The organism is Pseudarthrobacter niigatensis (assembly GCF_030812615.1).
GTDB classification, from domain to species: domain Bacteria; phylum Actinomycetota; class Actinomycetes; order Actinomycetales; family Micrococcaceae; genus Arthrobacter; species Arthrobacter niigatensis.
The window spans coordinates 169322-226992 of record NZ_JAUSTB010000001.1 but is presented as its reverse complement, the minus strand read 5'-3'; the positions used below and the strand labels follow the sequence as shown (position 1 = coordinate 226992).

The 57671-nt window shown below is 66.8% G+C and carries 53 protein-coding genes (2 of these 53 running past the window's edge); 12 read left to right on the top strand and 41 right to left on the bottom strand.

Annotated elements, in window-relative coordinates; translation table 11 throughout:
* Together J2T23_RS01105 and J2T23_RS01100 are read right to left on the bottom strand one after the other, a co-directional pair.
* Positions 1-575, bottom strand: the 5' portion of a protein-coding gene (locus tag J2T23_RS01105; RefSeq protein ID WP_141160368.1) for an MIP/aquaporin family protein. It extends 175 nt beyond the left edge of the window; 575 of the gene's 750 nt are visible here — the first part of the coding sequence; it begins with the start codon at positions 573-575; the stop codon falls past the left edge of the window.
* A gap of 91 nt (positions 576-666) precedes the next feature.
* The gene (locus J2T23_RS01100; protein ID WP_307356449.1) at positions 667-2481 is read right to left on the bottom strand and encodes a glycerol-3-phosphate dehydrogenase/oxidase; all 1815 of its coding nucleotides are present in this window, start codon (positions 2479-2481) and stop codon (positions 667-669) included.
* Between the two features lie 125 nt (positions 2482-2606).
* Here J2T23_RS01100 and J2T23_RS01095 point away from each other — a divergent pair, with 125 nt between their 5' ends.
* Genes J2T23_RS01095 through J2T23_RS01080 form a run of 4 tightly spaced genes read left to right on the top strand, consistent with a single transcriptional unit; the run spans position 2607 to position 6475 of the window.
* The gene (locus J2T23_RS01095; RefSeq protein ID WP_141160366.1) at positions 2607-3572 is read left to right on the top strand and encodes a sugar-binding transcriptional regulator; all 966 of its coding nucleotides are present in this window, start codon (positions 2607-2609) and stop codon (positions 3570-3572) included.
* Positions 3573-3591: 19 nt separating this feature from the next.
* Positions 3592-4461 carry an aldo/keto reductase gene (locus tag J2T23_RS01090; RefSeq protein WP_141181639.1) on the top strand — a complete coding sequence of 290 codons (870 nt, stop codon included), beginning with the start codon at positions 3592-3594 and terminating at the stop codon, positions 4459-4461.
* Positions 4462-4469: 8 nt separating this feature from the next.
* Positions 4470-5399: an alpha/beta fold hydrolase gene (locus J2T23_RS01085; RefSeq protein WP_307356447.1), complete on the top strand. Its 930-nt coding sequence runs from the start codon at positions 4470-4472 to the stop codon at positions 5397-5399.
* Positions 5396-6475 carry a glycosyltransferase family 4 protein gene (locus J2T23_RS01080; RefSeq protein WP_307356445.1) on the top strand — a complete coding sequence of 360 codons (1080 nt, stop codon included), beginning with the start codon at positions 5396-5398 and terminating at the stop codon, positions 6473-6475. Before J2T23_RS01085 ends, J2T23_RS01080 begins: the two co-directional genes overlap by 4 nt.
* 24 nt (positions 6476-6499) lie before the next feature.
* Here the strand turns inward: J2T23_RS01080 and J2T23_RS01075 are convergent, their stop codons facing one another.
* The 13 genes from J2T23_RS01075 to pyrR all read right to left on the bottom strand — a co-directional run bounded on the left by J2T23_RS01075 (position 6500) and on the right by pyrR (position 21537).
* On the bottom strand, positions 6500-8635 hold the full coding sequence (locus J2T23_RS01075) for a primosomal protein N' (RefSeq protein ID WP_307356443.1): 2136 nt from the start codon (positions 8633-8635) through the stop codon (positions 6500-6502).
* 111 nt (positions 8636-8746) lie between these two features.
* Positions 8747-9982: a methionine adenosyltransferase gene (metK, locus tag J2T23_RS01070; protein WP_141160360.1), complete on the bottom strand. Its 1236-nt coding sequence runs from the start codon at positions 9980-9982 to the stop codon at positions 8747-8749.
* Positions 9983-10058: 76 nt separating this feature from the next.
* Positions 10059-11297 carry a bifunctional phosphopantothenoylcysteine decarboxylase/phosphopantothenate--cysteine ligase CoaBC gene (gene coaBC / locus J2T23_RS01065; protein WP_307356440.1) on the bottom strand — a complete coding sequence of 413 codons (1239 nt, stop codon included), beginning with the start codon at positions 11295-11297 and terminating at the stop codon, positions 10059-10061.
* Positions 11298-11330: 33 nt separating this feature from the next.
* Positions 11331-11591: a DNA-directed RNA polymerase subunit omega gene (gene rpoZ, locus J2T23_RS01060; protein ID WP_026264487.1), complete on the bottom strand. Its 261-nt coding sequence runs from the start codon at positions 11589-11591 to the stop codon at positions 11331-11333.
* A gap of 16 nt (positions 11592-11607) precedes the next feature.
* Entirely contained in the window at positions 11608-12201 is a 594-nt protein-coding gene (gene gmk / locus J2T23_RS01055) for a guanylate kinase (protein ID WP_141160358.1), read from the bottom strand.
* Positions 12202-12248: 47 nt separating this feature from the next.
* Complete coding sequence (gene mihF, locus J2T23_RS01050; RefSeq protein ID WP_210411227.1) at positions 12249-12566, bottom strand: integration host factor, actinobacterial type; 318 nt, start codon at positions 12564-12566, stop codon at positions 12249-12251.
* Between the two features lie 111 nt (positions 12567-12677).
* On the bottom strand, positions 12678-13556 hold the full coding sequence (gene pyrF, locus J2T23_RS01045; protein ID WP_307356436.1) for an orotidine-5'-phosphate decarboxylase: 879 nt from the start codon (positions 13554-13556) through the stop codon (positions 12678-12680).
* Positions 13549-16863, bottom strand: a complete 3315-nt coding sequence (carB, locus tag J2T23_RS01040; RefSeq protein ID WP_141160355.1) for a carbamoyl-phosphate synthase large subunit — start codon at positions 16861-16863, stop codon at positions 13549-13551. Before carB ends, pyrF begins: the two co-directional genes overlap by 8 nt.
* Complete coding sequence (gene carA / locus J2T23_RS01035) at positions 16863-18089, bottom strand: glutamine-hydrolyzing carbamoyl-phosphate synthase small subunit (RefSeq protein ID WP_370871440.1); 1227 nt, start codon at positions 18087-18089, stop codon at positions 16863-16865. The genes carB and carA overlap by 1 nt, the downstream gene beginning before the upstream one ends.
* On the bottom strand, positions 18070-18588 hold the full coding sequence (locus J2T23_RS01030; protein ID WP_141181646.1) for a PH-like domain-containing protein: 519 nt from the start codon (positions 18586-18588) through the stop codon (positions 18070-18072). The genes carA and J2T23_RS01030 overlap by 20 nt, the downstream gene beginning before the upstream one ends.
* A complete protein-coding gene (locus J2T23_RS01025; protein WP_307356431.1) occupies positions 18588-19928 on the bottom strand; it encodes a dihydroorotase in 1341 nt (446 codons plus the stop codon). Before J2T23_RS01025 ends, J2T23_RS01030 begins: the two co-directional genes overlap by 1 nt.
* Positions 19928-20953, bottom strand: a complete 1026-nt coding sequence (locus tag J2T23_RS01020; RefSeq protein WP_307356429.1) for an aspartate carbamoyltransferase catalytic subunit — start codon at positions 20951-20953, stop codon at positions 19928-19930. The genes J2T23_RS01025 and J2T23_RS01020 overlap by 1 nt, the downstream gene beginning before the upstream one ends.
* Positions 20950-21537, bottom strand: a complete 588-nt coding sequence (gene pyrR / locus J2T23_RS01015) for a bifunctional pyr operon transcriptional regulator/uracil phosphoribosyltransferase PyrR (RefSeq protein ID WP_141160350.1) — start codon at positions 21535-21537, stop codon at positions 20950-20952. Before pyrR ends, J2T23_RS01020 begins: the two co-directional genes overlap by 4 nt.
* Before the next feature lie 178 nt (positions 21538-21715).
* On the opposite strand from pyrR, the gene J2T23_RS01010 reads away from it, so the two are divergent.
* On the top strand, positions 21716-22978 hold the full coding sequence (locus J2T23_RS01010; RefSeq protein ID WP_307356428.1) for a PrsW family intramembrane metalloprotease: 1263 nt from the start codon (positions 21716-21718) through the stop codon (positions 22976-22978).
* A 71-nt stretch (positions 22979-23049) separates the two neighbouring features.
* Here the strand turns inward: J2T23_RS01010 and nusB are convergent, their stop codons facing one another.
* The 14 genes from nusB to J2T23_RS00940 all read right to left on the bottom strand — a co-directional run bounded on the left by nusB (position 23050) and on the right by J2T23_RS00940 (position 36585).
* The gene (gene nusB / locus J2T23_RS01005; RefSeq protein WP_141160348.1) at positions 23050-23460 is read right to left on the bottom strand and encodes a transcription antitermination factor NusB; all 411 of its coding nucleotides are present in this window, start codon (positions 23458-23460) and stop codon (positions 23050-23052) included.
* The gene (gene efp / locus J2T23_RS01000) at positions 23460-24023 is read right to left on the bottom strand and encodes an elongation factor P (protein WP_141160347.1); all 564 of its coding nucleotides are present in this window, start codon (positions 24021-24023) and stop codon (positions 23460-23462) included. Before efp ends, nusB begins: the two co-directional genes overlap by 1 nt.
* A gap of 171 nt (positions 24024-24194) precedes the next feature.
* Positions 24195-24713, bottom strand: a complete 519-nt coding sequence (locus J2T23_RS00995) for a tetratricopeptide repeat protein (protein ID WP_307356425.1) — start codon at positions 24711-24713, stop codon at positions 24195-24197.
* Positions 24713-25804, bottom strand: coding sequence for a 3-dehydroquinate synthase (gene aroB, locus J2T23_RS00990; RefSeq protein ID WP_141160345.1), 1092 nt, complete (start codon positions 25802-25804; stop codon positions 24713-24715). Before aroB ends, J2T23_RS00995 begins: the two co-directional genes overlap by 1 nt.
* Positions 25801-26370 carry a shikimate kinase gene (locus J2T23_RS00985; protein WP_141160344.1) on the bottom strand — a complete coding sequence of 190 codons (570 nt, stop codon included), beginning with the start codon at positions 26368-26370 and terminating at the stop codon, positions 25801-25803. Before J2T23_RS00985 ends, aroB begins: the two co-directional genes overlap by 4 nt.
* On the bottom strand, positions 26370-27569 hold the full coding sequence (gene aroC, locus J2T23_RS00980) for a chorismate synthase (RefSeq protein ID WP_141161573.1): 1200 nt from the start codon (positions 27567-27569) through the stop codon (positions 26370-26372). The genes J2T23_RS00985 and aroC overlap by 1 nt, the downstream gene beginning before the upstream one ends.
* A gap of 23 nt (positions 27570-27592) precedes the next feature.
* Positions 27593-28453 (bottom strand): shikimate dehydrogenase, encoded by an 861-nt coding sequence (locus tag J2T23_RS00975; RefSeq protein WP_307356422.1) that lies wholly within the window; start codon positions 28451-28453, stop codon positions 27593-27595.
* Positions 28450-30159 carry an endolytic transglycosylase MltG gene (gene mltG / locus J2T23_RS00970; RefSeq protein ID WP_307356421.1) on the bottom strand — a complete coding sequence of 570 codons (1710 nt, stop codon included), beginning with the start codon at positions 30157-30159 and terminating at the stop codon, positions 28450-28452. The genes J2T23_RS00975 and mltG overlap by 4 nt, the downstream gene beginning before the upstream one ends.
* On the bottom strand, positions 30156-30755 hold the full coding sequence (gene ruvX, locus J2T23_RS00965) for a Holliday junction resolvase RuvX (RefSeq protein WP_141160341.1): 600 nt from the start codon (positions 30753-30755) through the stop codon (positions 30156-30158). Before ruvX ends, mltG begins: the two co-directional genes overlap by 4 nt.
* Before the next feature lie 7 nt (positions 30756-30762).
* Positions 30763-33441, bottom strand: coding sequence for an alanine--tRNA ligase (alaS, locus tag J2T23_RS00960; protein WP_307356418.1), 2679 nt, complete (start codon positions 33439-33441; stop codon positions 30763-30765).
* Positions 33442-33566: 125 nt separating this feature from the next.
* The gene (locus tag J2T23_RS00955; RefSeq protein WP_246839678.1) at positions 33567-33797 is read right to left on the bottom strand and encodes a DUF6167 family protein; all 231 of its coding nucleotides are present in this window, start codon (positions 33795-33797) and stop codon (positions 33567-33569) included.
* A 17-nt stretch (positions 33798-33814) separates the two neighbouring features.
* The gene (locus J2T23_RS00950; protein WP_141160339.1) at positions 33815-34189 is read right to left on the bottom strand and encodes a DUF948 domain-containing protein; all 375 of its coding nucleotides are present in this window, start codon (positions 34187-34189) and stop codon (positions 33815-33817) included.
* A 145-nt stretch (positions 34190-34334) separates the two neighbouring features.
* On the bottom strand, positions 34335-34961 hold the full coding sequence (rpsD, locus tag J2T23_RS00945; RefSeq protein WP_009357431.1) for a 30S ribosomal protein S4: 627 nt from the start codon (positions 34959-34961) through the stop codon (positions 34335-34337).
* A 169-nt stretch (positions 34962-35130) separates the two neighbouring features.
* Positions 35131-36585, bottom strand: coding sequence for a replication-associated recombination protein A (locus tag J2T23_RS00940; RefSeq protein WP_307356414.1), 1455 nt, complete (start codon positions 36583-36585; stop codon positions 35131-35133).
* Positions 36586-36648: 63 nt separating this feature from the next.
* Between J2T23_RS00940 and J2T23_RS00935 the strand changes: the two genes are divergently transcribed.
* Positions 36649-37317, top strand: coding sequence for an acVLRF1 family peptidyl-tRNA hydrolase (locus tag J2T23_RS00935; protein ID WP_307356412.1), 669 nt, complete (start codon positions 36649-36651; stop codon positions 37315-37317).
* Positions 37318-37334: 17 nt separating this feature from the next.
* Here J2T23_RS00935 and J2T23_RS00930 read toward each other — a convergent pair whose 3' ends face one another.
* Positions 37335-38099: a GNAT family N-acetyltransferase gene (locus J2T23_RS00930; RefSeq protein WP_307357111.1), complete on the bottom strand. Its 765-nt coding sequence runs from the start codon at positions 38097-38099 to the stop codon at positions 37335-37337.
* Positions 38100-38221: 122 nt separating this feature from the next.
* Entirely contained in the window at positions 38222-40018 is a 1797-nt protein-coding gene (gene aspS / locus J2T23_RS00925) for an aspartate--tRNA ligase (RefSeq protein WP_141160336.1), read from the bottom strand.
* A gap of 97 nt (positions 40019-40115) precedes the next feature.
* Between aspS and J2T23_RS00920 the strand changes: the two genes are divergently transcribed.
* A complete protein-coding gene (locus J2T23_RS00920) occupies positions 40116-41378 on the top strand; it encodes an APC family permease (protein ID WP_307356409.1) in 1263 nt (420 codons plus the stop codon).
* An 8-nt stretch (positions 41379-41386) separates the two neighbouring features.
* Here J2T23_RS00920 and hisS read toward each other — a convergent pair whose 3' ends face one another.
* Entirely contained in the window at positions 41387-42757 is a 1371-nt protein-coding gene (hisS, locus tag J2T23_RS00915; RefSeq protein WP_141160334.1) for a histidine--tRNA ligase, read from the bottom strand.
* Between the two features lie 228 nt (positions 42758-42985).
* Here hisS and J2T23_RS00910 point away from each other — a divergent pair, with 228 nt between their 5' ends.
* The 3 genes from J2T23_RS00910 to J2T23_RS00900 all read left to right on the top strand — a co-directional run bounded on the left by J2T23_RS00910 (position 42986) and on the right by J2T23_RS00900 (position 46332).
* Entirely contained in the window at positions 42986-43804 is an 819-nt protein-coding gene (locus J2T23_RS00910) for a peptidylprolyl isomerase (RefSeq protein WP_141160333.1), read from the top strand.
* 64 nt (positions 43805-43868) lie between these two features.
* Complete coding sequence (locus J2T23_RS00905) at positions 43869-45458, top strand: DUF349 domain-containing protein (protein WP_141160332.1); 1590 nt, start codon at positions 43869-43871, stop codon at positions 45456-45458.
* 100 nt (positions 45459-45558) lie between these two features.
* Positions 45559-46332 (top strand): type IV toxin-antitoxin system AbiEi family antitoxin, encoded by a 774-nt coding sequence (locus J2T23_RS00900; RefSeq protein ID WP_141160331.1) that lies wholly within the window; start codon positions 45559-45561, stop codon positions 46330-46332.
* Here the strand turns inward: J2T23_RS00900 and J2T23_RS00895 are convergent.
* The 9 genes from J2T23_RS00895 to pdxT form a co-directional block, all read right to left on the bottom strand.
* Entirely contained in the window at positions 46213-48603 is a 2391-nt protein-coding gene (locus J2T23_RS00895; protein WP_307356405.1) for a RelA/SpoT family protein, read from the bottom strand. The two genes, J2T23_RS00900 and J2T23_RS00895, sit on opposite strands and share 120 nt — an antisense overlap.
* Positions 48604-48751: 148 nt before the next feature.
* Positions 48752-49768, bottom strand: coding sequence for a protein translocase subunit SecF (gene secF, locus J2T23_RS00890; protein ID WP_141181658.1), 1017 nt, complete (start codon positions 49766-49768; stop codon positions 48752-48754).
* On the bottom strand, positions 49768-51522 hold the full coding sequence (gene secD, locus J2T23_RS00885) for a protein translocase subunit SecD (protein ID WP_141160328.1): 1755 nt from the start codon (positions 51520-51522) through the stop codon (positions 49768-49770). The genes secF and secD overlap by 1 nt, the downstream gene beginning before the upstream one ends.
* 99 nt (positions 51523-51621) lie before the next feature.
* Positions 51622-52029 (bottom strand): preprotein translocase subunit YajC, encoded by a 408-nt coding sequence (gene yajC, locus J2T23_RS00880; protein WP_141160327.1) that lies wholly within the window; start codon positions 52027-52029, stop codon positions 51622-51624.
* Between the two features lie 209 nt (positions 52030-52238).
* Entirely contained in the window at positions 52239-53324 is a 1086-nt protein-coding gene (gene ruvB, locus J2T23_RS00875) for a Holliday junction branch migration DNA helicase RuvB (RefSeq protein ID WP_141160326.1), read from the bottom strand.
* Entirely contained in the window at positions 53317-53961 is a 645-nt protein-coding gene (gene ruvA, locus J2T23_RS00870; protein ID WP_307356402.1) for a Holliday junction branch migration protein RuvA, read from the bottom strand. The genes ruvB and ruvA overlap by 8 nt, the downstream gene beginning before the upstream one ends.
* Positions 53962-54051: 90 nt before the next feature.
* On the bottom strand, positions 54052-54630 hold the full coding sequence (gene ruvC, locus J2T23_RS00865; RefSeq protein ID WP_141160324.1) for a crossover junction endodeoxyribonuclease RuvC: 579 nt from the start codon (positions 54628-54630) through the stop codon (positions 54052-54054).
* A 65-nt stretch (positions 54631-54695) separates the two neighbouring features.
* Positions 54696-55451 (bottom strand): YebC/PmpR family DNA-binding transcriptional regulator, encoded by a 756-nt coding sequence (locus J2T23_RS00860; protein WP_141160323.1) that lies wholly within the window; start codon positions 55449-55451, stop codon positions 54696-54698.
* Positions 55452-55455: 4 nt separating this feature from the next.
* Positions 55456-56166 carry a pyridoxal 5'-phosphate synthase glutaminase subunit PdxT gene (pdxT, locus tag J2T23_RS00855; RefSeq protein ID WP_141181663.1) on the bottom strand — a complete coding sequence of 237 codons (711 nt, stop codon included), beginning with the start codon at positions 56164-56166 and terminating at the stop codon, positions 55456-55458.
* Positions 56167-56256: 90 nt separating this feature from the next.
* Here pdxT and J2T23_RS00850 point away from each other — a divergent pair, with 90 nt between their 5' ends.
* Positions 56257-57549 carry a Mur ligase family protein gene (locus J2T23_RS00850; protein ID WP_210411226.1) on the top strand — a complete coding sequence of 431 codons (1293 nt, stop codon included), beginning with the start codon at positions 56257-56259 and terminating at the stop codon, positions 57547-57549.
* Positions 57546-57671: the 5' end (the start) of a type 1 glutamine amidotransferase gene (locus J2T23_RS00845; protein ID WP_307356395.1), read on the top strand. It continues 630 nt past the right edge of the window; only the first 126 of its 756 coding nucleotides appear in the window; its start codon is at positions 57546-57548; its stop codon lies off the right edge, out of view. The genes J2T23_RS00850 and J2T23_RS00845 overlap by 4 nt, the downstream gene beginning before the upstream one ends.

The following is a 57671-nucleotide window of genomic DNA, read 5'->3' as shown; positions in this document are numbered from 1 at the left end:
ATGGCGTAGCCGGTGGGGCCGCCGAGGGAAACACCGATGCCGACAACGAGCAGCGCCACAGCCAGGGGGCCAAGCCCCGAGGGGGTACCGCCGAGAGTCAGGATCACGAAGACCAGGACGAACGTGCCGATGATCTCGGTGATCAGGTTCCATGGGGTGGAACGGATGGCAGGGCCGGTGGAAAACGTACCCAGCTTGCCTGCGGGCTCTGGCTCGTCATCAAAATGCTGCTTGTAAGCCAGCCAGCAAACCACGGCACCGAGGAAGGCCCCCACCATCTCGCCACCGAAGTAGGTCAGCGTGGTGCCGAAATCAACAGCGACTCCCGGGGCGTACTCGGCCTTGCCGTTGAGCAGCAGGCCCAAGGTCACGGCCGGATTCAAGTGGGCACCGGACTTGGCGGCGACGAAGACACCACAGAAGACAGCGATACCCCACCCCCATGTGACCATCAGGAATCCGCCGTTGTTGCCTTTTGTCCCCCGCAAAGCCACGTTGGCAACGACGCCGCAACCCAACAGGGTCAGCATGCCCGTGCCAAAGACTTCGGAGAGGAAGACTATTCCTAGAGACATCTTTGACTCCTTCTTTGTTTAGTTGTCGGTCCTTCGCTGGTGAAGGACCGTTGGGCCGGGACGCTGGCGCGCCCCGGCCGGCCGCCCGGCCTCAGGAGACCAGGCTGTGCGTTTCCACGCGGTGGAATCTCTGCAGCACGTCCTGTGCGTGCTTGATCTCAGCGGCGCGGGCTGCAGCGTCCCACTTCAGCGGCACTGACAACACCTCCGCCACTTCGTTGAGGAGTTCCCCGGTGACCAGCCCCCGGAAGGCCAGGGACGTACGGCGGATGAGGACATCCACCAGGTGCCCCACCTGTTCGTTGGCCGCCATGAACTCCAGCTCCCGTACGCTGAGCTCGCGGGTGGACCGCAGCGGCTGGTCAGGGGCAGCGTCGAGGTATGCGATCACGTCGTCCGCCCGGGTACCGTACCGGGTCAGCAGCCCTGCTGTGCGGTCCGCGTCGCGGCCGGCACCCATGTGCGCCTTGATCCATTTCTGCACGCCTGCCTCGTCGGCCGGGAAGCCTGCGCCGCCGCCGATGGGGAGCTGCGCCGTCGACACCTTGCGCTGAACCCCGAGCTCGGAGAGGACGTCATTGGTCAGGTGCTCGGCGAGGGCCCGGAACGTGGTCCACTTGCCGCCCACCAGGCTCAGTACGACGGCGCCGGTTCCGTCTGTGCCCGTGGCGCGCCGTTCAATGCGGTAGTCGCGGGAGACGAAGCCGGGCTGGGTTGCGTCGTGGCTCGGCAGGGGGCGCACTCCCGAGAATGTGTAGACGATGTCTTCGGGGGTCACGTCGATGGACGGGAAGACGTGGCCGATCAGGTCGAAGAAGTACTGGATCTCCTCATCGGTGCAGACGGCGTCTTCCGCCATGTCCGCGTCGACGTCCGTGGTGCCCACCAGCACCCGGTCGCCCATGGGGTAGATGAGGACAATCCGGCCGTCGGTGTGTTCAAAGAAGATTTCCCGGCCGCGGCAGGCGGCGAGCAGGCCCGGGTGGTCCAGCACGATGTGCGAACCCTTGGTGCCGCCCATGAAGGCAGAGGCTGCACCCATGGCCTCATTGGTCAGGTCCACCCACGCGCCTGTGGTGTTCACGATGATGTCCGCGGTGAAGTCGAATTCCTCTCCGCTGAGTTCGTCGCGCAGGCGGACGGTGCTGCCCCGGCCGGTCCCTGGGTTGGGCTCCGGGGACATGGCTGTCAACGAGAGGTAGTTGCTGGCCCGGGCGGTGTCACCCTGCGCGGCGGCGCCATGGGAATGGCCGGCCTTTTCGCCGTCCTGCAGGACGTCAAGGGTCAGCCGCTCCGGGTTGTGCACCGAGGCGTCGAAGTAGGTGGCAGTGTATTTGACGTCGGACCGGAGCGCGGGGAGTTCCTGCAGGGCTGCCTTGTGGGTGCGGAACTGGTGCCGGGGCACGGTGCCGCCATCGCGGGAGAATGAGTCGTAAAGGCTGAGGCCCACCTTGATGAGGAATGCGCCGCGCTCCTTGGGCTTGCCCTGCTGCTTGTGGGTAAGGAAGCGCAGGGGCGCGGAGAGGATCCCGGAGAAGGTGCTGAAGATGGGGATGGTGGTCTGCAACGGCTTGACATAGTGCGGGGCGATTTTCAGCAGGCGGTTCCGCTCCACCACTGATTCGCGGACCAGGCGGAACTCACCGTTTTCCAGGTACCGGATGCCGCCGTGGATCATGTGCGACGATGCACCGCTTGCGCCCTGGCAGTAGTCACCGCGTTCCACCAGCGCCACATCGACGCCCTGCAGGGCCAGGTCACGGAACGTTCCCACTCCGTTGATGCCGCCGCCAACCACCAGCACCTTTGCGTGCGGACGGCGCCGGAGGCTGTGGACCGACGCGCGTTCGCCTCCCGGACGGGGCGTGTTAACAGTCGGTTGGACAGTTGAATCCTTGGGTCCCAAAACAACTCCCTTGGGGCTTTGTGTGTTGCGGTCACCACTGTGCGGCACCGCCGTTCTGCTCTATTGTTTGGAGAAATGGAAAATGGAGTCAAGCACTATGCACAAACGTGCAGAACGGAAGTGAGATGGCACTTTCCCGCGACCAGGATGCCCTCCGAGCTGCACAAATGTATTACCTGCAGGACCTCACCATGGACGCGATCGCACGCGAACTGCGCACGTCCCGGTCCACGGTTTCCCGGCTGTTGTCATCGGCGCGGGAGTCCGGCCTGGTGCAGATCCAGATCCGCAACCCCCTGGATACCGGACCGGAACTGGAGGGCATGATCCGGCGCCGGTACAACCTGGACGTCCATGTGGTCCCCATCCTCGGGACTCTCAATGAAGCCGAAACCCTGGACCGGGTGGCCATGCAGGCCGCCCGCACCATCGGACCCCTGGTGGACTCGAACGCGATCATCGGCGTGGCCTGGGGATCCACGCTCAGCGCGGTGAGCAGGCACCTCACCAGGAAGATCACCCACGACAGCGTGATCGTCCAGCTCAACGGCGCCGGAAACATGCACACCACCGGCATCACCTACGCAAGCGACATCATGCGCCGGTTTGGCAGCGCCTACGGAGCACGGGTGGAACAGTTCCCCGTCCCGGCCTTCTTCGACCACGCTGCCACCAAGACGGCCATGTGGAACGAGCGCAGCGTGCAGCGCGTCCTGGAACTGCAGGCGAAGATGAGCATCGCCATCTTCGGCGTCGGTTCCGTCCACGCCGACTACCCAAGCCACGTCTACGCCGGCGGCTATCTCGACGAAGAAGACCTCAACGCCCTTGCCAACTCCGACGTCGTCGGAGACGTTGCCACCGTGTTCTTCCGGGATGACGGGTCTTCTGACGGGATCGTCCTCAACGAACGCTCCACCGGCCCGTCACTGGCCCAGCTCCGGCAGGTACGCCGCAGGATCTGCGTGGTATCCGGGGTCTCCAAGATCAACGGCCTGCGCGGAGCACTGGCGGCCAGGCTTGCGACCGACCTGATCCTGGACGAAGCCACCGCACGCCGCCTCGTGGATTACGAGGGCCTGACCAGCTGAAGTAGGTAGAGTCGTTGCCATGAGAACCTCACCCCGGCTCAGCCTGAACAACGGCGTGCTGATCGACCAGCTCGGCTTTGGGCTGTACAAGGTGCCGGCAGCCGAAGCCGAAGGCCTGGTCGCCACTGCGCTCGCCGCCGGCTACCGCCACTTCGACACCGCCGCCATGTACGGGAACGAGACCGGCGTGGCGCGCGGTATCAGTTCCCAGCTGGACGCGGGGTCCGGCAGTGGCGGCTCAGGCGAACTGTTCCCGCCCCTGTCGCGTGAAGACGTGTTCGTCACCACGAAGGTGTGGAACGACCACCATGGCTTCGACGCCACCCTGCGCGCCTTTGACGATTCCATGGTCAACCTGGGCCTGGACTATGTGGACATGTACCTCATCCACTGGCCATGCCCCCGCCGCGGGCTCTTCACCGAGACCTACCGCGCCCTGGAAACCTTGTACCGGGAGGGAAGGGTCCGTGCCATCGGCGTCAGCAACTTCCAACCGGCCCATCTTGACCGCCTGCTCGCAGGCGCCGAGGTGGTTCCCGCTGTCAACCAGATCGAACTCCATCCCTGGCTGCAACAGGAGGAGCTGCGCAGCAAGCACGCGGACCTGGGCATCCGCACCGAAGCCTGGAGCCCGCTGGGGCGCGGCCAGGTGCTGGCAGACCCGGTCATCCAGGCCTGTGCTGCCGAGCATGGCCGGACGCCCGCGCAAGTGATCCTCCGCTGGCACATGCAACTGGGCAACATCGCCATTCCCAAGGCGAGTTCGGAGGCGCGCATCCGGGAGAACCTCGATGTCTTCAACTTCGAACTCTCAGCGCGCGACATGGCGGCGATCAACGCTCTGGACCGCGGGCAGCGGACCGGGTCCCACCCGGACAACGTGAACTAGGGCAGGCCATGGATACCGTGAACCCGGGGCCCTCCCCTGCGCCCGCCTACGTCAGTGCCGGCCTTTCCGGCCGTACCCTGGCCTCCGCCGTCACCCTCGACGGCGGCACCGTTGCTTTCTGGACCTATGAGCCGTTGGAGGTCACCCCGGATACCCGCACCATCCTGGTGGTCCATGGATTCCGCGGCGACCACCACGGGCTCCTGCGGGTGGCGGACCAGCTTCCGGACATGCGCATCATCATGCCGGATTTGCCCGGCTTCGGCAGCTCGGACGCTTTTACCCACGGCCCGCACTCCGTGGAACGCTACGGGCGGTTCATCTTCGACTTCATGGCGGCGCTGGGCCTGGGGAGGGACACGGTACTGCTGGGGCACTCGTTCGGATCCATCGTGGCGGCCCACTTCGTGGCCAGCAACCCGGACGCAGTTCGTCCCCTCATCCTCATCAACCCCATTGCAGCGCCGGCGCTGGAGGGGCCCAAGGGGGTAATGACCCGGCTTGCGGTGCTGTACTACAAGCTTGCTGCGCGCCTTCCGCGCAGGCCCGGACTGGCCTTGCTGCGCAATCCCGTGATTGTCAGGGTTATGAGTGAGACCATGGCCAAGACCCGCGATCCCGGCCTGAGGGCCTATATCCACGGCCAGCACCATGCCTACTTCAGTTCCTTCGCCGACAGGGACAGCCTCCTGGAATCCTTTACCGCCTCCGTCAGCCACCACGTGGCCGAGGTAGCCGGCCTGCTGCAGCTGCCCGTGCTGCTGGTCGCCGGCGAGAAGGATGAAATCGCCACCCTCCCCAGCCAGCACCGGCTCCTGGGCATGCTTCCGGACGGTGAGCTGAAGGTGATTCCCGGCGTCGGGCACCTGATCCACTACGAAACACCTGAACCGGCCGCCCGCTACATCCGCAGCTTCCTTAAGGACCATCCCGCGTGAAGATCGTCATCGATGCACGTTTCACCCGTACCGACCACCACGATGGCATCAGCCGCTACGGGGCAAGCCTGATCGCCGCAACGGCAAAGATCGCGGACGTCTCGATGCTGGTGTCCGACGAGCGGCAGCTGGCGCTGCTCCCTGACGTGCCCTACACGCTCATCAGCAGCCCGCTTTCGCCCCTGGAACTGTTCGTTGCCCGGAAGGTCAACGCCCTTGGCGCGGATGTGGTTGTCTGCCCCATGCAGACCATGGGCACCTGGGGACGGAAGTACGGACTGATCCTGACCCTGCATGACTTGATCTACTACGAACACCCCACTCCCCCTGGTTTCCTGCCGGCCCCCGTCCGCCTCCTGTGGCGGCTGTACCACAAGGCGTTCTGGCCACAGCGCCTGCTCCTGGACCGGGCCGATATTGTTGCCACCATCAGCCGGACCACCGAGGCGCTGATGGCCAAGTACCGGCTGACACGCCGGCCCGTGCGCATCATTGCCAATGCCCCGCAGCCGGCCCAGGAACCGCGCGAGCCCGCCGCCGGGGCGGACAAGACAATCATCTACATGGGTTCGTTCATGCCGTACAAGAACGTGGAAACCATGGTGGCCGGTATGGCCGGACTCCCGGGCTACACGCTGCACCTGCTCAGCCGGATCACCCCGCAGCGGCGGGCAGAGCTGGAGCGTATTGTCCCCCAAGGCGCCTCCGTGGTGTTCCACAACGGCGTGACGGATGCTGAGTATGACCGGCTCCTGCGCCGGGCCACGGCACTGGTGAGCCTGTCCCGGGCCGAGGGGTATGGTCTTCCGCTCGTGGAGGCGATGGCGGTTGGTACGCCCGTCATCGCCAGCGACATTCCCATCTTCAGGGAGGTGGGGTCGGATGCCGCGATTTACGTGGATCCAGAGTCACCCGCACAGTTCGCTGACGCGGTGGGCCAGCTGCGGGACGACGGGCACTGGCAGGACCTGTCCCGCCGCTCCCTGGCCCGCGCGGCCGGGTTCAGTTGGGACGAATCGGCGCGCCAGCTGGTGGACGCGGCCCACGAGGTAGTTGCAAAGAGGCGACGGGCCTGACGTACGTCCTCCCGCAGGACGGACCTAGAGCACGTCGACGCCGTCCAGCCGCAGCTGCACGGGGTCCATGGTCCGTTTAGCGGCCACGGCGGCGCGGGTGACCCGGAGGACGCGGACGACGGCGGCGGCGTGGCCGTACGGGAAGAACAGCAGGGTCCGGACGTCCTCGGCCGAGCGCCTGCCGGTGGGCGGCGCGGTGAGCAGCAGCGGCGCCGGGCCCGCCGTTCGCACGGCGATGCCCGCGCCGGCCAGGTCCGCTTCCACCGCACCCGTGTAGTGTTCAACGGCGGCGCGCGGCCCCGTCACGGAGGCGATGCGTACCGCCGGTGGAAGCTGGAGTTCCATTCGCAGCGACAGCTCGCGCCGGGCATAGCCGGCCGGGTCCCACCGCAGCAGCGCCCCGGTGGCGGCGGTGTCCGTGGCAGTGACCACCACCAGGCCTTCCGCTGCCCCGGGCCGGACCAGGGCGGCTGCGTTGAACCAGCGGCGCAGGGTGTCTTCGCCTGCGCGGAGGCTTTCCCGGCGCAGCAGCGAATCTCCATCCAGCAGCAGGGCGGCCGCATAACCCCCGTCTGCGACGGGTTCGGCCCCAACTGTTGCCACCACCAGCGCCTTGCCCGCGCCCACTGTGGCCTTCACTTGGTCGCCCGATGACGTGACGACCGTGGTGCCCGGAAATGCGCGGCCCAGCTCTTCAGCGGTGCGCAGGACTCCCGTGGCCCCTTTACGGAGCCGCCGCCCGCCGCAGTGGGAGCACTTCCATTCCGGAGCCGGGGAGGAACACCAGCGGCACTGGGGCAAGGCGGCTGTTCCGGCCAGGGCCAGGGGCCCCTGGCAGTGCCCACACCGGGCGGGTTCACGGCAAGTTTCGCACACGAGGGAGGGCGCGTAGCCGGCCCTGGCCACCTGGACCAGGACGGGGCCACGATCCAGCCCCTTCTTTGCCGCCTGCCAGGCAGCATGGGGCAGCCGCGCGATAGTGGCCAGGGGATCACGTTCCTGCTCGAAGCTGTCAGCCGTGTTGACCACGCGCGGAACGGTCCTGCGGACCGTGGAACGCTCGGCTTCAACGGGCACGGCCCAGCCGGCCTCCACCAGCCGCTGGACTTCGGTGCTGCGGGCGTGCCCCGCCAGGAGGCAGGCTGTGCCCTCCTGTTCTGCCCGCAGGAGGAGGACTTCCCGGGCGTGCGCGTAGGGTGCGCGCTGCTCGATGTGGAGGTCGTCGCCGTCGTCCCAGCAGGCAACCAGGCCCAAGTCCTGCACCGGCGCAAAAGCGGCGGACCTGGTGCCAATGGCGATCCTTGCCCGGCCCGCAAGGAGTCGCAGGAAGTTCCGGTACCGCGGCGTGGGGCCGTCGTCCGCCGTGAGCCTGGCCACGGCCTCCTCCGGCAGCAGTTCCATCAGCGCCTGCTCCAGCCGGTCCAGGTCGCGGTAGTCGGGCACTACCAGCAGCGCGCCCCTGCCTGAGGCGTAAGCAGCGGCGGCAGCCTGGGCCAGGAGGGCCGGCCACCCGGCGGCCCCATAGCCCTGGAGCGGATTGATGACCGCACGCGGGGATCCCCCGGCAGCCAGGTGCCTCAGGAAAGCAGCTCCGGTGCGGTACGCGGTCCACGCTGAAACGCCGGGGACAGCCGGGATGCCCAGGGCGCCTTCGGCTTCAGGAGCCTGCGGTCCTGCCGTGCCATCCAGGCCTGCAGTCCCACCCGGATCTGCAGGGTCCAGTGATGCGGGGTAGTCCTTTTCGAGCCGTGCGACGCGGGGCGGTATGGCCAGGCGGAGGACGTCGCTGACCGTGCCGGCGTACCGCGCCGCCACGGCCCCGGCAAGGTCCTGGGCTGCGGGCGTGAGGACCGGAACCGGGGACACGACCTTCGACAAGGGCACCAGGATGTGTCCGGCATCGGATTCCGCCAGGCGCTCCAAAAGGAAGCCGTTCAGATCCTGGCCATTGAACTTGACCTTGACCCTGACTCCCGGCTGGGCGTCGTGGTCCAGCGCAACCGGGACCGCGTAGTCGAAGGGGCGGTCCAGGTGCGGCAGCGACGATTCCACGAGGATCCGCGCCACGGGAAACGGCTTGGCCAGGTCGACGCCGACAGGCAGTGCGCGGGCCGGAAACCCCTGCAACAGGGATGGCTGGACGGAACTGTCAGCAACCACCGTGGCTCCCTCCGTTCAGCTGCCGGGTTGGACATGAACAGCCAAGCATAGGCCACTGACAGTGCACTTCCTGTCCGGGCCCGCTGCTTCCGGGTCCGGACCGGAATTCACCTATGCGTTGAAGAACGCCTTCAAATCATCTACCCGGTCAAGTCGTTCCCACGTGAACTCGGGCTCATCGCGGCCGAAGTGCCCGTGGGCGGCAGTCTTGGCGTAGATCGGGCGCTTCAGGTCGAGGGCGTCGATGATGGCGCGGGGACGGAGGTCGAAGATTTCCGCAATGGCGTCGCTGATCCGGGCGGGATCCACAGTCTCGGTACCAAAGGTCTCAACATAGGTTCCTACGGGGCGGGCCTGGCCGATGGCATATGCGATCTGGATCTCTGCGCGCTTGGCCAGCCCCGCGGCCACCACGTTCTTGGCAACCCACCGCATGGCGTAGGCGGCAGAGCGGTCCACCTTGGATGGATCCTTGCCGGAGAAGGCACCGCCGCCATGGCGCGCCATGCCGCCGTAGGTATCGACGATGATCTTGCGGCCGGTGAGGCCTGCGTCGCCCACCGGGCCGCCGATGACGAATTCGCCGGCCGGATTGAGGATGTTCGCGGCACGGGAAATGTCCAGGTTGGCCGCGGCCAGGACGGGTTCAATGACGATGGCGGCAAGGTCCGCGCGCAACTGCTGCAGGCTTGCACCCTCGGCGTGCTGGCTCGAAATCACCACGGTTTCGATCGAAACGGGAACATCCTTGTCGTACCCCACCGTGACCTGGGTCTTGCCGTCCGGCCGAAGGTAGGCCAGCTGGCCTGTCTTGCGGACATCGGTGAGGCGCTCGGAGAGCCGGTGGGCCAGCCAGATGGGCGTGGGCATGTAGGAAGGGGTCTCGTCGCTGGCGTAGCCGAACATCAGGCCTTGGTCGCCTGCGCCCTGGAGGTCGTAGTCGTCCTCCTGGCGGCCCTCGCGGGCTTCCAGCGAGTTGAACACACCGCCGGCGATGTCGTTGGACTGCTGGCCAATGGAAACAGACACGCCGCAGCGGGCACCGTCAAAACCGTTCGCTGAGGAGTCGTAGCCGATGCCAAGAATGGTTTCGCGGACGATCTGCGGGATCTCGACGTACGCGTCGGTGGTAACTTCGCCCGCAACGTGCACCAGCCCGGTGGTCGCCATTGTCTCCACGGCCACGCGTGACTCGGGGTCCGCGGCCAGCAGGGCGTCCAGGATGGCGTCGCTGATCTGGTCGCAGATCTTGTCCGGATGGCCTTCGGTGACCGACTCGGACGTGAAGAGCCGGAGCGCGGAGGGCGTGGCCCCATGGGTCTGGGGAAGGTGCAGCGGTAAAGTCACTCAACTACCTTACTGGTTGGAAGGCGCCGGCCCCGCGGGAGATGTCCTCCCGAGAAGCAAACGTGGTGCGGAACACTCAGGTATGGGGTGAAACCCTGGTCAGTTCAAAGCCGATGCGGGCAATGATGGCTTCCGAAACCTCAGTCTTGGTTCCGGCCGCTTCCTGTGGTTCGTCGCCGGCGCGCGAAAGGATGACCACCGAGTTGGAGTCCTGCCCGAAGACTTTGTCCGCGCCCACATGGTTGACCACCAGCAGGTCGCAGCCTTTTCGCTGCAGTTTCGCTTCGGCGTATGCGAGGACGTCGCCCTGGCTGTCACCGGTTTCCGCCGCGAAGCCGACGATGAGCTGGCCGGTCCCGGAAGGTCCGGCTTTGCGTTGCTCCACGAGTTCCTGCAGGATGTCCGGGTTGCGGACCAGGGTAATGACGGGGTCTGCGGTGTCGTCGCGTTTCTTGATCTTGGTGTCGGAGACATCGGCGGGGCGGAAGTCTGCCACGGCGGCGGACATGATGATGACGTCGGACCCGGCAGCGGCATCCAGCGCAGCCGCCCGGAGCTGCAGTGCAGTCTCCACGCGGACCACCTCCACCCCGGCGGGCGGCTGGACCTCCATGTGTGCCGCCAGCAGCCGGACGGTGGCACCGGCGTTCCGGGCGGCGACGGCCAGCGCGACGCCCTGCTTGCCGGAGGACCGGTTGCCGAGGAAACGGACGGGGTCCAGCGGCTCACGGGTGCCCCCTGCACTGATGGTTACGGTGCGGCCGGCAAGGGGCAACTGGAAATCGGACTGTCCCTGGACCAGTGCCATGGCGGCGTCAAAGATCGCCTGCGGTTCCGGAAGCCTTCCCGGTCCGGAATCAGCGCCGGTCAGCCTGCCGGAGGCGGGTTCGAGGACTGCGGCGCCCCGGCCGCGGAGCGTTTCAACGTTGGCGCGGGTGGCGGCGTGCTGCCACATTTCCGTGTGCATCGCGGGCGCGAACAGCACTGGGCCGTGCGCCATCAGCAGCGTGTTGGTCAGCAGGTCACCGGCCTGGCCGGTGGCGGCTTTGGCCAGGAGGTCAGCGGTTGCGGGTGCAACAACCACCAGGTCAGCTTCGTGGCCAAGCCGGACGTGGTTCACCAGGTGGACGTCGTCAAAGACGCTGTTGCTGACGGGGTTTCCGGACAGCGCCTCCCAGGTGGCGGTGCCGATGAAGCGGGTGGACGCCTCCGTGGGGATCACCGTGACGTCATGTCCGGCTTCAGTAAAAAGCCGGAGGAGCGATGCCACCTTGTAGGCGGCAATCCCTCCCCCGACTCCGAGGACTATGCGCACGTGATCTCCGTCAGCAAGTCAGTTGGCGGCAGGTTACTCAGCGGCTTCGATCGGCGTGGAGACCAGCTTGCCTTCGTTGATCTCGCGCAGGGCGATCGAAAGCGACTTCTCGTTCAGCTTGGTGTCAACCAGGGGCCCGACGTACTCGAAGAGGCCCTCGTGCAGCTGGGCGTAGTAGGCGTTGATCTGACGAGCACGCTTGGCACCGAAGATCACCAGGCCGTACTTGGAATCCGCTACCTTCAGCAGATCGTCGATCGGCGGGTTGATGATGCCTTCAAGGTTCGTAGACACGAATTTCTCCAAATTCCTAGCGGGCTGACGGTTCCGGCAGGTGTGGATGCGGTGTCAGCCCCATGAGTGAAACAAGCTCGTCCGCTGCCCGGCGGACGTCATCGTTGATGACGGTGTGGTCGAACTCCGGTTCAGCAGCAAGTTCCAGTTTAGCGGTTTCCAGCCGGCGCTGCTGTTCCTCCGGGGTTTCGGTCCCCCGGCCCACCAGCCGGCGGACCATCTCGTCCCACGTGGGCGGGGCCAGGAAAACGAACTGAGCGTCCGGGACTGCCGCCTTGACCTGGCGGGCGCCCTGGAGGTCAATCTCCAGCAGCACCGAACGGCCTTCTGCGATGGCCCCGTTCACGGTGCTCTTCAGGGTGCCGTAGGTGTTCTGTCCGTGGACCACTGCCCACTCCAGGAGTTCACCATCGGCGATGAGCTGCTCGAACTCCTCCTTGGTCTTGAAGAAGTAGTGGACGCCGTCCACTTCGCCGGGCCGGGGCGCCCGGGTGGTGGCTGAAACGGAAAGCCAGACCTCGGGGTAGTTGTCCCGGATGTAGGTGGACACGGTGCCTTTGCCAACAGCCGTCGGACCTGCGAGGACTGTCAGTCCCGGTTTCTTGCTCACGTATTCCTTTTGCCACGGTTGGGGGAAGGACAGGCGCGGCCTGTGCCTCAGTGCTCGTCTATAAAATCTACCAGCGCCCGGCGCTGGTGGACGCCCAGCCCACGGACCCTGCGGGACGCCGCAATGCCCAGCTGCTGCATGATGGCGGCGGCCCGGACCTTTCCGATGCCGGGAAGGGCCTCAAGCAGCTCCGAAACCCGCATGCGGGCCAGCGCATCATCCTCCAGCGCGGAACTGATGATATCCGCGGCCGACCTGTCACCGTTCCGTAGGCTCTCCTTGGCAGCAGCCCGGGTAGCCCTGGCCGCAGCCGCCTTGCCCAGGGCCTCGGCCCGTTCAGAAGCGGATAAAGGTCGCAGGACCATCACGGACACCCCCGGAGTCGGCGGATTTCATCCAAGGGCGGCCGCCCTTGGACCTGTCCTGAAACTACCCTTTGGTGCAGCCCGAATCAATGCATCCGGACAATTGGCGGCCTATTCGCCCCGCAGTCCCGCCAGCGTCCGCAGGGCGGCCTCACGCAGTCCGCGGATTTCCGGTCCCGCCGCGAGGATGTCGCGGCTCGATGTTCCCAGGACGAGCGGGTAGGCGTCGCCGAACGTGGTCCTCAGCCCGGCCGGGGTAGCCCCCTGGGCACCGAGCCCGGGTGCCAGGATGGGTCCACGGACGGCGGCGAGGTCCAGTTCCAGGTCTGCCAGGGCGCTCCCCACGGTGGCGCCGACCACCAGGCCGACGGAGCCGAGGCTTCCGGCGTACCGTGAGTTCTCCGCGGCCGCGGCCTCCGTGATCCGGCGGGCCACGGAATCCTTTCCACCGACGTGCTGGACCGAGGCGCCTTCGGGGTTGGACGTCAGTGCCAGCACGAATACGCCGCGCCCGGTTTCCGCCGCGAGGTCCAGCGCGGGGCGCAGCGACTCGAAGCCGAGGTAGGGGCTCAGCGTGACGGAGTCCGCCGCCAGCGGGGAGCCGTCCCGGAGCCAGGCATCGGCATAGGCGGCCATGGTGGAGCCGATGTCGCCGCGCTTGGCGTCGGCGACCGTGAGTACCGACTGGTTGCGGGCTTCAGCCAGGACCTCTTCCAGGACGGCCAGGCCGGCCGATCCGTGGCGCTCGTAAAGTGCCACCTGCGGCTTCACCGCGGCAGCGAGGGAAGCCACTGCCTCCAAAGCCGTCAGCGAAAACCGGCGCAGTCCGGCGGCGTCGTCGTCCAGCCCCCATGCCTTCAGCAGGGCCGGGTGGGGGTCGATGCCGACGCAGAGCGGGCCGCGGGCGGCCATGGCTGCGCCGAGCCGGGAGCCGAAGGACTCCCGGCCGGCGCCTGGCCCCGGGGTGGTGCCGGATACCTGCTCAGGCATGCTGCAGGGCCGCCTTCTGCGATTCCGCGAGGGCTGCCGCGTGTTCCTGCAGGCTGGTAACGGACCACTGGTAGGTGCGCATGGCTTCGATGGCCTGGACCGCGGCGTTGAATTCGGCCACGGTGGTGATGCACGGGATGCCGATGGAGGTTGCCGCGGCGCGGATCTCGTAGCCGTCGCTGCGCGCCTCCCCACCGGAGGGCGTGTTGAAGACCATATCGATTTCCCCCGCCACGATCAGGTCGGCGATGGTGCCCTCACCTTCGGCGCTGCTGCCCTCGGCAACCTTGCGGACTGGAGTGGCCTGGATGCCGTTGCGGCGCAGAACGTCCGCCGTGCCGCCGGTGGAGACGATCTCGAAGCCAAGGTCCGAGAGGCGCTTGACCGCCATGATCACCGAGCGCTTGTCCCGGTTGGCCACGGAGACAAAGACCTTGCCCTCGGTGGGCAGGGCGTTGTTGGCACCGGCCTGGCTCTTGGCGAAGGCGGTGTCGAAGTGCTTGTCGATGCCCATGACTTCGCCGGTGGAGCGCATCTCGGGTCCGAGCAGGGAGTCCACCACCTTGCCTTCGAGGGTGCGGAACCGGCTGAACGGGAGCACCGCTTCCTTGACGGCCACGGGGGCGTCAAGGGGCAGGGTTGAACCGTCGCCGGACTCCGGCAGCATCTTGTAGGCGCTGCGGAGCTGGTTGATGGTCACGCCGGTGCCGATCAGGGCCGCGGCCTTGGCCATCTGGACGCCGGTGGCCTTGGACACGAACGGCACGGTCCGCGAGGCGCGGGGGTTGGCTTCCAGGACGTACAGCACGTCCGAGGCCAGCGCGAACTGGATGTTGATCAGGCCCCGGACGCCCACGCCTTCGGCGATGGCGCGGGTGGCTACACGGACACGCTCGATGACGTTGCCGCCCAGGGTGATCGGAGGCAGGACACAGGCGGAGTCGCCGGAGTGGATGCCGGCTTCCTCGATGTGTTCCATGATGCCGCCCAGGTACATGTCGGTGCCGTCGTAGAGGGCGTCGACGTCGATTTCGACGGCGTCCTCGAGGAACCGGTCGATCAGCACGGGGTGGTCCGGGGTGATTTCGGTGGCGTTGGCGATGTAGCGGGAGAGGTTGGGCTCGTCGTAGACGATTTCCATGCCGCGGCCGCCCAGCACGTAGGACGGGCGGACCAGGACGGGGTAGCCGATCTCGTCCGCGATCTTCTTGGCGTCCTCGAAGGAGACGGCGGTGCCGTTCTTGGGCGACACCAGGCCGGCCTTGTCCAGCACGCGGGAGAAGGCGCCGCGGTGCTCCGCGAGGTCGATCGCCTCCGGGGAGGTGCCCAGGATCGGCACGCCGGCGTCAGCCAGCTGCTGCGCCAACTTCAGCGGGGTCTGGCCGCCGAGCTGGACGAAGACGCCCATGACGCCGCCGGTACGTTCCTCTGCCGCGATGACCTCCAGCACGTCCTCGAGCGTGAGCGGCTCGAAGTACAGGCGGGTGGAGACGTCGTAATCGGTGGAGACGGTTTCCGGGTTGCAGTTGACCATGACGGTCTCGTAGCCGGCCTTGCGCAGCGCCATGGAGGCGTGGACGCAGGAGTAGTCGAACTCGATGCCCTGGCCGATGCGGTTGGGGCCGGAACCGAGGATCAGGATGGACGGCTTGGAGTGCAGCGCAACCTCGTCCTCCTCGTCGTAGGCCGAGTAGTGGTACGGGGTGTACGCGGCGAACTCGGCGGCGCAGGTGTCAACGGTCTTGTAGACGGGGCGGATGCCCAGGGCCTGCCGGACACCGCGGACGACGGCCTCGGAGTTGTGGGTCAGGGCGCCGATCTGCTCGTCGGAGAAGCCGTGGCGCTTGGCACGCTGCAGCATCTCCTTGGTGAGGGCTCCGGCCTGCCGGATTTCGTGGGAGATCTCGTTGAGCAGCTGGAGCTGGTCCAGGAACCAGGGGTCGATCTTGGTCGCCTCGAAGAGCTGCTCCACGGTGGCGCCGCCCAGGAGGGCGCGCTGGACCTGGTGCAGGCGTTCGGTGGTGGGACGCTTGGCCTTCTCGATAAGCTCTGCCACTTCGTATTCCGGGACGCTGCTGAAGTCCAGCTGCGAACCCTTCTGTTCGAGGGAGCGGAGCGCCTTCTGCAGGGCTTCGGTGAAGTTGCGGCCCATGGCCATGGCTTCGCCCACGGACTTCATGGTGGTGGTCAGGGTGTCGTCCGCGGCCGGGAACTTCTCGAAGGCGAACCGCGGGACCTTGACCACCACGTAGTCAAGGGTGGGTTCGAAGGACGCCGGGGTCTTCTGGGTGATGTCGTTGGGGATCTCATCCAGGGTGTAGCCGAGCGAGAGCTTGGTGGCGATCTTGGCGATGGCGAAGCCGGTTGCCTTGGATGCCAGCGCCGAGGAGCGGGAGACGCGGGGGTTCATTTCGATGACCACCACGCGGCCGGTGGCGGGGTCGATGGCGAACTGGATGTTGCAGCCGCCGGTGTCAACGCCCACTTCACGGATCACGGCGATGGCTACGTCGCGGAGTTTCTGGTACTCCCGGTCGGTGAGGGTCAGGGCCGGCGCCACGGTGATGGAGTCGCCGGTGTGCACACCTACGGGGTCGAAGTTTTCGATGGAGCAGACGACAACCACGTTGTCGTTCTTGTCCCGCATCATCTCGAGCTCGTATTCCTTCCAGCCCAGGATGCTCTCTTCGAGCAGCACCTCGCTGGTGGGGCTGTATTGCAGGCCCTGGCCGACGATGCGGCGCAGGTCATCCTCGTTGTAGGCCAGGCCGGAGCCCAGGCCGCCCATCGTGAAGGAGGGGCGGACGACCATCGGGTAGCCGAGGTCACCGGCGGCGTTGAGGGCCTCATCCATGGTGTGGATGATGTGGCTGCGGGCGGATTCGGCGCCGCAGCGCTCCACGACGCCCTTGAACTTTTCGCGGTCCTCGCCGAGTTCGATGGCGGCGATGTTCGCGCCGATCAGCTCCACGTTGTACTTCTCCAGCACACCGTTCTTGTCCAGGGCGATGGCGGTGTTCAGCGCGGTCTGGCCACCCAGGGTGGGAAGCACGGCGTCGGGGCGCTCCTTGGCGATGATCTTCTCCACCACCTCGGGAGTGATGGGTTCAACGTAGGTGGCGTCGGCGAACTCGGGGTCGGTCATGATGGTGGCCGGGTTGGAGTTCACGAGGATGACGCGCAGGCCCTCCTCCTTGAGGACCCGCAGGGCCTGCGTGCCGGAGTAGTCGAATTCGGCGGCCTGGCCGATGACGATCGGGCCGGAACCAATGACGAGGACGCTTTTGAGATCTGTACGTTTCGGCATTACTTCTTGTCCTCAGTCTTGTTGTGGTTGGCGGTCTTGGTGTCCGCCATCAGGTCGATGAACCGGTCGAACAGGTAGGCGGCGTCGTGCGGGCCGGCCGCAGCCTCGGGGTGGTACTGGACGGAGAAGGCCGGGATGTCCAGGCAGGCGAGGCCTTCCACGACGTCGTCGTTCAGGCTGATGTGGCTGACTTCCACCCGGCCGTAGCGTGCCTCCGGAGCCTGGGTGGCGCCGTCGAGCGGGGCGTCCACGGCGAAACCGTGGTTCTGGGAGGTGATTTCCACCTTGCCGGTGCGGCGGTCCATCACGGGCTGGTTGATGCCTCGGTGGCCGTAGCGGAGCTTGTAGGTGCCAAAGCCCAGTGCGCGGCCCAGGATCTGGTTGCCGAAGCAGATGCCAAAGTAGGGCAGCTTCTCGTCCAGGACAGAGCGCAGGAGCTTGACCTGGGCGTCGGCGGTGGCGGGGTCGCCAGGGCCGTTGGACATGAAGAAGCCGTCCGGGTTGACGGCCTTGACGTCCTCGAGGGTGGCGGTGGCCGGGAGTACGTGGACCCGGACGCCGCGCTCGGCGAACCGGACCGGCGTCATGGCCTTAATGCCGAGGTCGATCGCCGCGATGCTGAAGCGGGGTTCACCCTCCCAGCCGTGGTCCTTGGGTTCCACCACATAGGCTTCGTCGACGCTGACTTCCTCGGCCAGGCGCGAACCCTCCATGGGGGCACTGGCCAGGACGGCGTCGAGCAGTTCCTTGTCGGTGCCCTGCGCCGCCTCGCCGGAGAAGATGCCGGCGCGCATGGTCTTATGCTCACGCAGGTGCCGGGTGATGGCGCGGGTGTCCACACCCTGGATGCCGACGATGCCCTGGGCCACCAGCTCCTCATACAGCGACCGCTCGGAACGCCAGTTGGAGGGACGGCGGGCGGCGTCACGGACGATGTAGCCGGCCACCCAGATGCGCCGGGACTCGGCGTCGTCATCATTCACGCCGGTGTTGCCGATGTGCGGCGCCGTCTGCACCACCAGCTGGCGGGCGTAAGAGGGATCGGTAATGGTTTCCTGGTAGCCGGTCATGCCGGTGGCAAAGACGGCCTCGCCCAGGGCGGTGCCGGTGGCACCGTAACTGGTGCCGCGGAAAATGCGTCCGTCTTCGAGGACCAGGGCTGCCGGAGCGGAGGTGGTTGCTGTCAATGTATTCGCTTTCACTGTCTTACTTTCCACTGGTGGCACCAGCCGCTGGGGCTGACGAAATCAATTCCTGAAGGGCCTGGTACAGCACGTCCTTGTCCGCGGCGCGGCGGGTTCGGAAGCCGGTATCCAGTTCATGCGTGCCGTGCGTCCATCCGAGCACCAGGAGGCCGTCCTTTTCCACGAACTTCCCTGCCATGCCGCTGTCCTGGCGGACTTCGGTGAGGGAGGCTGCGGGGATGTACAGCGCAGGTGCGCCGGACCGCCCGTAGAGGACGCCGTGCGGGTACACCTCGAGGGTGGAGTTGGTGCGGATGCCCAGCCCGTGCACGGCGATCCGGTCAAGCCAGTCACCGGCCGTCGTGGTGGCCACGTACTGCCCTTCGGCGGCGGCGGTGGGCTCGCCCGGGGCGGAGGGCGCCGGGGGCAGTTGTTCGACGTCGGACTGGCGCTTAAGGCGGTTGCGCCAGCCCACTGCGAGGAGGACAAACACGACGGCGACCACCGCCAGCATGGCAAGGCCGGGAAGGATCTTATCCATCAGGCAGCGCCTGCAGGGGTTGCGGCGGAGTCCGGGTGGGGCGTGTTGAGGCCACCGTCGAGGACCGTGGGGTGGCCGCGGAAAAAGGTTGCCACCACCTTGCCCGGGAGTTCCCTGCCCTTGAAGGGCGAGTTGCGGCCCATGGTGGCCATCTTGAAGGGGTCCACCGTCCAGCGCGCGGCCGGATCCACCAGGATGAGGTTGGCTGGTTCCCCCGCTTCGATGGGCCTGCCCTGGTCGGCCAGCCGCCCGATCTTCGCTGCCGCGCTGGAGGTGACCCGGGCGAAGTCGGCCCACGTCATCAGTCCGGTCTCAATCATGGCGTGCTGGACCACGGACAGGGCGGTTTCCAGTCCGGTCATGCCCATGGCAGCCTGCGCCCACTCGCATTCCTTGTGCTCGCTGGGGTGCGGTGCGTGGTCGGTACCCACAACGTCGATCGTGCCGTCTGCCAGGCCGGCGCGCAACGCCTGGACGTCCGCGTCGGTGCGCAGCGGCGGGTTGACCTTGAAGACGGGGTCGTAGCTGCGGACCAGGTCGTCGGTCAGCAGCAGGTGGTGCGGGGTGACCTCCGCCGTGACGTCGATGCCGCGTTCCTTGGCCCAGCGGATGATCTCCACAGATCCTGCCGTGGACACGTGGCAGACGTGCAGGCGAGAGCCGACGTGCTGGGCCAGGAGGACGTCGCGGGCAATGATGCTTTCCTCGGCCACGGCGGGCCAGCCGGTGAGGCCCAGGACGGCCGAGACGTCGCCTTCGTTCATCTGGGCACCGGCGGTCAGGCGCGGTTCCTGGGCGTGCTGGGCCACCACGCCGTCGAACGCCTTGACGTACTCCAGCGCGCGGCGCATCAGCACGGGGTCGTGGACGCAAATGCCGTCGTCGGAGAACATCCGCACCCGGGCGCGGGAATCGGCCATCGCGCCCAGCTCGGCAAGCTGCTCCCCCGCCAGGCCGACGGTGACCGCGCCTACCGGGCGGACGTCCACCCACCCTGCTGCCTGGCCGAGGGTGTAGACCTGCTCCACCACACCCGCGGTGTCGGCCACAGGAGTGCTGTTGGCCATCGCGTGCACGGCGGTGTAGCCGCCCAGCGCCGCTGCGCGCGTTCCGGTCTCGACCGTCTCGGCGTCCTCGCGGCCGGGTTCGCGGAGGTGGGTGTGGACGTCCACCATGCCCGGCAGGGCCACCAGCCCGGCGGCGTCGATGACGGTGGCACCATCAGCGGACAGCCCGTGGCCGATCTCGGCAATGATGCCGTCGCGGACCAGCAGGTCGGTGGGTTCGCCGCCCAGGATGGCGGCGCCCTGGATGAGGTACGTTCCGGTGTTGCCTGCCATCAGTTGCTCTCCTTGGTGGACGGGGCAGCGGCGAACGCCGGTGCCCGGGTTGCGGCTGGTTCCCGGGTGTCCCCGGAGAGCAGCAGGTACAGTGCGGCCATCCGCACGGACACGCCGTTCCGGACCTGGGCCAGGACGGTGGAGCGCGGCGAGTCCGCGGCGGCGGCGCTGATCTCCAGGCCGCGGTTCATGGGGCCCGGGTGCATGATGATGGTGTCCGTCATGCCCAGGTCGTCCAGGGCCCGGAGCCGGTTGTCGTCGAAGCCCCAGCGGCGGGAGTATTCGCGGGTGCTTGGGAAGAACGACGCGTTCATGCGTTCGCCCTGGACGCGGAGCATCATGACGGCGTCCACGCCGTTTGCGAGGGCTTGGTCCAGGTCGTAGCTGACGCTGCAGGGCCACTTGTCGACGCCGACCGGCAGCAGGGTGGGCGGCGCCACGAGCGTGACTTTCGCTCCCAGGGTCCGGAGCAGCCAGACGTTGGAGCGGGCCACGCGGGAGTGCAGCACGTCACCGGCGATGGCCACCCGCATGCCCTTGAGGTCCGTTCCTTCGGAGCCCGTTCCGGCCAGGCGGGCCCAGTGCCGCCGCATGGTGAAGGCGTCCAGGAGGGCCTGGGTGGGGTGCTCGTGGGTGCCGTCACCGGCGTTGATCACGGCTGCATCGATCCAGTCCGTGGCGGCCAGGCGGTGGGGTGCCCCCGACGCCCAGTGACGGATCACGACGGCGTCAGCACCCATGGCGGACAGGGTCTGGGCCGTGTCCTTGAGGGACTCGCCCTTGGAGACGGAGGATCCCTTGGCGGCGAAGTTGATGACGTCGGCAGAGAGCCGCTTGGCCGCGGCTTCGAAGGAAATGCGGGTGCGGGTGGAGTCCTCGAAGAACAGGTTGACCACGGTGCGGCCGCGCAGCGCCGGAAGCTTCTTCACTTCCCGCTCGCCCACGGCCGACATTTCCTCGGCAGTGTCAAGGATGCGGATGGCGTTCGAATGGCTCAGGTCCCCGGTGGACAGGAGGTGTTTCATGCGCCGCCCTCAATGACGACTTCGTTGACCGGCGCTCCGGCGTCGGAGGTGTCCGTTTCTTCCAGCCGGACCCTGACCTTTTCCGCGGAGGAGGTAGGCAGGTTCTTGCCTACATGGTCGGCGCGGATGGGGAGTTCGCGGTGGCCCCGGTCGATCAGGACCGCGAGCCGGACGATCCGGGGGCGGCCGAGGTCAACGAGGGCGTCCAGCGCGGCGCGGATGGTGCGGCCCGAATAAAGGACGTCGTCGATCAGCACCACGACTTTGTTGTCGATGCCGGTCCGGGGAAGCCTGGTGGGGTACGGCGGCCGCGTGCCCTGGTGGGAGAGGTCGTCCCGGAACATGGTGACGTCGAGCTGGCCCACGATGGCGGCGGCATCAACGGTGTTGTCTGCGGCAGCAATCTTTTCGGCGAGCCGCACGGCCAGCGGGTAGCCGCGGCGGGGAATGCCCAACAGGACCAGGTCCCGGGACCCCTTGTTGGCTTCGAGGATCTCATGGGCGATACGAGTGAGGGCCCGGTCAATGTCCGCCTGGCTGAGGACAACCCTGGCTGGAACCGGTGCGCTGGTGACAGATGTCAACGCTCGTCTCCCCTTTCCCCGCCTCACAGGACGGAATTAAAAAAGGAATGTTTGCTGTTCAAAATTACCACACGGACTTTCCCGGTCCGGTGCCGTGGGAACGCGGCGCTGATCACATTCCAGCGGTCCGATGCCGGGGTTCTTTGTGGTGCAGAGGTACGCGCCTAGGCTTTCGGATATGGCGATGTACCCGCAGCAACCCCCTTCCGGGCTTCCCGACGACCCCTACCGCGGCACGCCCGGCCCCCTGCCGCAGCAGGCCAATCCCAGCTGGATGGGCCACGTACACCCGGAGCACTACCGGACCGCCCCGGGCCACCAGGGCCAGCCGCTGGCCGTGATGGCCCCTGCCCGGGCAACGGCGCCGCGGACCCGCGGCGGCCTGGCAGGCCTGTCGGTCGCCGGCGGCATACTGGCCTTCCTCAGCCTGTTCCTGGTGGTGCCGTTCCTGCTGTCCAACACCGGGGCCGGAGGCTTCCTGATCGGCTTCCTGGCGTCCCTGGTCCCCCTGGCCGTGGTCCTGGCCGCCGTCCACATCATCGACAGGTGGGAGCCGGAGCCCAAGCGCCTGCTGTTCTTCGCTTTCACGTGGGGTGCGGCGGTGTCCGTTGCCGTGACGCTGTTGATCCAGCCGTTCTTCGTCTTCGCGTTCCAGTTCACCGGAGAACCGGACCTGCGGACCTACATGGCAACGGTGCAGGCGCCCATCGTTGAGGAATTCGCCAAATCACTTGGATTGTTGATCCTCCTCCTCGCGGCGCGCCGGCAATTCGACGGCCCCGTGGACGGCGTGGTGTTCGCCTTCACCATCGCCGGCGGATTCGCGTTCACCGAGAACATCCTCTACTTTGGCCGTGCCATTGCAGAGTCCGCATCCCCTGCCGGCGGCCTCGCCCAGGTCTTCTTCCTCCGCGGCGTCATGTCCCCGTTCGCCCATGCGATCTTCACCGGCACCACGGGCCTGGTGATGGGTTTCTCCGCCCGGCGCTGGCATACGGGCGCATCAATCGGTGCATTCTTCGTGGGACTGCTGCCGGCCATGTTCCTGCATAACAGGTGGAACAGCATGGGCCAGGGGTTCCTGCTGGATTACATCGTGGTCCAGGTACCGATCTTCCTGCTCGCGGTGGCCGGCATCATCTTCCTGCGGGTGGCCGAGAAACGCCTGACCCGCCAGCGCCTGCTGGAGTACTCGGCCGCGGGCTGGTTCACCCCGGCCGAAGTCCAGTTGCTGGCTACGGTGGGTGGCCGGCGCACGGCCCTGGCGTGGGCTGCAAGGTCGGGACGGAAACGACAGATGAAGCAATTCCTGAAGGCAGCCACCCAGCTGGCCAACACCCGGCAGCGCATCCTCAGTGGACGCGACGTGCCGCTGCACCAGGCCGAAGAAAGGCAGCAACTCCAGCACATCCTCTCCCTGCGCGCGGCGGTGGCCGGCTGACGACCGGCCGTCAACGCAGAAGGCCCCGCCGGTGGCGGGGCCTTCTGCTGTTACGGTGCATTGTCCTTGGGTCAGGCCAGCAGTGAGGGCTTCAGCTGCTGCAGCCGACCCAGCAGGCCGTTGATGAACTGCGGAGACTCGTCGGTGGACAACGTCTTGGCCAGCGCAACTGCCTCGCTGACCGCCACCCCGTCAGGGACGTCGTCGTTGTAGAGGAGCTCCCAGGTGCCAATGCGCAGGATGATTCGGTCCACGGAGGGCATGCGCTCCAGGGTCCAGCCCTGCGAGTAAGTCTCCAGGAACTCGTCGATGGCCGCCTGCTGGGAGACTACGCCTTCGACGATTTCCAGGGTGTAGGGGTTGACCACCTGGTCGGTCTTTTCGCGGCGTGCGCGAAGCACGTCGAACGCCGAAACAGAGCGCTGCTCCGCTTCGAAAAGAACATCCAGTGCCCTGCTGCGGGCTTTACCGCGGGCGCTCACTACTCAGAAACCCGGCCCAGGTAGCTGCCGTCGCGGGTGTCCACCTTGACCTTGGTGTTGTTCTCGATGAACAGCGGGACCTGGATTTCGTAGCCGGTCTCCAGGGTGGCAGGCTTGGTGCCTGCGGAGGAGCGGTCGCCCTGCAGGCCCGGCTCCGTGTAGGTGATTTCGAGGACGACGCTCGGCGGCAGTTCGATGTAGAGGGGGTTGCCGTCATGGATGGCAATGTTGACCATCTGGTTTTCGAGCATGAAGTTGGTGGCGTCGCCTACCGTGGCGCCGGAGACGGTGATCTGGTCGTAGTCGGAGGTGTCCATGAAGACGAAATCCGCACCGTCCTGGTACAGGTACTGGTAGTCACGGCGGTCTACGGTGGCCGTCTCGATCTTGAGCCCGGCGTTGAACGTCTTGTCAACAACCTTGCCGGACATCACGTTGCGCATCTTGGTCCGCACAAAGGCGCCGCCCTTGCCGGGCTTGACGTGCTGGAATTCGATGACGTTCCAGAGCTGGCCCTCGAGCTTCAGGACCGTTCCGTTCTTAATGTCGTTAGTGGTTGCCACTGGTTTCCTCTGGTTTCTTTGTCTGGCCGCGTGGTCAGATGCTGTATGCCGGGCGGGCACGCCGCAACGGCCCGCCTGCACGTGTTTGTCAAAAATCGCGTGGATGCAAAAATTCCACAACCATTCTACCGGTAAATACCGGGAAGCCTTTCCGGTGCTGCGGGACGGGGCTCAGCAGGCCAGGTCCAGGACGTCCCGGGCGCGCTGCAAGGCCACGGTGGAGGAGTAGATCTGGGCCGCATCCGCTGACTGTGCCACCCGGAGGTCCAGGGCCTTGGAGAAGGACTCAACGGCGGCCGAGGTCTGGCCGGCCGCGTATTGGGTGCGTCCCAGGTATTGCAATGCGGGCGCTTCGCGGGGTGTCCCGTGCACCTCGGCGACGAGCTGGCGGAACAACTCGATGGCGCGGTCCATCCGGTGCGAGACGCTCAGCACCTCGGCCTCGAAAAGGCGCAGCCGGAATGATTCCGGGTCCTTGAACCGGGCTTCGGCAAGCAGTTCGGCGGCGTCGGAGGCATGGCCCTCCACGAGCAACACGAAGATCGGGTCGGCAGGGTCGGTGGAGGCAGCCAGGGCCTCCCTGACCGCGTCCTCGTTGATGATCTGCGGGCGCAGGGTATCCGGGTTGATCCTGATCCCCGGGAAGCCGGCCTCTGGCCAGTCAGCGGTCCCACTCATATCGCCCTGCATCAGGAAGCAATCTCCTGGTAGGCGGCAAACAGCAGCGACGTGTCCGGGACGTCGAGGATTCCGGGCTTGGCGATGCCGTCCAGGACGACGAAGCGCAGCAGGTCCCCCCGGGATTTCTTGTCACGGCGCATACCGTCGAGCAGGCCCTGCCACCGGTCCCGCCGGTAGGTGACCGGAAGCCCAAGCCCGTCAAGGATGCTCCGATGCCGGTCGGCGTCGGCATCGCTGAGCCGCCCGACGCTGCGGGCGAGTTCCGCGGCGAACATCATCCCGACGGACACGGCGGCCCCGTGCCGCCAGGAGTAGCGTTCCACCAGTTCGATGGCGTGGCCCAGGGTGTGGCCGTAGTTCAAGATCTCCCGGAGGCCGGATTCCTTGAGGTCCTCGGAGACCACCTTCGCCTTGACCGCAATGGCCCGTTCAACGAGTTCGCGGAGCGCTTCGGAGCGGGGGTCCACCACCGCGGCGGGGTCCGTTTCGACCAGGTCAAGGATGGCGGGATCGGCGATGAAGCCGCACTTGATGACCTCGGCGAGGCCGGAAATCATCTCGTTTTTCGGCAGCGTGTCCAGCGTGTCCAGGTCCGCCAGGACGGCAGCGGGCGGGTGGAAGGCACCCACCAGGTTCTTTCCCTCAGCGGTGTTGATGCCGGTCTTGCCGCCCACGGACGCATCCACCATGCCCAGCAGGCTGGTGGGCATGTGGATGACCTTGACCCCGCGCAGCCAGGTGGCGGCGACGAAGCCGGCGAGGTCGGTCACCGCGCCCCCGCCCACGGCAACAATGGCATCGGAGCGGGTGAAATCATTCTGGCCGAGGACCTGCCAGCAGAAAGCGGCCACCTGGATGTGCTTGCCTTCTTCCGCGTCCGGGATTTCGGCGGTGAGGGAGGTGAAGCCGGCAGCGGCGAGTTCGTCCCGGACAGTGTCTCCGGTGAGGCGCAGGGCACGGGGGTGGATCACCAGGACCCGCCGGACGCGCTCCCCGAGCAGCCCGGGAAGGTCACCAAGCAGGCCGCGCCCGACGACGACGCCGTAGTTGTTGCCGGCACCTTCGCCGGTGACGTTGATGACTGTTGATTGCGTGTTCACTTTTCAACTTCCTGTTTGGCAGCTGCGTGGTTCCGCAGTGCTGCTTCCAGCCGGCCGCCGAGCTCAGGTATTGAGCCGTGGCGGACGTCCAGGGTGATGTCGGCCAGCCTCTCGTAGACCGGCCTGCGGGTGGCGAACATTGCCGTCCAGCGGCCCATGGCATCGCCGGCGAGGAGGGGACGGCCGGAGTTCCGGGCTATCCGGTCCGCCACGGTATCGGCGTCGCACTCCAGGTACACAACGGTGCAGCGGCTGATCAGTTGCTGCGTTCCCGAGTCGAGTACAGCCCCGCCGCCCAGCGAAATTATCGTGGGTGTGCCTTCGGCTTCCTCGACGGCGTCGGCGACGGTCCGGGCCTCGATCTCCCGGAACGCGTGCTCGCCGCGTCCTGCGAAGATGTCCGCGATGGACCCGTGGCCGGCCACGATCACCGCGTCCGTGTCGATGAACCTGGCGCCCACCTGCTGGGCGAGCTGCTGTCCGATGGCCGATTTTCCCACGGCCATCGGGCCGATGAGCACTATCGGCCGGTCGCCGAGAGGTCCGGGACTGCTGCGGTGGAGCACTACTGGCCGATCGAGTCCAGGGATGCCGGGATGCTGTCCAGGTAACCCTTGATGTTGCGCGCGGTTTCCGCCACGGAGTCACCGCCGAACTTTTCAATGACGGCTTCAGCGAGGACCAGGGCCACCATGGCCTCGGCCACCACGCCGGCAGCCGGAACTGCGCAGACATCCGAGCGCTGGTGGTGTGCCTTGGCCGGCTCCCCGGTGCTGACGTCGATGGTCCGCAGGGCGCGCGGAACGGTTGCGATGGGCTTCATGGCTGCGCGGACCCGGAGGACATCGCCGATGCTCATGCCGCCTTCGATGCCGCCGGCGCGGTTGCTGGCGCGGACAATGCGGCCGTCGCCGTCCCGGACGATTTCGTCGTGGGCAGCGGAGCCACGGCGTGCAGCGGTCAGGAAGCCGTCGCCGACCTCAACCCCCTTGATGGCCTGGATGCCCATGAGGGCGGCCGCCAGCCTGGCGTCCAGGCGGCGGTCCCAGTGCACGTAGCTGCCCAGTCCGGGCGGTAGCCCGTACGCCAGGACTTCCACCACGCCGCCCAGGGTTTCGCCTTCCTTGTGCGCAGCATCCACTTCGGCCACCATGGCGTCCGAAGTTTCGCGGTCGAAGCAGCGCAGGGGGTCCGTGTCCAGGGCGATGACGTCACCGGGCACGGGCAGCGGGCGGCCTTCGGGTACCGTCACGCTGGCGATGGACACGGTATGGCTGACAAGTTCAATGCCGAGGTGCTTGAGGAACTGGGCCGCCACGGTCCCCAGTGCCACGCGGGTGGCGGTCTCCCGTGCGCTGGCGCGCTCCAGCACCGGGCGGGCTTCGTCGAAGCCGTACTTCTGCATGCCCGTGAAGTCGGCGTGCCCCGGGCGCGGCCGCGTCAGGGGCGCGTTGCGCGCCTGGTCGGCGAGGAGTCCGGGTTCCACCGGGTCGGCGGACATGATCTGCTCCCACTTGGGCCATTCGGTGTTCGCCACCTGGATGGCGACGGGACCGCCCTGGGTCAGGCCGTGCCGGACACCGCCGAGGATAGTGACCACGTCCTGCTCGAACTTCATCCGGGCCCCCCGCCCGTAGCCAAGCCGGCGGCGGGCCAGGGAGTCTGCGATGTGGCCGCCGGTGATTTCCACACCGGCGGGGACGCCTTCAATAATTCCCATCAGAGCCGGGCCATGGGATTCACCGGCAGTCAACCAACGCATAATTTCCATCCTGCCACGTAGGGCGGTCAGAACGCCCGCCGGGCAAGGCCGACTGCGTCACACATCACATCTATGACAGCTGCATTAACGTCTTCCCCGCGCCGGGTGAAGAGCCGCACCTGTTCCACGGCCTGGTACAGCAGCATTTCCAGGCCGGGCACTACGGCACCCCCGCCGGCCTGCCACACGGAAGCAATCAGGCTGGGCCACGGATCGTAGGCAACGTCCAGCAGGACGCCGGGGGTCCTGGTCTTCAACGCCGCAATTTCCGCGGCGAGTCCATCTGCCGCGCGGGGCGGCAGGGTGGAAATGACGACGTCGGCCTCCGCAGTGGGACGGGCGGCCGCAGCCAGCGGACGGATTTCGAGGACCACGTCCAGGCTGTCAGCGGCGGAGCGGACCTCCGACGTCCGGGACGCATCACGGACAAAGACCTGCACGGTGCCGGTGCCCAGCTCCTGCAGGGCAGCGATGGCCGATGCCGCTGTTCCGCCGCCGCCGAGGATGACGGCCGACGGGGCCGCCTTGGTGCCGGCGTGCCGCAGGGCGTTGACGATGCCTGTGACGTCCGTATTCGAGCCCACAGTCTTCACGCTGCCCGCCGATTCCTCGAACGTTACGGTGTTGACCACGCCGAGGGTCCCCGCCACCCCACGTACCTCGTCCACCTCGTCCAGCATGGCCGTCTTCAGGGGCATGGTCACCGAGAGGCCCCGCCAGCCCGGCTGGTTCCGGATCTGTCGCATGAACGCTGGCAGCAGCGCCTCCGTGACGTCGATGGCCGTGTAACTGATGCCCGCCCCGAGCTGCCCGTAGGCGGAGAGGTGCAGCGCCGGGGACTTCGAGTGGCTGATCGGGTGGCCAAGGACGGCAGCCCGCAGGCTCATGTGCAGCGGCCCGCGTTGGCCTGGCACCACGCGTTGTACTGCTCAACGTAGGTGTTGTGTTCGGCCAGCGTCTTGGCGAACTTGGTCTCCTTGGTGTCCAGGTTCACGGTCACCCAGTACAGGTAGTCGTTGGCCTTGGGCCGGGCGGCAGCGTCGATGGCGGTCTTGCCCGGTGAGCCGATGGGCCCGGGCGGCAGTCCCGGATTGGCGTAGGTGTTGTACGGGTTGGACTTGTCCTTCCGCTGCTCATCAGTGAAGTTGAAGCTCCGGGTGCCCAGGCCGTACGTGACGGCCGAGTCAACCTGCAGGAACCCGCCGGTCTGGTCGTTGGGCTTGAGCCGGTTGTAGATGGCACCGGCCACGTCGCCGTAGTCGGCCTGCCCGCCTTCGGCCTGGACGATGCTTGCCACAATGACGGCCTCGTACTGTTTGGCCGGATCGGTGATGCCCTGGGATACCAGTTCGTCGGTGGTGGACTTCACCAAGGCCTGCAGGATGTCCTTGACAGGGGTGCCCAACGGAAAGCGGTACTCGCCGGGAGCGAGGTAGCCTTCGAGGTTCTTGGCGTTGGCCGGCAGGCCGAACTGGGCCGGTTGGTTGCTGAGCGCCTGAAGTTGCTGCATGGACGCTCCGGAGCCCTCGGAGATCGCCTGCAGGGACTCGCTGATCCGCAGGCCCGCACTCAGCGCAAAGTAGATGACTTTGGTCTTGTCCTTGCCGGCCAGGACATTGACGGCATCGGCGTTCTTCATTTCGTTCTTGAAGACGTAGTCGCCGGGCGACAAGGTTGCCCCGGAGGCATGGAACGCCTGCATGAAAGTGTCCGCGTTGGCTACGACACGCTGGTTTTCCAGCTCGGTGGCGACGGAGCGCGTCCCCTCGCCGCTGGCAACGGTCACGTGCACCTCGCCGGTTCCGGGACCGGGAAAGTCCGATGGCTTTCCGTCGCCCAGCAAAGGTTTGAGGAACTGGGCGCCTACGGCGACCGCCGTCACAAAGACAGCAAGGGTCAGGAACAGGGCCAGCAGCCTGCGGCGGCGCCGGACCTTCTTGGACGGCCGCTTCACCACTTCAGCGGACGCTGCCGGGAGGATTCCGGCCACCGGGTCCACGTGCGCCGACTCCGGGTGGGTGTCGCCGTGGTGGTAATCCGTCGACCCGTAGTGGCCGTGCACGTCCTCCTCATGGTGGAGGTGGCTGTCCCGGTGCGGGACGTCGTGGTGGTGTGCGTCGGCGTAGTGGACCTCGTCCCCGTGGTGCGGGACGTCGTCGTGGTGCGCCACTTCCCCATGGTGCGCGTCGGCGTAGTGCACCTCGTCCTGGTGGGCGGCGTCGTCATCGTGCGCCGCTTCCCCATGGTGCGGTACGTCGTCGGGGTGGCCGAGGGGCGGCGGCGCGCCGGCGGCGCCTTCTTCGGAGGTGCCGTGCACGGCGTGGTCGTCCTGGATGGACGGTGGCGTTTGCGGTGCTGCCGGGACATCTCCAGTAGCGGGATGCGGGGCAAAGGTGGGCGCGGCCGCCGCGGCGGCAGGAGGTGCCGCCGGTGGCGGCGGGACGTCACCGGTTTCGTAGGCCTGCTCGGGCACGGCGTCGTGGCCTCCGGTGTTGAGGCTTTTCTCCCGGGCCCGCAGTTCCTTGCGGGTCAGTGGCCTCCCGGCCCCGGGGTCCAGCGGACCGGAGGTGTCGTCAATGTTGGCAGGGCTCACTGTTGCCTTCCATTATCTGAAGATTGGTTCGTGTCCGCGGGGATGGCGCGGACGGGCTGGTCCGCCCCACCGGCCCCCAGGTCCACGGACGGGGATGGCGCTGTCACGCGTGAGCCGACATCCGCTCCCCTGGCTTTCTGCATGTCGATGGCGTGCTGAAGAATACCCGCCGCCGCGACCTGATCAACTACTTTACGGTGGTCCCTGCTGCTCATGCCAGCTTCATGCAGGTTCCGGTGGGCCGAGACACTGCTGAGGCGTTCGTCCACGAGGTTAACCGGAACTGCCAGGCCGCGGCCGGCAAGCTCGGTTGCCAAAAGCAGTGCATAGTCGGCCGCCATCCGGGCAGACGCGTGTTCCTCGCCCTTCATGGTTTTGGGGAGGCCGACGATGACCTGAACGGCTCCAAGCTCTTCCGCGAGCTTGGCGATCACGCGCACGTCCGAATTCTTTTTAGCGTTCCGGTCGAGGGTCTTATAGGGCGTGGCAAGAATCGAATCGCGGTCGCAGATGGCCACCCCTACGCGGACGGTGCCGACGTCCACCCCCAGCTTCACGCCCTGGGGGTAGCCGCCGTCAGCAACAGCACTGGTCATGGCCCGGTTATCGCCTTGAGATGGCGTCGACGACGGCTGCCAGGGCAGCGCCGACCTTTCCGGCGTCGGTTCCGCCGCCCTGGGCGACGTCGTCCTTGCCGCCGCCGCCACCACCGAGGACACCGGCGGCGACCCGGACCAGGGCACCGGCCTTAACGCCTGCCTCCCTGGCGGCCTCGTTGGTGGCCACCAGGATCAGGGGACGGTCATTGGCGACGCCGGCGACGGCAACGGCCGCCGCACCGGAACCCAGGCGGTTGCGGAGGTCGAGGGCCAGCCCGCGGAGGTCGTCGGCGCCGCTGACGGTGCCGGCGTCATGGGCCAGCACCTGCACTCCACCGGCGTCGCGGGCGGCGCTGACCAGCTGGGCGGCCGACGCAGCAAGCTGTTCCTTGCGGAGCCGGTCCAATTCCTTCTCCGTGGCCTTGAGCTTGGCCAGGGTTGCGGAAATCCTGTCGGCAAGCTGGCCGGACGGAACCTTGAGCAGATCAGTCAGCTCAGTCACCAGCGCCCGTTCGGCCGCAAGGTGACGGAACGCCTCCATGCCGACAAACGCCTCCACGCGGCGATTGCCTGAACCCACAGACTGTTCGCCCAGCAGGGACAGGCTGCCAATCAGCGAGGTGTTGGCGACGTGGGTGCCGCCGCAGAGCTCGCGGGACCAGGCGCCGTCGATCTCCACCACCCGCACTTCGCTGCCATAGTTCTCGCCGAAGAGCGCCATGGCACCCAGGGCCTTGGCCTCGGCCAGCCCCATGATCTTCGTTTCCACCGCGTAGTTGTTGCGGATGGCAAGGTTGGAGACCTCTTCGATCTCGGACCGCGTAGCAGTGCTCAGCCCCTCGCCCCAGGCAAAATCGAAGCGCAGGTAGCCGGCCTTGTTGAAGGATCCGCGCTGGGTGGCTTCCGGGCCCAGGATCTGGTGCAGGGCGGCGTGCACGATGTGCGTGCCGGTGTGCGCCTGCTCGGCGGCATGGCGGCGTTCACGGTCGACGGCGGCGCGCACCAGGGAGTCTGCGCCGATTTCACCTTCGCGGACAACCGCCTTGTGTACGCTCAGTCCCTTCACAGGGCGCTGGACGTCCAGGACCTCGACGACGAACCCGTCACCGGTGATCAGGCCCGTGTCTGCTGCCTGGCCGCCGGCTTCGGCGTAGAACGGCGTCTCGGCAAGCACGAGTTCGATCTCGTCACCGGTGGACGCCTGCTGGACCTGCCGGCCCGCGCTGAGCAGTCCGCGGACGCGGGATTCGCCTTCGAGTTCGGAGTACCCGGTGAAGACTGTCTCGCCCTGGCCCAGGATTTCCTGGAAGACGCTGACGTCGGCGTGGCCGCCCTTCTTGCCCTTGGCGTCGGCCTGGGCGCGCTGGCGCTGTTCCTGCATGAGGCTGCGGAACGCCGCCTCATCAACCTTCAGGCCGGCCTCTTCGGCCATCTCAAGGGTGAGGTCGATCGGGAAGCCGTAGGTGTCGTGCAGGGTGAAGGCATCCTCGCCTGACAGGGGCTTGTTGGCCGCCTTCGACTCCTTGACCGCGTCCTCGAGCCGGGCGGTGCCGGAGGCGATGGTGCGCAGGAATGCCTTCTCCTCGGCGTAGGCGATGCGGCTGATCCGGTCGAAATCGGTCGCCACCACCGGGTAGACGCCCTTCATGGCGTCGCGTGAAGCCGGCAGCAGGTCGGGCAGGCAGGCCTGCTCGACGCCGAGGAGGCGCATGGAGCGCACGGCGCGGCGGATGAGGCGGCGCAAAACGTAGCCACGTCCTTCGTTGGACGGCGTGACCCCGTCGGAGATCAGCATGAGGGCCGACCGGACGTGGTCTGCCACCACGCGCATGCGGACGTCGTCGGTGTGGTGCGGATCGTCCTCGGTTTCCGCGGAGGTGTACTCCTTGCCGGAGAGTTCGGCGGCCTTGTCGATTACGGGGCGGACCTGGTCGGTCTCGTACATGTTCTCGACGCCCTGCAGGATCATCGCGAGGCGTTCCATGCCCAGGCCGGTATCGATGTTCTTCTTCGGCAGCTCTCCAACGATGTCAAAGTCGACCTTGGAGCGGACGTTCTCGATCTGGTACTGCATGAACACGAGGTTCCAGATCTCGATGTAGCGGGTCTCGTCAGCCAGCGGTCCGCCTTCGATGCCGTAGGCCGGTCCGCGGTCGTAGTAGATCTCGGAGCAGGGTCCTGCCGGGCCGGGCTGGCCAGTTGACCAGTAGTTGTCCGACTTGCCCATGCGCTGGATGCGTTCGGCGGGGACGCCGGTGTTCTTCAGCCACAGCTCCTCGGCCTCGTCGTCCTCCTCATAGACGGTCACCCACAGCTTCTCGGGCGGAAGGCCGTAGCCGCCGTCGTCAACGCCCGTGGTGAGCAGCTCCCAGGCGAACTTGATGGCGTCTTCCTTGAAATAGTCGCCAAAGGAGAAGTTGCCGCACATCTGGAAGAAGGTGCCGTGCCGGGCGGTCTTGCCCACTTCCTCGATGTCGCCGGTGCGGATGCACTTCTGGACACTGGTGGCGCGGGAGTAGGGTGCTTCCTCGCGGGCGGTGAGGTAGGGAATGAACGGGACCATGCCGGCCACCGTGAACAGCAGCGAGGGGTCGCTGGAGACCAGCGATGCGGAGGGAACCGCGGTGTGGCCCTTGCTGACAAAAAAGTCCACCCAGCGCTTTGTGATCTCCTGCGACTTCATGAGCTGTTTTCTTACCCTTCTTGGTCCGCGCCGATGGGGCACGGGTCTTTCGTTCAGGTGGCCTGGCCCCGGATAGGGGGTCCTGCCGGTTGTTGGCTGGCTGCCGGTGTTGAGCCCTGCCGGGCCTAGCGGCGGACCACTTCAGCGGACTCGATGCCCAGGGCGGACCTCAGGTCTGTTTCCCGTTCCCGCATCCCGGCGCGGACGGCGTCGGCGAAGTCGTAGACCCCGTCGGCCAGCCGGCCCACAGAGCGGTTCAGCCCTTCCGGCCCCAGGCTGGCTTGGGCTTGGCTCACTTTTCGGAAGGCAATGACGCCGATGGCCACGCCGATTCCCATCCAGACAATTCTCTTCATGTTTATTCTTTTCGGATCTAGCGGCTGCGGCGCCCGGCGGCGGGCTTCCGTCGGTTGGCGAAGGCGCTGCGGACGCCGTAGCTGAAGGCGGCAACCTTGATCAGCGGGGAGCCGACCGTTGCGGCGACCAGCGAGGACAGCGCGGAGATGTTGGCCGAGGCATCCGAGACGTTGGACGAGATGCCGTCCACCTTCTTCAGCTGCTGGTTGGTCGTGGAGACGGTAGCCGTGACCTCGTCCATGAGGGGCGTGGCGCCGTCGCTCAGGGACCTGATGGTGGTCCGCACCTCATCGAAGACTTTTCCCAGCTTCAGGATGGGGACCGCAAGCAGCAGGACCAGGAGCGCGAACACCCCGGCAGCGATCAGGCCGGCAATATCGCCACCAGACATAGACGTTCATCTCCTCGAAATTCCGTGGTTGGGTTCCATCCTGCCCGCGCCCGCAAGGGGCGCCGCGCAGATGTCCCCCAAGTACCTTACATACAAAGAAGCCCGCGGCGCTTGCCACGGGCTTCTTTGGGTACGCTGCTGGGATTTAGCGTGCGTAGAATTCGACGACGAGCTGCTCTTCGCAGGTCACCGGGATCTCGGAACGCTTGGGGCGGCGGACCAGGCGGGCCTGCAGGGCTTCCAGCTTGACGTCCAGGTAGGCCGGAACGGCAGGCAGGACGTCGCGGTGGGCGCCGGCTGCGGCAACCTGGAGCGGAACCATGGTTTCGCTGCGGCTGTGGACGTGGACCAGCTGGCCCTCGCCGACGCGGAACGACGGACGGTCAACGCGGACGCCGTCAACCATGATGTGGCGGTGCACAACCAGCTGGCGGGCCTGGGCGATGGTGCGGGCAAAACCGGCACGCAGCACCAGGGCGTCAAGGCGCATTTCGAGCAGTTCGATGAGGTTCTCACCGGTCAGGCCCTTGGTGCGGCGGGCTTCTTCGAAGGCACGGGTCATCTGTGCTTCGCGGATGCCGTACTGTGCACGCAGGCGCTGCTTTTCGCGCAGACGTACGGCGTAGTCGGAGTCCTGCTTCTTGCGGGCGCGGCCATGCTCACCGGGGCCGTACGGACGGCGCTCCATGTACTTGGCGGCCTTGGGGGTCAGGGCAATGCCGAGGGACCGCGAGAGGCGGGCCTGACGGCGAGCACGAGTGTTGTTAGCCACTTGTGTCCTTCCAATATCTGCGGTGTGTCAGTGTTACTGGCCTCCACGATGGAGAGCATCGGCCAACCGCTGCCTTTTGCTACTGGGCACAGGGCATAACCTTGCCAAACTGAATTGGGGAGATTGTGCGTCCGCGCCTTGCCAGACAAAGATTCAGCTTACCACGCCATCACGTGCCCCGGACAATCCTCCGCAGGCGCTCCAGCCGTTGGGCGATGTCCCGTTCAGCACCGTTGCCGGTGGGCTGGTAGTAGTCGCGGCCCACCAGGTCATCGGGCGGATACTGCTGGGTGGCCACTGCGTGCGGCGCGTCGTGGGCGTACTTATAGCCAACACCGTGGCCCAGCTGCTTGGAGCCCGGGTAATGGGCATCGCGCAGGTGGGCGGGAATTCCGACGCCGAGGCCGGCCCGGACATCTGCGATGGCTTTGTTGATGCCCATGTAGGCGGCGTTCGACTTGGGGGCGGTGGCGAGGTGGACCACAGCCTCCGCCAGGATGATCCGGCCCTCGGGCATGCCAATGAGCTGCACGGCCTGTGCTGCTGCTACGGCGGTCTGCAGCGCGGTGGGATCTGCCATGCCCACGTCCTCGGCCGCGGAGATGACGATCCGCCGGGCCACGAACCGGGGGTCCTCCCCCGCCTCGAGCATCCGGGCGAGGTAGTGCAGGGCCGCGTCCACGTCGGATCCCCTGATGGACTTAATGAACGCGCTGGCCACGTCGTAGTGCTGGTCCCCGGCACGGTCGTAGCGGACGGCGGCCGCATCCAGGGCGCGCTCGGTGTGGCGCAGCTCCACGGTGACCGGCTCTTCGGCGGCAGGTTCGGAAGGTGCGCCGTCCTCCCCCGCTGGACGTTCGACGTCGTCCGCGTCACCGAAAGCGACGCCCGCAGCGGCTTCCAGGGCGGTAAGCGCCCTGCGGGCGTCGCCGCCGGACAGCCGGACCAGGTGCTCCAGGGCTTCCTCGCTGAGCCGGACCTTGCCGCCCAGCCCGCGCGGATCCTCCACGGCCCGCACCAGGAGGCCCTCGATGTCCGCATCCGTCAAGGGCTTGAGCGTGAGGAGCAGGGAGCGGGAGAGCAACGGCGAGACCACCGAGAAAGAGGGGTTTTCCGTGGTGGCAGCCACGAGGACCACCCACCGGTTTTCGACGCCGGGGAGCAGGGCGTCCTGCTGGGCCTTGTTGAAGCGGTGGATCTCGTCCAGGAACAGCACCGTGGTGGTCTTGTAGAGGTCGCGGGCGGTCAGGGCGTCGTCCATGACCCGCCGGACATCCTTGACGCCGGCAGTGATGGCGGACAGCTCGACGAACTTCCGGCCCGGCCCCCGCGCAATGACGTGCGCCAGCGTGGTCTTGCCGGTACCTGGAGGGCCCCACAGGATCAGGGAGCTGGGTCCGGCCGGACCGGCGGCGTCCGCGCCTGCCCCGGCCGCCAGCTGGCGCAGCGGCGAGCCCTGGCCGAGCAGGTGCTGCTGGCCCACCACCTCGTCCAGGGTGCGGGGCCGCATGCGAACGGCAAGCGGGCTGCGCGGCGAACCGTTGCCCCGGGAACCGGCGCTCTCCCTGGCGGCGGGACGGTCGTCGTCGTCGTTTTCTGGCCCGTTCCCGAAGAGATCATCCACATAGATAGGCTACTTCCAGTCCGGCACCTGCTTTTCCCCTCCCCCTGACCGCAAGGAACCGCCATGCATGCCCCCGGCCACTCCGGCGCCCAGTCTTCCGTGAGGACAGCATTCGTGTCCGGCCCGCGGCTGCCGGGCTGGGCGGAACGCTTCGGCACCTCCCACGGCGGTTACCGGTTGCAGGACGGCGACGACGGCCTGCTCCTTGTGGCGGCCGACGGCGCGGAGGCGCTCCTGCAGGCTCCGTGGCCGGCCGATGGTCGTCCGGGCCGCGGCACCGGACCGCTGGAGCGGCTCGCTGCACTTGCTTCCCAGCCGCGCCGGCTGGGACTGCTGCTGGTGAGGCGGGGCGGATACGGCATCGGGGTGGCAAGTGAGGGCGTCCTGCTCGCATCCAAGGCGGGCACCCGGTACGTCCAGTCCCGCACCGCGGCGGGCGGCCAGTCCCAGAAGCGCTTTGCCCGCCGCCGTTCCAACCAGGCCGATGCCCTGGTGGGTGCCGTGGCGCAGCAGGCCGTGGAGGTGTTCCGCGGGGCCGCCTTCGAGTATGTGGTGCCCGGAGGCGACAGGACCCTGGCGGACCTGGTCCTTGCCGAGCCGCTGCTGCGCGGGTACGCACGCTTGCCGCGCCTTGCCTACCTGGACGTTGCCGAGCCCCGGACCGCCGTGTTGAAGAAGGCCGCGGCGGATGCCTGCTCGGTGCGGGTCACGGTGACGGATCCGGCGGGTTAGCCGGCCGTCCTTGATTGTCAGCAGCCGGTGGGGGCGCGCCGGGGGCGCTCCTGACGGTACAGGTAGCGGCCGGCTTCGCGGAAGCCTGCCTTCGCGTACAGCTCCTGCGCGCCATGGTTCGCTGCCGTGACCAGCAGCCAGAAACCGTGCACGCCCCCCGCTTTGCCGGCGTGAAGCAGGGCCTGCAGGATGGCGGCGGCGAAACCCTTGCGGCGCGCTTCCGGAAGCGTGGCCATGCAGTACAGGCCGCCCTGCCCACTGCCGTCCGGGAGGGCAAGGCGCCCGACGGCGGCTGGCCGCCCGTCGCCGTCACGCGCCAGCGCATACAAGGAGGGACAGCCCTTGAGGATTTCCGTTGCAGTCACCAGCGCATCGTTGCCGCCGCGGCCGTCCACGTCCCACCAGACCCGCAGCCACTCCCCTGACGGCTCTGTGGAGAGTTCCACCGCTGCCGCGGCGCCTGCGGGAATCCGGGCGTCCATTGCGCTGCGGGTCATGACCAGGGTCTCGGACTGGCGGGTGAAGCCCTCCGCGTCCAGCAGCCGGTGAAGCGCGGACGCTGCCGGGGTGTCGAAGAGCTGGAAGATGACCGGGAGGCGGCGGCTGCGGTACCAGGCCCTGGCCTCCCTGAGCAGGCCCGGGAGGTCGTCGCTGCACTGGTCGCCACCGAACTGTTCACTGCGTGGCCAGATGGAGTTGGACCGCTGGGTGACGCCTGCGGCCGCCCGAAGCATCCAGCCGCCGGCCTCATGGCGGTCCGGCGCTGGCCACGCTGCGTCCATGGCGGCTTCAAGGCCCAGGGGCACTGGCTGGACCGGGCTTGCTGTGGTCACCGCTGTTCCTTCCTTAACGGCAGGAGGCCCCCCGGCCGGACCGGGGAACCTCCAACGCATGCGACCGTTTACTACTGCTGGCCTTCAGGCTTCTTCACCTCGGGTTTTTTGGCCTCGGGCTTGAAGTCCACGCCCGCTTCCTTGCGCTGCTGCGGCGTGATCGGGGCCGGGGCCTCGGTGAGGGGGTCATGGCCGCCGCCGGACTTCGGGAAGGCGATAACGTCGCGGATGGACTCCACTCCTGCCAGCAACGACACCACGCGGTCCCACCCGAAGGCGATACCGCCGTGCGGGGGTGCGCCGTACTTGAAGCCTTCCAGCAGGAACCCGAACTTGGTCTGGGCGTCTTCCTTGTCCAGGCCCATCAGTTCGAAGACGCGTTCCTGCACTTCGCGCTGGTGGATACGGATGGAGCCGCCACCGATTTCGTTGCCATTGCAGACGATGTCGTAGGCGTAGGAGAGCGCCGATTCGGGATCCTTGTCGAACGTGTCAAGGAATTCAGGCTTGGGCGAGGTGAAAGCGTGGTGCACTGCAGTCCACTGGCCTCCACCGACGGCAACATCACCCGACGCGACGGCAGCGGCGGCGGGTTCGAACATGGGTGCATCCACCACCCAGCAGAAGGCCCAGTCAGTGGGATCGATCAGGCCGGTGCGGTGGCCGATTTCCACGCGGGCGGCACCCAGCAGGGCACGCGACGGAGTCTTTTCCCCGGCGGCGAAGAAGATGCAGTCGCCCGGTTTGGCGCCTACGGCGTCGGCGAGTCCCGCGCGTTCGAACTCGGTGAGGTTCTTCGCCACAGGGCCGGCGAGCTCGCCGTCTTCCTTGTACAGGACGTACGCGAGGCCCCTGGCGCCGCGCTGCTTGGCCCATTCCTGCCACGCGTCCAGGGCGCGGCGCGCCTGCGAAGCACCGCCGGGCATGACGACGGCGCCCACGTAGGGAGCCTTGAACACGCCGAAGTTGGTGTCCTTGAAGAATTCGGTGAGCTCGGTCAGCTCCAGCCCGAAGCGAAGGTCCGGCTTGTCGGAGCCGTACCGGGCCATCGCGTCCGCGTACGTGATGCGCTGGATGGGCGTGGGAATCTCCACCCCGATGAGTTGCCACACTGCCTTGACGATGTTCTCGCCCAGCCGGATGATGTCGTCCTGGTCAACGAAGCTCGCCTCGATGTCCAGCTGGGTGAATTCCGGCTGCCGGTCCGCGCGGAAGTCCTCGTCGCGGTAGCAGCGGGCGATTTGGTAGTACTTTTCGAACCCGCCCACCTGCAGCAGCTGCTTGAACAGCTGCGGGGACTGCGGCAGCGCGTACCAGGAACCCGGAGCCAGGCGTGCCGGAACCAGGAAGTCACGGGCGCCCTCCGGCGTCGAACGCGTGAGGGTGGGCGTCTCGATCTCCACGAAGCCCTCCTGGTGGAGCAGGTCGCGCGCCACCCGGTTGGCCTCGGAGCGGAGCCGCAGGTTGCGGCTGGGGCCGGGGCGGCGCAGGTCCAGGTAGCGGTGCTTGAGGCGGGCTTCCTCGCCGACTTCCACGTGTTCGTCAATCTGGAACGGCAGGGGGTCGGAGGTGTTGAGGATGGTGACGTCCTCGGCGATGACCTCGATCCCGCCGGTGGCCAGCGCCGGGTTCTCATTGCCTTCGGGGCGCTTGGACACGGTGCCCGTGACCTGCAGGACGTACTCGTTGCGCAGTCCGTGGAACACTTCCTCCTCGCGGACCACCACCTGGGCCACGCCGGAAGCGTCACGCAGGTCGACGAATGCCACACCACCGTGGTCACGACGGCGGCCCACCCAGCCGGCCAGGGTTACGGTTTGTCCAATGTGCTCGGAACGAAGGGATCCGAGGTCATGTGTGCGCAGCACAGCACGCCTTTCTGCGGGAAAACAGTGGGAAGTTCAATATGATCGTTGCGGGAACGATCCCGTCCGAGTTTACCCGCTGGAAGGGCAATGCCACCGCATGAGCGAACCGCAGCAGCTGCAGCGCAGGCTCGGGACCTTTGACGCCACCGCGATCGGACTCGGGTCCATGCTGGGCGCCGGGGTATTCGTGGTCTTCGCTCCGGCCGCCGCGCTGGCCGGAAACCTGCTGGTCCTCTCCGTACTCGTCGCGGGTGTGGTGGCGTACTGCAACGCCGTCGCGTCTGCCGCCCTTGCGGCCATTTACCCCACCAGCGGCGGGACCTACGTGTACGGCAGGAACCAGCTCGGCGAATGGCCGGGCTTCCTGGCCGGCTGGGGTTTCGTCACTGGCAAGACAGCCTCCTGCGCGGCCATGGCACTGACGTTCGGCAACTACGTGGCACGGGATTACGCGGTCCCGGTGGCGGTGGCCGCCGTCGTGGCGCTCACCGGAGTCAACCTGCTCGGCATAACCCGGACCGCCCTGCTGACGCGCATCCTGCTGTGCATGGTCGTCGCGACGCTGGTGTTCGTCGCGGTTGCTGCGTGGCTGGGCCCGCACGCCGGTGCCGGACCCGCCGGGGCGACGTCGGACAACCCGGCGGGGGTGCTGCCGGCGGCAGGCCTGGTGTTTTTCGCTTTTGCCGGCTACGCCCGGATCGCCACGCTGGGCGAAGAAGTCAAGGACCCCGCCCGGGCCATCCCCCGGGCCATCCTGGCAGCCCTGGCAGCCGCCTTCGCCATCTACCTGCTGCTGGCATTGCTCCTGCTTGCCCACCTCGGAGAGCGGCTCGGGACATCCGCGACACCGCTGCTGGACGCCGTACTCGATTCCCGTCTTGCCCCTGCCGCCCCGCTGGTGCAGGCCGGCGCTGCCGCCGCGTGCCTGGGCGCCCTCCTCGCACTGATTACCGGCGTGGGCCGGACCACCCTTGCCATGGCACGGGAACGCGATCTTCCGGGCCCGCTGGCAAAAGTGGGTGGCAGCCATACCGTTCCGTATGTGGCCGAACTCGCCGTGGCCGCCGTCGTGATCCTGCTCCTGGTGACCACCAACGTCATGACCGTGGTGGGCTTTTCAAGCTTCGGCGTGCTGGTCTATTACGCCGTTGCCAACGCCTCCGCCTTCACGCTGGCAACGCACCCCGGGTACGCCCCCCGCTGGCTGAATGTCCTCGGCTTCCTCGGCTGCGCCGTCCTGGCCTTCACCCTGCCCCGGGCTTCGGTCCTGGCTATGGCAGCGGTCCTGGCCGCGGGTGTGGCCGGGCGCGCGCTGGTGCTGCGTTTCCGGCAGCCCCAGCGCCAGCGTCCCGGGCCCTGAGGTCCTGGCTAAACGGAGGCAGCTGCCGGCGAGGTGGTTTCAACCTGCACCGTGAGGTCCCCGACGGGCGGCATCCAGGTTTCGGGAGCGGCCAGCACCTGTTCACCGGTGCGGATGTCCTTGACCTGGTGGGTGCCGTCCTCGTCGGTGAACCAGACGAAAGGGATCCCCCGGCGGTCCGCGAACTTGATCTGCTTGCCGAACTTCTCGGCCCTGGCCGCCACCTCGGTGGGAATTCCACGGCTGCGCAGCAGGGCGGCGACATCCTGGGCCGCGCCCCAGCTGTCGTCGTGGTTCAGGGCCACCAGCACGGCGGTGGGAACCGACCGGGAGGCTTTGGCCAGGTCCTGGCTGAGGATGCGCGACACCAGGCGGGTCACGCCGATGGACAACCCCACGCCCGGGAACTTGCGGTTGCCCTTGGACGCCAGGGCGTCGTACCGGCCGCCGGAGCAGATGGAACCCAGCTGTTCGTGGCCCACCAGCACGGTTTCCACTACGGTGCCGGTGTAGTAGTCCAGGCCGCGGGCGATGCTGAGGTCTGCCAGCACCTTGCCTGGAGCCCGCTGCACGGCGGCATCGATGACCTGCTCCAGTTCGTCCAGGCCTTCATCCAGGAGCTCGTTGCTGACGCCGAGGGCCCGGACCTGCGCCACGAAGGACGTGTCTTCCGTGCGGATGGCGGCTAGCTGGAGTGCCTTGGCGGCCTGGTCTTCGGTTGCGCCCAGTTCGGCCTTCAGCAGTTCCGCCACCTTGGCGGGACCGATCTTTTCAAGCTTGTCGATGCTGCGCAGCACCCCAGCGGTGTCATCAAGGCCGATGCCGCGGTAGAAGCCTTCGGCCAGCTTGCGGTTGTTGATGCGGAGGCGGAAGTCCGGGATGGGCAGCGCGCTCAGTGCCTCGGCGATGACCAGCGCAATTTCGACGTCGTAACGGAACGGAAGCTCGCCGTCGCCCACCACGTCGATGTCCGCCTGCGTGAATTCACGGGCCCGGCCCTCCTGGGGCCGCTCGCCGCGCCACACCTTCTGGATCTGGTAGCGGCGGAACGGGAAGGCAAGGTAACCGGCGTTTTCGACGACGTAGCGGGCAAACGGCACCGTCAGGTCAAAGTGCAGGGCAAGCGCGTTGGGGTCGGCCTTGCCGCCCTTGACCGGATTGTCGCCCTCGTCCTCCTGGAGCCGGCTCAGTCCATAGACTTCCTTGTCGATCTCCCCCTTGCGCAGGAGCTGGCCCACCGTCTCCACGGCGCGGGTTTCAATTGAGGCAAAACCATGGAGCTCAAAGACCCTGCGCAGGGTATCGAGCACATGCAGCTCCACCAGCCGCTCCTCTGGAAGCCACTCGGGGAATCCGGACAGGGAGGCGGTGCGTGCCATGGGGAAGGTTCTCCTTAGGGATGGAAGGCGCGGCGGCACCGGCGGCCACACCGCCCAGGCGGCGTACGGCGGCAGCACAGCCAGCCATGCATAAACTATGTGCGGCAGCCAGTTTATGCGTCATCCGTGTGCATCTCTAATGCAGCGGGCGCGTACAGCCTGGCCCCTTTACTTCCTGCGCCCCGCGGCTGCCCGCGGAACGCAGGAGCCCGACGATGAGGAGGACCCTTGGCGGCCAGTTCACGCAGTGCCCGCGAAACGAAACGGCGCATCCAGCAAATGGAAGCCAAGCGTGAGCTCCGGCGCGACCAGGAGAAGCGGCGGAAACGGGACAACCTCGTGGCCGCCGGTGCCGGAACCGCCGCCGTGGTGCTCGCCGTCGTCCTTCAACTCACCGCGTTCGCCGGGAACCCCACCGAGGACGAATATGCGGCAGCCAAGGCGGGGCTGACAGAGCCGTCCGCTTCCGCCAGCGCGTCCGCCACTCCGTCGGCTCCGGCAACCAACGGTCCGAACATTCCGGCGGCAGACACGGCGGCCGGAAAGACGTTCACCGGGCAATTGATGCTGAACGGCAGTCCCCTGGGCGTGGAGGTTGACGGAACCAAAGCTCCGCAGGCCGCCGCCGTCTTCAAGTCCCTCAGCGACGAAGGCTACTTCAACGGCAAGACGTGCCACCGGCTCACCACCGCAGACCAGTTCGGCGTGCTGCAGTGCGGTTCGCCCAACGGCGACGGCCAGGGCGATCCCAACTACACGTGGGGCCCACTGGAAAACACCCCCGCGGACAACATGTATCCCGCCGGGACCATTGCCGTTGCCCGTACCGGCAACAACGCCTACGGCAACGGGACGCAGTTCTTCATCGTCTACAAGGACACCGCCATTCCGGCAGATGCCGCGGGCGGCTACACCGTGGTGGGCAAGGTGACGTCGGGCCTGGATGTGGTGTCCGGCATCGCTGCCGCCGGCATCACGCCGGGTGCCAGCGACACGGACGGAGCGCCAAAACAACCAGTCACGATAGACTCGTTTTCTCTGAAGTAGGCCGGGCCCGCAGGGCTACGGTGCAGTACGTGAGTATTTCCCTCCAAGCGAAAGACTTTTAGCGGTGACAGACAGTCAGAAATCCGACGAAACAGCAACAGGCGCAAGCGACACCACGGCACCGGCCGCCGACGACGCTACCCTTCCTGCTGCAGATGCCGAGCAGGCACCCGTGACACCTGAAGCCACAGCTTCGGAGGAAGGCACCGCTGAAGTTGAGGCCGCCGCGGACGGTCCTTCAAAGCCCGAAGACCAGGCCGGCACGGGCACCGTCGCTGGCGCGGCCGCGCCGGCTCCCGGGCCCCGGCCGTCCGCACCGTCACCCGCTGCCTTTGCTTCGCGCCCCAAGCCGGCCGCCGCTGCCCCCGCTGCCGCACCGGCCCCCGCCGCACCCAGCACGTCCGTCGCCGAGGCCTCCAAGTGGGGCCGCGTGGAAGGCGACGGCCACGTTTACCTGACCATCGACGGCGGCGAACACCCCGTGGGCCAGTACCCCGGCGTGAGCGGCGATGAGGCGCTGATCTACTTCGCCCGGAAATACGACGACGTCGTGGCGCAGATTGTGCTCCTGGAACAGCGGGTCAGTTCCAAGGCTCCCAGCACCGACATGCAGAAGACGGTGACGCACCTGCGTGAACAGCTCGCCGAACGCAACATGGTGGGCGACCTGCGGGCCGCCGAGGCCCGCCTGGACCAGCTGGCCGGGCAGATCACCGAGCTGGAGAAAGCGGAGAAGGCCGAACACGATGCCGTCCGCGCCTCCGAGCTCGCAGCCCGCGAAGCCATTGTTGCCGAAGCAGAACAGATTTCCGGCCAGGACCCCGCGCAGACCCAGTGGAAGACCTCCAGCGCCCGGATGAACGAGTTGTTTGAGAACTGGAAAACTGCCCAGAAGAGCGGTGTGCGGCTGGGCCGGAGCAACGAGGATGCGCTGTGGAAGCGGTTCAGGGCTGCACGTACCGTCTTTGACAGGCACCGCCGGGCCTACTTCTCCCAGCTGGACAGCAACAACTCGGCGGCCAAGGCCGCCAAGGAGAAGCTGATCGCCGAGGCTGAGGCGCTGTCCACCTCAACGGACTGGGGCTTCGCCGCCGGCGAATACCGCCGGCTGATGGACCAGTGGAAGGCATCGCCACGCGCCAGCCGGAAGGACGATGACGCGCTCTGGGCCCGGTTCCGCGCCGCACAGGACGTGTTCTTCACCTCCCGGCAGGCTGCCAACGACGAGATCGACCAGGAGTACGCGGCGAACCTTACGGTAAAGGAGGAGCTGCTGGCGGAGGCCAACAGCATCCTGCCGGTGAAGGACCTGGCGGCAGCCAAGAAGGCACTCCAGTCCGTCCGCGACCGCTGGGAAGACGCCGGCAAGGTGCCCCGTGCTGACATGGGCCGGATCGAGGCCGGACTCCGCAAGGTGGAGGATGCCGTCCGCCACGCCGAGGAAGAACAGTGGCAGCGGTCCAACCCGGAGCGGAAGGCACGCACCAACAGCGCGCTCTCGCAGCTGGAATCGGCCATTGCCGGGCTCCAGGAAGACCTCGCCAATGCCGAAAAGACCGGCGACCAGCGCAAGATCAAGGCCGCCCAGGAGGCTCTCGAAGCCCGCCAGGCCTGGCTTGACCAGATCCAGCGTTCAGCAAGCGAGCTGTCCTGACCTTCCAGCCCTGAGCTGAGGCCACAGGCCCGGTACCGGTTATCCACATAACCCGGACCGGGCCTGTTCCCGTTAATCGTGGTCCGGGCAGGATGGAGCCATGGCCACACCTCCAGGTTCATCCTCCGCCGGCCCGGGCCGGGAAGTATCCGCGGCGCCCCCGCGGCAGGGATGCCCGACCGGCGGGACGGAAGGGGCTGCCCCGCCACGGTTTCCCGAACTCTATGCACCAGGGAAGCCCTTCGCCGGCCCCGAACTCCAATCATTGGCGGCCGACGGACTGCTGGCGCGCTTCCACCACAACGGCTACACCCTGCCCGGGCTTCCCCCGTCCCCGCAGCTGAGGGCACGGGCTGCGGCAGGGGCTGTTCCGGCGGCAATACGCCAGCGTGTGGTGGCGGGCCGGATGACGGCCGCCTGGATCTACGGCTGCGCGGCGGAGCCGGACAGGCTGGCGCTGCTGGTGGATGCCAAGCGGCGCGTCTCCAGCCTGCGGAATACCCGCGGCTGCACGCTGCACGAAGTGAAGCTCGGACCGTTCGATGTGGTCAGCCTGGGCGGACTGATGGTTTCCAGCCCCCTGCGGACTGCCCTCGACATCGCCCTCCACGTGGAAACGGAGCGTGCCGTGCCCGCCCTCACCGGTTTGCTGGCCAGGCCGCAACAGGACGTGCGGCTGCGGCTCCTGGTGCTCGCGATCGAGGCAACACCGCGGGTTCCGCACAAGCGGGCTGCCTTGGAGAAGCTGGCTTTGCTAGCTCCGGCGCTTGTTTCCGGTAGTACGGTAGACGTCGAACACCCCGTCGATCCTGCGGACGGCGCTGAGGACGTGGCTGAGGTACTTGGGGTCGCCCATCTCGAAAGCGAACTTTGAGATGGCCACCCGGTCCGTCGAGGTGTGGACGCTGGCAGCAAGGATATTGACGTGGTTGTCCGAGAGGACGCGTGTGACATCCGAGAGCAATGACTTGCGGTCCAGCGCCTCCACCTGGATTTCCACCAGGAAGACGCTGGACTGGGTGGGCGCCCAGTCCACATCCACGATCCGGTCCGGCTGGTCCTTAAGGTCCGAGATGTTGGTGCAGTCGGTGCGGTGCACGGAGACACCTGAACCCCTGGTCACGAAGCCAAGAATCGGGTCGGGGGGAACGGGCGTGCAGCAGCGTGCCAGCTTCACCCACACGTCACCAACGCCGCGGACCACCACACCGGAGTCGGAGAAGCGGGCCTTGGTGACCTGGGTGGGGATGCTGACCTCTTCGACGTCATCATCGGCACTCTCGTTGCCTCCCAGGCTTTCGATGAGCTTTTCCATGACGGACTGGGCAGATGTATGCCCGTCGCCGACGCCGGCGTACAGGCCGGAGATGTCCGCATATTTGAATTCCTCGGCCACTACGGCCAGGGCCTCGTGGGTCATCAACCGCTGCAGCGGCATGTTCTGTTTCCGCATGGCGCGGGTCAACAGTTCCTTGCCGCGGTCAATCGCTTCTTCGCGGCGTTCCTTGCTGAACCACTGGCGGATCTTGTTGCGGGCACGGGCGCTCTTGACGAAGTGCTGCCAGTCCTGGCTTGGTCCTGCCCCTTCTGCCTTGGAGGTGAAAATTTCCACCCAGTCGCCGTGGTTCAGTTCGCTGTTGAGCGGGACCAGCTTGCCGTTGACCCGTGCACCAATGGTGCGGTGGCCCACCTCGGTGTGCACGGCGTAGGCGAAGTCCACCGGGGTTGAACCGGCGGGCAGCGCCATGACCTCGCCCTTGGGGGTGAAGACGAACACTTCGCGGGCGTTGATCTCAAACCGCAGCGAATCCAGGAACTCCCCTGGATCGGACGTTTCCTGCTGCCAGTCCACCAGGGAGCGCAGCCATCCCATGTCGCCGTCGCGGGGGCTTCCGGGGCCCACCGCGGTGCGGTTGGGCTGGTCCTTGTACTTCCAGTGGGCCGCCACGCCGTACTCGGCCCGGCGGTGCATCTCATGGGTGCGGATCTGGATCTCCACCGGTTTGCCGCCAGGGCCGATCACGGTGGTGTGCAGGGACTGGTACATGTTGAATTTGGGCATCGCGATGTAGTCCTTGAACCTGCCGGGCAGGGGGTTCCAGCGCGAATGCATGATGCCCAGGGCGGCGTAACAGTCCCGGACGGAATCGACCAGCACACGGACGCCCATGAGGTCGTTGATGTCGTCGAAGTCCTTGTCCCGGACAATCATCTTTTGGTAGATGGAGTAGTAGTGCTTGGGCCGGCCGGTAATGGTGGCTTTGATTTTGGCGCCGCGCAGATCCTCGGTGATCTGGTCACGGATGACGCCCAGGCTCTTTTCCCGCTCGGGGGTCCGGTCCCCCACCATCCTGACGATTTCCTCGTACACCTTGGGATAGAGCGCAGCGAAGGACAGGTCCTCCAGCTCCCACTTGATGGTGTTCATGCCGAGGCGGTGCGCCAGCGGAGCGAAGATTTCCAGGGTTTCGCGGGCTTTGCGGGCGGACGATTCCGCGGACACGAAGCGCCAGGTGCGGGCGTTGTGCAACCGGTCCGCGAGCTTGATCATCAGGACGCGGATGTCCTTGGCCATGGCCACGACCATTTTGCGGACAGTCTCCGACTGGGCAGCCTCGCCGAAGCTGACCTTGTCCAGTTTGGTCACGCCGTCCACCAGCATTGCCACTTCCGGGCCAAAGTCCCGCTTCAGGTCAGCAAGGGTATAGGGGGTGTCCTCGACAGTGTCGTGCAGCAGTGCCGCAGCCAGGGTGGTGCCGCTGAGGCCGAGCTCGGCCAGGATGGTGGCCACCGCCACTGGGTGGGTGATGTACGGGTCGCCGCTCTTGCGCTTTTGCCCGCGGTGGCTGCGCTCGGCAACGTCGAAGGCGCGCTGGATGAGGTCGAAGTCCTCTTTGGGATTGTTGGCCCGGACCGTCCGCAGCAATGGCTCAAGGATGGGCGAATACGTGGCCGTTCCGCGGCCGGTCAGGCGGGCAAGCCGGGACCGGGTGCGCTCCCTGCGGCCGGGAAACGTGGCGCGTGAACCAGAGTTGTCCACGGGAACCAACGATCCAGGGCGCGCCGGGGATGCCATACCGGCCTGTACACCGGCAGGATTCTTTTCATCCTCCGCCGTAGGCACCGACGCCGATCGTTCGTCCAATGAAGCACCCCTCACCACCATTTAATTACCCCAGTCTATTCCCCAAGGCAGCGACTTTTATAACCGGTCCCGCATACGCGGGGACCGGGCAACGCAGAGTCTGCGTTGCCCGGTCCTGGAGGGAGCAGCCGGCGCCGTCGGGGGCGGGTCAGGCCTTGGCAGGCGAGGCGGGAACTGCGCGTTCCGCCGCGCCTGCGCGCCGTTGTTCGACGCGCCGTGCCTGCTTGACCAGGTCCGGTTCGCCCTGGCGGAGCCAGGCGTACAGCGGGGCTGCGACGAAGATTGTCGCAGCGGTGCCGATCAGGATCCCGACGAACAGGGCCAGGGACAGGTCGCGCAGGGTTCCGGCGCCGAGAAGCCCGGCGCCGATGAACAGGATGGCACCCACGGGGAGGATTGCCACCATCATGGTGTTGATGGAGCGCACCAGGGTCTGGTTGACGGCGAGGTTGACCTCCTCACCGAATGTCCGGCGGGTGGAGGCATCAATGCCGGAGGTGTTTTCCCGGATCTTGTCGAAGACCACCACCGTGTCGTACAGCGAGTAGCTGAGAACCGTGAGGAACCCGATGATGGCTGACGGCGTGACCTCAAAATCGCTGAGGGCATAAACGCCAGCCGTGATGAACATGGTCACGGCCATGCCGGCAAGCGCCGAGAGGGACATCTTCCAGGTGCGGAAGTAGAGGGCCATGAGCAGCGCCGCGAGGAGGACAAAAACCACCAGGCCAATGAGCGCCTGCTTGGTCACGTCGGCGCCCCAGGTGGGGCCAACGAACGTTGAGGTTACCTCGTTGTCAGTCACCCCGTAGGCGCCGGTGAGGCCCTGCTTGATCCGGAGGGTTTCGTCGTCGGTCAGCTTGTCCGTCTGGATGCGCATGGTGTTTCCGGCGACGTTGGCCACGCGGGGAACACTGCCGGCCACAACATCGGTCACGGCTTTCTCGCCGATTGTGGCGTCCGTGGTCTTGACGTTCGATACCGTGAATTCCGAGCCTCCGCGGAACTCGATACCGAGGTTGAAGCCACCCTTGGCCACCGGGACAATGATGGACAACGCCACTCCAACCAGGGCGATGATGAACCAGATCTTCTTGGCCCCTACGAAGTCGTAGGAACGCTTTCCGGTGTAGAGCTCGTTGCCGAATGTGGCGAAGCCTGACATTACTTGTCCTCCTTCGCGGACGTCTTGGAGGAGCCGGCAAGCTGTTCCTGCTTCTCAGCCAGGCGCCGTTCGGCGATGGTCATGCGGCGCTCGGCTTCGGCCGCCGCACCGGTGTTCTTGGTCCGGACCACCACAGGCCTGTCTTCGGGAGTACGGACACGCCCTGCGCCGCGGTACAGCGGTACGGCGCCCAGCCGTTCGGGGTCCAGGCCGGAGAACTTGTGGCCTTCACCGAAGAAGCGGGTTCGGGCCAGCAGCTGCAGCGTGGGGTGGGTGAACATGAACACCACGATGAGGTCGGCGATGGCCGTCAGGCCCAGCGTGAACGCAAAGCCGCGGACGTTGCCCACGGCCACGAAGTACAGGACCAGGGCGGCCAGGAGGTTGACGGCCTTGGAGGCAAGAACCGTCCGTTTGGCGCGCTTCCAGCCGTTTTCGACGGCGGACACCAGGCCGCGCCCTTCGCGCAGTTCATCGCGGATGCGCTCAAAGTAGACGATGAAGGAGTCGGCCGTCTGGCCGATGGCCACGATGATGCCGGCAACGCCTGCCAGGGACAGCCGGTAGTTCTCCGTCCAGCCCAGGATCGCGATGGCCAGGTACGTCAGGGCGCCGGCCACCACCAGCGAGGCAATGGTGACGAAACCCAGGGCGCGGTACTGGAACAGCGAGTAGACCACCACGAGCAGGAGCCCGATGAGGCCGGCCAGCAGGCCCATGCGCAACTGTTCACCACCGAGTGTCGCGGAGATCTGCTGTTCGCTCTGGATGTCGAAGCTGATGGGAAGGGCACCGAACTTCAGCTGGTCGGACAGCGCCTTGGCCGTCTGCTCGGTGAAGCCGCCGGTGATTTGCGGACGCCCGTCGGTGATCACAGCCAGCGATCGCGGGGCGGAAATGACCTGGTCGTCCAGCACAATGGCGAACTGGGACTTGGGGTCGGTGCCGGACTCGCCGCCGGCGGCCACGTAGAACTGGTTCAGGCGCTGGGTGACGTCCTTGAACTTGGCCGTGCCGTCAGCGTCGAACTGGATGTTGACGGCCCAGTCATTTGTGACGGCGCCCTGCGCACCCTGCTGCAGTTGGAAGGACGAGGTGACAATGTTCGTCCCCTTGACCTCTACCGGGCCAAGGATGTACTTGATCGCCGGGGACTTGTCAGTAGCAGGCTCGCAGGTCACGAGCGGCTTGGTGGGATCGGAGCGCTGGGACTTCTCGGGGGCGCTGTTGCAGTCAAGTGCTTCGAACTGCTTGTAGATCTCGGGAGTGATCCAGTTGGTATCGCTGCTGTTGGCCGGAGCGGCCGTCGGCTTGGGCAGCTGGTCCTCGGGTGTCTGTTGCTCCGGCGGCACCGCGGCGCCATCTCCGTTGAGGAGGACGGGACGGAAATTCATGTCCGCGGACGCCTGGATCAGGTTCCGGGTTTCCGCAGAGGGCGTTCCGGGAAGGCTGACCACCACGTTGCGCCCGGACTGGGTGCTGATCTCAGCTTCGGACACGCCGGAGCCGTCAACGCGCTGCCGGATGATCGCTACGGCCTGGTTGAGCTGCTGTTCGTTGATGTCCGAACCGCCCTCCACCTTGGGCGCCAGGATCATCTGGGTACCGCCCTCGAGGTCCAGCGCCAGTTTGGGGGCCCAGCTGGCCTGCCCCGCGACGGTGCCGCCTGCCAGGACGGCGGTCAGCGCAGCCAGGAGTACGCCAAGCCAGACCAGGACGCGGAGCCCTGGTTTCTTGCGGCCAGTTCGTGCCATTGTCGATCTTTCTCTTATTCGCGGAAGAACCGCCGGCGCGGGTTGTTACCTGCGCCGGCGGCGATCCGCAGCGGTAGAGGGAGGAAGCGGCCAGCGGGCCTAGCTGTCCTTCTTGCCCTCGTCGTTGAGGCGCTTCAGGGTTTCGTCCGGGGTCTCGGTACCTGTGGAGGTGCTCCCGGCTTCCGGGGCGGTCAGGGATGATGCGTCGTCCGGCACTACCGGCGAAGCAGCGGCGGGCTCGGCAGCAGCCTCCGCGGCAGGCTCGACGACCTTGGTGACCGCCTGGCGGTGGACGGTGGCCAGGTTGCCGGGGGAAAGTTCAAGGGTGACCTTGTTGTCGGCGTCGTCGATGTCCACGATCCGGCCGAAAAGGCCAAAGCTGGTCATGACCTCCACGCCCGGGCCAAACTTCGACTGGAGCTCTGCCTGCTGCTGCTGCGTCTTCTTGTTGCGGCGGAACATCATGAAGATGAACACGCCGAGCATGACGAACAGGAGAATTGACATTGGATCCAAGGGGAATTCCGTTCTTTTGCGTGGTGCTGCTGGTTTTCCAGCGACGTCGGCCTCGCTTCGGCCGGGGTGGTTGGCTCCGCAGGCAGAACGCCTGACATGTCCTTCCCCAAGCGACGGGGGCGTCAGGGCCACCCGCGAAACAAAGACCCGAGCGTGCCGGGCGTCATACCAGTCTAAAGGGAAAAGCTGAACAGAGCCTGCTATTGGCTCTCCGGGGCCCAGTCCCCGGCTGCTTCGGGGTCCCCGCCGGGCTCGAACAGGTCCAGCTGCTCCTGCGCGAAGACGCCGGACGGGATGGCATACCCCAGGTGGGTCCACGCCGGCGCCATGGCAATCCTGCCCCGGGGCGTACGTCCCAGCAGGCCTTCGCGGACCAGGAAGGGCTCCGCCACCGTCTCCACCGTTTCGGTTTCCTCACCCACCGCGATGGCAAGGGTGGACAGTCCCACGGGACCGCCGCCGAACTTGGTGATCAGGGCGTCGAGGACGGCGCGGTCCAGCCGGTCCAGCCCTTTCTTGTCCACTTCATACATGTCGAGGGCGGCGGATGCGGTCCTGGCGTCGATTTGCTCGACTCCGTGCACCAGCGCCCAGTCGCGGACCCGGCGCAGCAGGCGGTTGGCGATGCGGGGGGTGCCCCGGGAACGGCCGGCGATCTCGGCGAATCCTGCGGAGTTGACCTTGAGGTCCAGCAGCCCGGCAGACCGTCGGAGGACCAGTTCGAGCTCCGCTACGGAGTAGAACTCAAGGTGCCCGGTGAAGCCGAACCGGTCGCGCAGCGGGCCCGGGAGCAGCCCGGCACGGGTGGTGGCACCCACCAGGGTGAACGGCGGCAGCTCCAATGGGATGGCGGTGGCACCGGCGCCCTTGCCCACCACGATGTCGACGCGGAAGTCCTCCATGGCCATGTACAGCATTTCCTCGGCGGGCCGCGACATGCGGTGGATCTCGTCGAGGAACAGGACCTCACCCTCTGACAGCGAGGACAGGATGGCAGCGAGGTCTCCGGCATGCTGGATGGCCGGACCGCTGCTCAGGCGCAAGGGAGCGTTCATTTCCGCGGCCACAATCATGGCGAGTGTGGTCTTGCCCAGGCCCGGCGGACCGGAAAACAGGACGTGGTCCGCGGTACGTCCACGCATCCGGGAAGCCTGCAGCACCAGCGAGAGTTGCTTCCGCACCCGGTGCTGGCCTACGAAGTCATCAAGGTTCTTGGGCCGCAGGGCCGCCTCGATGGCCCGCTCCTCCGGCTCCTCCCCCGCCGCAACCAGTGACGGTTCAGCCACGGGTGCCTACGCGGTTGCCTGCCCGGGCCCCGTCCTGTCCCAGCCACCGAAGCGTGGTCCGCAGGATTTCCGGCACGTTGCCGCGGAACGATATTTCGGGATCATCGGCGAGGGCCTTGTCGATGCTTGCAGAGGCGTCTTTTTCGGACCAGCCCAGGCTGGTCATGGCGGCCACCACCTGGGGCTTCCAGGAGGCTTCGGCCGGGGTGGCCGCACCCTCGGCTGCAGGGGTTCCGTGCGGGACGAGCTTTCCGGCCAGCTCCAGCACGATCCGCCCCGCCACCTTGGGTCCGATTCCGGGAACCTTGGTGAAGGTCTTGCTGTCCCCGGTATGCGCCGCCACCCGGACTGCCTCGGGATCGTGGACGGCCAGCACTGCGAGGGCCAGCCGGGGGCCCACCCCGCTGACACTGAGCAGGACGTCGAAAACTTCGCGTTCGTCGTCGGAAGAGAAGCCGAAGAGCGTCAGCGAGTCCTCCCGGACAATCAAGGACGTGAACAGCTGGCCCTCTTCGCCCACGCGCAGCCGGCTGAGCGTCTGTGGTGTGGCGTTGACGCTCATCCCGGCACCGTTGAGGTCTATCACGGCCGTGGACAGGCCTACGTGCGCTACGGTTCCGCGGAGGAAACTGATCAAAGCCGGGCTCCCGTTGTACCGCCGGCCTCGTAACTGAGAACCCGGCTATCCGAACATATCTACGAATACCCTAGCAAGCGGCAGGGACAATCACCGTGCACGGCGCGCTTTTGCCTCTGCTTCCGCCCAAGCCCGCTGGGCCGGCGTCAGGGCCGAACTGCCGGGACCGGTAGTGGCCACCGCGGCCCCGCTCCCGGCCCGCCACGCGTGGGTGATGGCCAATGCCAGCGCATCGGCAGCGTCAGCCGGCCGTGGCGGGGCGTCAAGGCGGAGGATCTTGGTCACCAGCTTGGTCACGGCGTCCTTGTTCGAGGTTCCGCTCCCGGTCACCGCCGCTTTGACTTCGGACGGCGTATGCAGAGCCACCGGTATGCCCCGGCGGGCCGCCGCCGCGATCACCACGCCGGACGCCTGGGCCACACCCATCACCGTGCTGACGTTGAGCTGCGAGAAGACACGTTCGACGGCGAGGACCTCCGGTTCGTAACGGTCCAGCCACTCGTCGATGGCCGTGGCAATCACCAACAGGCGCCGGTCAAGGGTCTCGTCCGGGGAGGTGCCCACCACGCCTACCGCCACCATGCTGGCCCGGCGGTTGCGTTCAACATCCACCACGCCGATCCCGCACCGGGTGAGTCCGGGGTCAACGCCAAGGACGCGGAGCGTCACTTCCGGCCCGCCGCGGCCGGCAGACCGGGGCGGGCCTCGCGTGGTCTAGCTGACAAGGTAGGACGTCACTCTGATTCCAGGGCGGCCTGGACTTCGTCGCTGAGGTCGGCGTTGCTGTAGACATTCTGCACGTCGTCGAGTTCCTCCAGCGCGTCTGCCAGCTTCAGGAACTTCCGGGCGCCGTCGACATCCAGTTCCACCTGCATGGAGGGAACGAACTCAACTTCATCCGTGTCGTATTCAATGCCGGCCTCCGCCAGCGCTTCACGGATGGCCTGGAGGTCACCCGGTTCCGAGTGGATCTCGAAGGTCTCGCCGTTGTCCTTGACTTCCTCCGCGCCCGCATCCAGGACGGCCATCAGGACGTCGTCCTCGCTCAGGCCGTTCTTGGGGAGGTTCACCACGCCCTTGCGGGTGAAGAGGTAGCTGACCGAGCCGGGGTCGGCGATGGTTCCGCCATTGCGGGAAATGGCCAGGCGGACTTCGGAGGCCGCCCGGTTCTTGTTGTCGGTGAGGCACTCAATCAGCAGGGCAGAGCCCTGGGGGCCCCGGGCCTCGTACATGATTTCGGTGTAGTCCACCACTTCGCCGGTCAGGCCGGCGCCACGCTTGATGGCGCGGTCAATGTTGTCGTTGGGCACCGAGGTCTTCTTGGCCTTGGTCACGGCAAGTTCCAGGCCGGGGTTGCCGGCGAGGTCCGGTCCGCCCATGCGGGCGGCAACTTCGATGTTCTTGATCAGCTTGGCGAACGACTTGGCGCGGCGGCTGTCAATGATCGCCTTTTTGTGCTTGGTCGTTGCCCATTTGGAGTGGCCTGACATGGCTTTACGCTTCTCCTCTGATCATTCGGATAAAAAGTTCATGTACGCGTTTTTCGCCGGTCACTTCCGGATGGAAGGAGGTGGCCAGCAGCTGGCCGGAACGCACTGCGACAATTCTAGCCGCCCCGGGCAGCGATACGGCGTGCGACGCCTGTCCGGGGTCCGCCGGTTCCACCTGGGCCAGGACCTCCACGCCCGGCCCGGCCCGCTCCACCCAGGGGCCGCGGATGAAGACGGCGTGCACGGGTTCCACACCCGATGCGGTGGCGCTGAAGTCCAGTCCCTTAAAGTCCAGATCCGTTTCGAAGGACTCCCGCTGCCGGCCAAAAGCGTTGCGGCGGACGGTGATGTCCAGGCCCCCAAAGGTCTGCTGCGGGGCCCCGGAAAGGTCCGTGGCGGGATCGGCGATGTCCGCCGCGAGCAGGATCATTCCCGCGCAGGAGCCATAGACGGGAAGGCCCTCGGCAATGTATTTGCGCAGGGGGTCGGCGAGGTCGAAGGCGCGCGCCAGTTTGTCGATGGTGGTGGATTCGCCGCCGGGAATGATGAGGCCGTCCAGGCCATCCAGCTCAGCCGGCCGGCGGACAGCGATGCCCTGTGCGCCGGTGGCTTCCGCGGCGCGCAGGTGCTCGCGGAAGTCTCCCTGGAGGGCCAGGACGCCAATCCGCAGGCCCGAGCCCACGCGCGCAGGATCAGCAGAAGGGGGGTTTGTCATCCTTCCAGCATACGGTCCCGGCACTCCGGCTGCTGCCGGCAGGAGGCCGCCGTAAAGGGTTGCATGCCGCTGCTGGGATATATTCGGAACATGGTCTTCTTCACTGTTCCGCTCGGCAAGCTGGTCCGCAGGGTATCCCGGCTGCGCGGCGGCGGCTCCGCACTTCCAGGCCTGGTGGTGGAGAAAATCGACCCCGGCTTCATGCGCCGGACACTCACCACTCTGCCCCACGGCGTGGCAGTGGTCAGCGGTACCAACGGCAAGACCACCACCACCAAAATGGTGGTTGAACTGCTGGAAAGCCAGGGCCTGAAGGTGTTCACCAACCGGACGGGCAGCAACTTCACCAGGGGTGTGGCCGCAGCCCTCCTCGGCGAGGTCGACTGGCGCGGCAGGCTGGACGCAGACATTGCGGTCCTGGAACTTGACGAGGCCCACGCCGTGCATTTCGTCAACAGTGTCCCGCCCCGCTATTGCCTGCTGCTCAATGTGCTTCGCGACCAGCTGGACCGTTTTGGCGAGATCGACAAGACCGCACAACTCCTGCAGCACATCGCCGCCAAGACCACGGGAACGGTGGTCCTGAACCGCGAGGACCCGCGGGTTGCCAGGATCGCGGATACGCTGACCGGCCAGGACGTCAAGTACTTCGGCCTTGACGATTCCCTGCTGGGCACATTCCCCAACGACGATGACATGCGCGCCGCTCCGGGCAGCCCCGCCCCGGCGGCCCTGCCCGCAAAGCCGCAGGCCGACGTCGTACTCCGCAGGGTGGGCGCGGACAGCGCCGAATTTGAGTACGACGGCGGTACGGTCACCACGGCGATGAAGCTGCGCGGCGTGTACAACATCTTCAATGCGGCGGCGGCCCTCACCCTTGCCCGCAGCATCTGCGGCGGCGGCGCCGCCACGGCGAACCACGAAACCCTGCTGCAGGCGCTGTCCCAGGTGGCGCCCGCCTTCGGCCGCGGGGAAAGCCTCACCGTCGGCGGCCAGCCCCTGGACCTGGTACTGGTCAAGAACCCCAGCGGCTTCCGGCTGGGGCTGAAGTCCTTCCCCGCAAGCGGCTACGCCACCATGATCGCGATCAACGACAACTACGCCGACGGCCGGGACATGTCCTGGCTGTGGGATGTGGAATTCGATTCGCTCCGCGAAGGCGGGGTGGACCTGCTGACGGGGTCGCGCGCTTACGACATGGCACTGCGGCTGCAGTACGACGAAGTCCCGGTGGGCGCCGTGGACACCGACATTCCAGCCGCCCTTGCCGCCTTCATCCGGGAAGGCCAGGGCAAACCCAAGCGGATATTCTGCACCTACACCGCCATGCTCGCCATCCGCCGCGAGCTGTCCAAAGTCACCACCGTGGAGGTTGTCTCATGAGTCCGGCAGAAGCAGCGGAAACCGGCAACCAGTCCAAGGGCACCCTCCGCGTGGTCCAGTTGTACCCGCGGGACATGAACATTTATGGGGACTGGGGCAATGCCCTGGTCCTCCAGCGCCGC

Excerpts from the sequence above, each read along its gene's own strand:
- J2T23_RS01095 (WP_141160366.1), top strand. The coding sequence starts at position 2,607 with ATGGCACTTTCCCGCGACCAGGATGCCCTCCGAGCTGCACAAATGTAT.
- J2T23_RS01090 (WP_141181639.1), top strand. The coding sequence starts at position 3,592 with ATGAGAACCTCACCCCGGCTCAGCCTGAACAACGGCGTGCTGATCGAC.
- J2T23_RS01085 (WP_307356447.1), top strand. The coding sequence starts at position 4,470 with ATGGATACCGTGAACCCGGGGCCCTCCCCTGCGCCCGCCTACGTCAGT.
- mihF (WP_210411227.1), bottom strand. The coding sequence starts at position 12,566 with ATGGTCCTGCGACCTTTATCCGCTTCTGAACGGGCCGAGGCCCTGGGC.
- pyrF (WP_307356436.1), bottom strand. The coding sequence starts at position 13,556 with ATGCCTGAGCAGGTATCCGGCACCACCCCGGGGCCAGGCGCCGGCCGG.
- carB (WP_141160355.1), bottom strand. The coding sequence starts at position 16,863 with ATGCCGAAACGTACAGATCTCAAAAGCGTCCTCGTCATTGGTTCCGGC.
- J2T23_RS01030 (WP_141181646.1), bottom strand. The coding sequence starts at position 18,588 with ATGGATAAGATCCTTCCCGGCCTTGCCATGCTGGCGGTGGTCGCCGTC.
- J2T23_RS01025 (WP_307356431.1), bottom strand. The coding sequence starts at position 19,928 with ATGGCAGGCAACACCGGAACGTACCTCATCCAGGGCGCCGCCATCCTG.
- J2T23_RS01020 (WP_307356429.1), bottom strand. The coding sequence starts at position 20,953 with ATGAAACACCTCCTGTCCACCGGGGACCTGAGCCATTCGAACGCCATC.
- J2T23_RS01010 (WP_307356428.1), top strand. The coding sequence starts at position 21,716 with ATGGCGATGTACCCGCAGCAACCCCCTTCCGGGCTTCCCGACGACCCC.
- J2T23_RS00995 (WP_307356425.1), bottom strand. The coding sequence starts at position 24,713 with ATGCAGGGCGATATGAGTGGGACCGCTGACTGGCCAGAGGCCGGCTTC.
- J2T23_RS00975 (WP_307356422.1), bottom strand. The coding sequence starts at position 28,453 with ATGAGCCTGCGGGCTGCCGTCCTTGGCCACCCGATCAGCCACTCGAAG.
- ruvX (WP_141160341.1), bottom strand. The coding sequence starts at position 30,755 with ATGACCAGTGCTGTTGCTGACGGCGGCTACCCCCAGGGCGTGAAGCTG.
- alaS (WP_307356418.1), bottom strand. The coding sequence starts at position 33,441 with ATGAAGTCGCAGGAGATCACAAAGCGCTGGGTGGACTTTTTTGTCAGC.
- J2T23_RS00955 (WP_246839678.1), bottom strand. The coding sequence starts at position 33,797 with ATGAAGAGAATTGTCTGGATGGGAATCGGCGTGGCCATCGGCGTCATT.
- J2T23_RS00950 (WP_141160339.1), bottom strand. The coding sequence starts at position 34,189 with ATGTCTGGTGGCGATATTGCCGGCCTGATCGCTGCCGGGGTGTTCGCG.
- J2T23_RS00935 (WP_307356412.1), top strand. The coding sequence starts at position 36,649 with ATGCATGCCCCCGGCCACTCCGGCGCCCAGTCTTCCGTGAGGACAGCA.
- J2T23_RS00930 (WP_307357111.1), bottom strand. The coding sequence starts at position 38,099 with ATGGACGCAGCGTGGCCAGCGCCGGACCGCCATGAGGCCGGCGGCTGG.
- J2T23_RS00920 (WP_307356409.1), top strand. The coding sequence starts at position 40,116 with ATGAGCGAACCGCAGCAGCTGCAGCGCAGGCTCGGGACCTTTGACGCC.
- hisS (WP_141160334.1), bottom strand. The coding sequence starts at position 42,757 with ATGGCACGCACCGCCTCCCTGTCCGGATTCCCCGAGTGGCTTCCAGAG.
- J2T23_RS00900 (WP_141160331.1), top strand. The coding sequence starts at position 45,559 with ATGGCCACACCTCCAGGTTCATCCTCCGCCGGCCCGGGCCGGGAAGTA.
- secF (WP_141181658.1), bottom strand. The coding sequence starts at position 49,768 with ATGTCAGGCTTCGCCACATTCGGCAACGAGCTCTACACCGGAAAGCGT.
- secD (WP_141160328.1), bottom strand. The coding sequence starts at position 51,522 with ATGGCACGAACTGGCCGCAAGAAACCAGGGCTCCGCGTCCTGGTCTGG.
- yajC (WP_141160327.1), bottom strand. The coding sequence starts at position 52,029 with ATGTCAATTCTCCTGTTCGTCATGCTCGGCGTGTTCATCTTCATGATG.
- J2T23_RS00860 (WP_141160323.1), bottom strand. The coding sequence starts at position 55,451 with ATGTCAGGCCACTCCAAATGGGCAACGACCAAGCACAAAAAGGCGATC.
- pdxT (WP_141181663.1), bottom strand. The coding sequence starts at position 56,166 with ATGACAAACCCCCCTTCTGCTGATCCTGCGCGCGTGGGCTCGGGCCTG.
- J2T23_RS00850 (WP_210411226.1), top strand. The coding sequence starts at position 56,257 with ATGGTCTTCTTCACTGTTCCGCTCGGCAAGCTGGTCCGCAGGGTATCC.